Raw genomic sequence first — 56,837 nt, forward strand, 5'->3', positions numbered from 1 at the left:
GGAACAGAATGCGAAAAAACTGTGCATGCAAGTGATATTTTTCTCGTTGTTGTTGCCAGTGATATTACCGCACCTCCAGCCTCAGAACCTCCCAATTTTCATGGCAGATTTGCAGTTTAGGCAGGGAGGGTACCTTAGGGCTTTGCGTATCAAGGTTTATATAGATAGCGACCACTGACTCTACAGCAGGCCAAGGATTATGACAGGGTGCTTTTCCGACATTATTAACCTAGATCAATCTGAGCTCAGGAATCCGAGCGACTTGTACCAGGTGAAGGGAAAAGGGGAGTGTCAGTAAAAGACAATTTTTCCTATGGCTGCTTTAAGGGGCTGGGTACCGGCCTCATATAAAGCCGCGCTTATATTCACCTTTGAGTCAAGGGGTTACATAAGTTGTACAGCCCTTATATTGGAGAACCGAAGGGGCAGGGCCGGCCGGAAAACTAATGCTGGTCGGACTAGTATAGAGCCTGGGTCAAACGACTCACAGAGTCTAGCCACCAAACCTGCGATAGCTGAGGGGCTCATTTGAGGGGGCAAATAGCCGTGGTGACTTGTAGCGGATAGTCTGAGCTCCCTCATGATGCCCCGTTTTAACAGCCAGAGAGACTTTTTTCGCATTAGTGCTTGCACAACAAGGAACATTTGGGTAAAGTGCGCGCTCTCTCGACGACACAGCAGCTATCTTCCTGATTTCCTTGAAGATTTCGCTGAAGAGAGAGACCGCTACAACGCGGAGAGCCCTCGCGAAGGGTGACAATTTGGTGAGGTGTCCGAGTGGTCGAAGGAGCACGCCTGGAAAGTGTGTATGTCGCAAGGCATCGAGGGTTCGAATCCCTCCCTCACCGCCATCTTCTAAAAGCCCGGCTTATGCCGGGCTTTTTTGTTTCTGCCTTTCGATTGGTTTCTCTATGTCTTTTTTGGCGGTTCTACTCGTCAGCCCAGGGATTTTTGGGCTTTGCTAAGGGGGGATCTCATCTTAGAAGGGTTTGCCAAATACTACTGCGTTTATAATTGATGAGCTGTTAGATTTAAGGGGGTGCACAAAGGCCTCTTTACTCATTCTGCTGTAGTATTTTATATAGATCCTCATTTTTGTTGCTATTATCCCTGCTGTCTAAATTGTGGGCTAAGTTAGTTTTGAGGGAATTTAAACTGTGCGTTAGCTCTTCTCCTTGCTTTTTCCCTGCAGCGCCATCGTCTACTTTTTAGGGTTAAAGTCATACATATTTATATTTTGGCTCTTATTGAGGCAAATTATCTAAATGAAATTTGTACCTGCTGAGTAAAAACTTCTTATTCAACAACCTTCTCTGCTTCCTATTTTTTCTTTCATTTAGAGTGGCTTGTTGGAAGTTTGTGCCGTCGGTCTATAAGTGAGAGTTACACTGCCGGTATCAATCAGCTATAACGCAACAAACAAACCCTGACAGGGACGGGCGCAAAGCTTTTTCCAAACATTGTTGGCAGTTTGGCGTTGGTGTGGGAGATACTTAGGGTGCCCTCCAATGGTTTATGTAGCCCCCCAGGGAAGCCGCTAGTAGCTGAGCATGAGCACTAAGAAAAAGGTAAGTACACATTCACCCCAGATTCCACTGGAATTTTCTTCGACATTTGGGTAAAGTGCGCACTCTCTCGACGATATAACAGCTATCCTATTGATTTACTTAAGGGTTTTGCTGGAAGGAGAGGCCGCTTTAAGGCGGAAGGCCCTCGTAGGGGGTGACAATTTGGTGAGGTGTCCGAGTGGTCGAAGGAGCACGCCTGGAAAGTGTGTATGTCGCAAGGCATCGAGGGTTCGAATCCCTCCCTCACCGCCATCTTCTAAAAGCCCGGCTTATGCCGGGCTTTTTTATTTCTGAAGCTTTTGTTCTTTAGTCTTGAGTATCAAAGACCTTAGCTGTCACTGCTTTCTCCTATAGACGGAGGAGGCTGCTAGGCAGAGACCCTATTTATTATCGCAATACTCATCAAAATTGCTGGGAGTGTTAGCAAAGCCAGCCTTCTCTGCAAGTTCCCATGGTCGTTCGCATTCTTTAGTTTTACTACACCAAAGGTAGCCGGCTGAGTTTATACACCCGTGGGCATCCTTGTCTGAACCGACCGGTGTGGTGGGCTTGGGATCCTCTGGAGTATCTGAGGAGCACCCCATCAGGGACGCGACTAGGATAAAAGCGGCGGCTTCTTTGATTTTGAGCATTACAATCACCAGAAAGTTAAGGTTATTGTTAAGTATACGATTTAGTGCAGTACCCTTCACAAGCCGTGCCTAATCGTTACTTCAAGGCCAGTTCAAGTGGGTCTTTTAATATTATTATTAAGTTTGAAAGGGTATGGGGTTGATAAGCCCCTTCAGTCTAGTAGCTTATCTGCAAATCTGGCTATACTTAAAAATCACCCTCTCGATAACTCTCAAAACTCCTGGTTACTTTAATATCCTGACTTAGGCTGTGATATCTCTATCGCAGGAAAAAATAAGTCCGTAAGTAGTAGCGGATTGCCTAAATTTACAGCATTTCATACTGACTTCACCATACTGGCAAGCAGCTTTTCACATGCTCTATAGAGAATAGGTTCTAGCTCTTTTGCTCCAAAAACAGGCCTATATCTGAGCATCCCTCTTAGGCTGAATACTCCTGAAAAATATTCTCTCCATGGCATTTTCTCTCGAGCCCTATAAGAGGAGTGTGTTTTTTTGGAGTCGGCGTAATAGAGTCGAGCGGCGACTTCAATCTTTGGCCGCCAGAATACAGGCATTGCACCAAATTCTCCAAAGCATGCGGTGTCAAACTCACCCCCTCTTACTTTTAAGACTACAACCTCTAGTGCTAAATCATTGGATTTAGGTTCTATTCGACTCGATATATGTGGTAAGGAGAAAATTTCTACCAGCCTATGACGAATGCCCGCCTCTAAATCTTCGCCCTTAAAAGCCCCCCAAGCACCAATCTTGCTAAATTCATTCTGTGAGACGGCAATCATTTTATCCAGATAGACTCGTGGTTTACTCTTTTTAAATAACTTTGAGAACATTCTTACTGTAGCCAGATATAGGTTTTGTGAGGATGGGTACAAGGGTTAGTGCTGAAGGTATCGTGTGAAACCGACATCCTATTAGACATGGAATGATAGGTTTTCTGTCTATATTTTGCACTACTGTTAATGGCTAAATTGTATCTCCCATGGGCAAAGAGCCAAATAGATATTGCTTGCCGGGAACCATCTTTTCTCTGCCGCCCATGATGACCGGTTGTAGCATGAGCTTGAATGAATGATGGTAATAAACTAAAGGTATAGTGTTCTTGGGGGATTAGTTACCTATTAGTTTTGGTAACTCTCTCATCGCTTGAAAGGACACTACACCAACGGTATTAGATTCCTCGTTAAGACGATTAAAAAAGTAAGTTTTCATGCCTGCTTCTATACCAGCCTGAACTCCCACTGGTCCATCATCTATAACGGAGCAGTTCTCAGGATGGTAGCCCATACTTTTTGCGGCATGTAGGTATATGCCTGGATCAGGCTTCCATATGCCTACTTCATATGAACTGAATAAATTATTTCCGAAATACTTAGATAGCCCACATATATCTAATGCATGCTTGATTTTTTGCAGGGGGCCGCTAGATACTACCGCTTTCTCACCATCAAGTGCCTCAAGAGCGTCTGCTACACCTTCAACAGGTTTTAACTCTCTGATAAAGAGTTTTGTGACTATATCGCGATAAGCTGCAACAAAATTGCTTTTCAGTTTGATATTATTCTCTTCTTCTAATAGGGATAGAATGCTTGCCAGTTTCCAACCCCGAAATCTTATGACCAGTTCATCAGCATCTAGTTTTATTCTGTAATTTTCGAACATCATAGCTAAGCCAATACTGGAGAGATGCTCGCTATCAACTAAGGTGCCGTCGTTATCAAAAAGTAGGCATTTGCTCACGGACGAAGCTCCTATTGATTTCTTTTATGTTACGCTATTTTTCCCATAGTGAGTTTATATAAATGATATATAAAGCCGCCGCCGCAATAGGCATGAAGTGCCACCAATAAGAGGAGGCGTCCCCTCCATGGTTGTATTGGTATATAACAATACCGGCGGCAAGTATGCTAATTGAGGGTAGTAAGTATAGGGAAGCCGCAAGTATCACTGATGATAGTTTTGATAAATTTCCTCTATTAGCTACGCCACCTCCAGCGAATGCGGCCATCATAAAAAGGAATCCGCAAAAAGACAATTGAAGAAATGAGCCTACAATAACCCAAGTTAAAGACATGTTGATCCGTTTCCTTTGTATAATTTACTCTAAAATCCTGCCGTGATAACTGACCCTGGTGAGGGTATTGCTGCTTTTTCTTTTTTGTGGCTTATTATTCTAATTATATGATTTATTGCGGGGTCTTCTCCTGCGAAATACTCTTCAGATGAGAGTGTTGCGGGAACATGTGGTGCAATCCAGATACGATGATCTTCGGCCTTTGAGGCCTGATGATATTGAGATGAAATAATTCCCCAGACACCGCTGTAAGGAAGTTTAAACCATCCCGCTTCACCTAAATGGTTGGGTCTGCTCCCACTTGGTTCACCGACAATGATGATGTCAGTCAAGCGATCGAGGTCTGCAAGTAACAAATGTGCAGCGGAGAAGGTATTCCGTCCAATAATCACAAATAGATTATTCTCTTCGCTATTTTCTGAAAAATGAATTAACGATCTTGTTAAGGGAGGGATAATAGAACCATTGCCGCCGCTGTTGTGACGCAAATCTAGAACAAGATTTTTGACTTTTCTACCCTTGGTGAATGCTGTGATCTTTTTGCTGAATACGTCCAGTGGGTGTGACTTATCTTGTGCGACCCTATTAAATTGTAAATATAGGAGATCATTGTCAGAATTGTATTCAAGCCAATAGTTTTCTTTCTTGTTCCTTAGGTAAAGTAAGTTGTCCCTATTATTAGGTGCGGGTAAGGTTGGAAAACCTGTAAAGTTGAAAGGTTTTCCTGATAGAACTACTTGCTCTTTGGCTCCTGATTTTTCTTCCAAAGTTAGTGGGATCTTCGATGCACTTTCTACTATGCCTAAACCCTCGAGAACCTCCGGTAAGGCCAGATAGTAAGGCCCCAGCCAGTATTGTTGCATTTCGTTATCGCGGGCATTTACAGTGGCAATCTTTTTCATTACTGCATCTATCGGCTGGTTGGCTACAGAAAGGAGTTTTTTCCCTACAAGATGCTTATATTCGGTATCGGCGCCTACAATGAATATCCCATCATTAAACCAATAGAGCTGGATTGGTAACTTGCTGAATGAGCCATTCCTAGAGTGGGTTGGGACAATAAAGTTGTGTCCATTCCCTAAGCTGGCAAGTAGCGCCATCATTCTAAATACGATTTGTTGGTCGGTTAAGTGGGGGATTTCTGTTTTAATTTCGTTTATGTGTAATGCTAGATCTTCCTTTGATGAGTGATGGTAGGGGTTAACATGTAGGCGTAATATTTCATCAGCTAGGAAGTTTAAATCTGTCATCCAGCGTTCATCTCTCGATAAATTTTCCAGCTGGCTTTCCCCTGAAAGCTCCTTATACATGTCGTCTTGAGATATGTGTTGAAAATCGCTGCTGCCAATGAGACTTTTCCGGTCATCCCATCTGGAGTCGAGTGCTTTTTGAATCCAGCCCAGTGCTTGGTCTTTCTCTTTCATTTTGGAATGACATTGTGCAATTTTAATCATTATATCGTTAGAGGGGGATGAAGCTGATCTTATCCCCGACATGATTGTCCCTAGTTCTAGGGTTCGTTTGAGTGAGGGAATTGCTTTGTTACATTGGTTCGTCTTGATGTATCCATGCCCGAGTAAAAACCAAGTGTCTCCATCATCTTTATATTGGGCGGTTAGTTTTTCGAGCAAGGGAATAGCTTTTTCCCAGTCATCGGTTTTTGCAAAACTTACTGCTTGTTCTCGCTCTATCCAATATTCGGAGCCGCTAGAGGGAAAGGACTGGGAGGGCATTTGACCAATAGCACTGTTGGTCATAAGGTCTGCCTTTGAAACGGCTACTACAGGTGATGGGGTCAAGAAAAATCCGAGTACTGAAAGGGCCAAAAAAATTTTCATACTTGTTTGTGCTTATTCTTTTACGATTGAGATTCTTAGAGGTAAGCTTGAATCGGGCATGCCTGAAGTGACATTAAATTTAATGCAAGTAATCGCTTTACTGTTTTTGTTAATGAGGGGCTCACTCCCTGCTCGTAAAGGCGAGTTTGAGCCCTAAAGCTGCGAAGCTACCAGCAAAGACTCGTTGGATAATAATACTAATTTTTTCTGAGTGAATAACATAATTTCGAATGACTGTTGCTAGTAAGCCATAAACAATGAAAACCAGAAAGGTCATAGCCATGAAGGCAAGTCCAAGAATCAACATACTATCTACGGGGCTCTGTATTTGAGAGGGAATAAACTGGGGTAAGAATGCCAGGAAGAAGATGGTTAGCTTTGGGTTTAAGATATTAATCATAAATCCCTTGAAAGCAATTGAAGTTAAACTCTGTTTCTTTTGATTTTCTTCTAGAGTCAGGGAACTGCTGGATTTAAGCATTGACCAAGCTAAGTACAATAAGTATACAACTCCTGCATATTTTACAAACTGGAATGCTAATGCACTGGTATGAATAATTACGGATAGCCCCATTATACAAGCAAGGATAGAGGGGATGATGCCTAGCGTACAACCTAACGCTGCAGAAATACTTGCCCTTTTACCCTTGAATAGTCCCGCTGCAACTGTATATAGAACTCCCGTTCCCGGTATCAACACAACGATAAAAGAGGTAATCAAAAACTCAATGCTTATCATAAGGACAAGTCCTGACGTGAAATTATAGATTTAAATGCTGGATTCAGGGATAACCCTTTTGAATGGTGGCCTCTCAATCTTCTTCAATTTTTAAGCTTACACCAGCTATTGGTGTTTCTGGGGGAAGGCCACTGAGTTGCTTATGTATCTGTCCTAACAGATCTAGATGGACTTCCCAAGATATAGATTGATAATTTTCTGTAATGTACTCCCCGCCCATTATCGGTGGTTGGATTGGTGAATAGCAACAGCCTTGAGTTAATGGTTGCTCCACTAACTCAAGTAATAATCTATATTTAAACCAGTGGCCCGGAATATCTTTCATTGCTGCCATCATCTCTCGGAATGCATTCCAGGATTTAGCGGCAAGTTCCATTTCTCCTGTGCCAGTATCTAGGAAATAGACACGTTCCTTGTTCAGTAGGCCTTCCTTCCTTTTGAAGAATAAATCCCCCATGGAGGTCAGAAGACACATGGAGACCTTTTTACCAACTAGCCATCTCCAGCATTCAAGGGCATCTCTTTTTCCTAGATCAGTAACTGGAGCAAAAATATCTACTTCATTATCCATAATGTATTTCTATATGCCTGCGGTAAAATTGCCCAAAACTCATGATTGTTCTTAATTCAAGCCTCTGTCACACATCCATGGCGCTACGTCAAGATTTTTGTGGAGACAGCAGTTCGCTTGCAGATTGAGCGGAGCCGAACTCTTGTTGGCCCTTTCTCCAGAAATAAATGCTGATACAAAAAATAACTACAGGTAAAACCATACCAAATTCATTGAGATACCAACCTGAATCTGTGCTTTGTAGGGTCAATGGATTGAAGAATTTTTGAATAAATGCATTGTGGCTCATGTGGAAAATAACGGCAGGCCAAACACTGTTAGTCTTTAATCTTACGTAAGTCATGATGACTGACATTGACATTAAGCCTAGCGTAAAGAAAAACAACTGATAGCTGAGGGGGGCTGTTTCATTCCCGTAGACACCTGCTACCATCATGGGCCAATGCCAGGCGGCCCATATAAACCCAGAGGTTAGTGCGATCCCTGAGAAGGACATAATCTTTGAGAGCTCAGGTACAAGCAATCCACGCCATCCAATCTCTTCTCCTAAAGCTCCAGGCAGTATCAATAAAAAGCTGATACTTGCAGTAATTAAGAATCTAAAGATGATTACACTGGTATCACTCCAGTCATCTACTTTATACCCTTCTCTTAGTGCCGTAACGTATTCTGAGCTATACCACTCCCCGAAACCTAAGATCCACATAATGAGGTAGGCAGCTGCTACATAACCCAAGGGTACCAAGTAGCTCAACCACTGATATCTCCAGCTTCCCCAAGACCATCCTAAGGAGCCCAGGCCCTTCTTGAATATCAAGCATGTTGTGACCGTGGCAAGCCCAACAGAAAGCATTAAGGGTACTGCGCTTTCCATGTGAAAAATTAGCCAGTATCCGATAGGGTAGAGGCTCGCTGTGAGAATTAAAAAAACAGCGATAATTTTGAGCGAACTCAGCGATTCTTTCATCTAGATCGTTAACTCCGTGTTATCTTGAAAATGGCTAATCTGTAGTATGTCTATGTGCGAAATAGGATATTTCTTGTACTGTTAATGAGTGGGCATTACAAGAGGCGTAAGGTTTTGAAGGTTGCCCTGCAGAGTACTATTGTTGGGGTTAGGTTAAATTTACAATTTCTGAATCATCTTTTCTAAATGCGGGAGGAATAGGTTATTAACTATCTCTCGAATTAATATTCCTTGGATTTTTTACTGAGCTATTCGATTATAGTGAATTCGATCAGTTTTTCTCTACTCTTACCTAAGCGGTTTTGATCTTACCAGACGGGTCATTGTATCTTCTTGTAGATTCGTTCAATGACATTCTGTATGAGATGTTTAGAGCTGTTAAAACAAGTGCGCTAGCCTCAGGTGAGTATTTTGTATTTCATAGAAGTTAGGCAATGACTGTAGCCGCTTGGTTAATAACTGCTAACCGAAGTAGTTGAGGTGCTATATATGGTTGAATGTCAGTACACTTGTACAATGATTGGGCTACTTCCTCCTTTCCATAGCTTAATGCTGTTAAGTAACCTAGAGGGTAAAAAATCGCTCGGAAAATGATGTATGGGTAGTGTCCGGCGGTTTAGTTATTGAGCCGTTTAATGCCAAGTGCTGTGCTGCTCCTGAGTTATAAAAGGGCATTGGTTAATGTTGTTTCCACTCTATGGTATCGCCTAAATTTTCCTTTATATTTTCAAACATTGCGACTCTGCTGGAATTGGGAAATTTTTGGATAAAGAAGTCGATTTGCTGTTTTGCTTTGGGGATGTCTTGGCGATAGATATGCAAGAATACATAACCAGATTCGACCTCATCGTTAAGATTGGGACTAAAATGTTCTTTTAGTATGGATAAGCTTTGCTCTGCTCTGTCTAAGTATGCGAGGCCAATTGATAGGTAGAAATAGGATGCTGAAAAGTTGCACATCACGGACTTTTTAAAAGTGTGAAGACATGCACTTAAGTTATTGAATGCTTTTTCCGCGCTACCCTCTACATCCATGTTGTGGCCCTGTCGGTAGAGTTCTGATAGTAGGTAAAGTGACTCTTCTGAGCCATTATGTACTGTGTTAAAAGCTTCTGCTTCGGAAACTAATGCAAGCCATTTTTGATAGATCAACTCTCTTTCTTTCTCATTTGTAAAACTGGGTGGGTATCCACCAATAAACTTATTGAGTTTTAATATCTTCTGTCTAATCTCCGGAAAGGACATCGTGGGTGAAGCTATTACCGGGGGATTTAGTTCAAATATCCGTTCTTGGAGTGTGGTGCCAGGGATGTTGACTTGAGATGAAGCGTTGGCAGATAGAAATGTGATGAAAATTAGTGCTAAAGATAACTTCATTATTCTGCCTCTTATATCCTTGTTGTAATGGTTCTCGACCTTTATGTAGTATAGGGGATAGCTATTGTTACTACATACCAATTTCTTAACCATCTAAATTTTTTCAGTCGTATATTAGCTTAATGATATTCATTCATTGGGGTGGGTGGATACAGCACACTTGTACCGATTTGTACTCATGTCAAAGTGGATTGGCTTCTTGACGGAGCTCAAAGCTATAATCAAAATGCTCCCCCAGCAGTAATTAGCCGCAGTTTAGTTTTATGCGACTCAAGTCTTTATTAATAGTGTCCATGTTGACCTTCAGCGGGTGTTATGAAGTAACCCCTCAATCTTATGATCGCAATGAGTGGTTGCCACGGTGGTCTGATGACGATGGTGATTGCCAGAATACTCGCCAGGAGCTATTGATCCGGCTTTCTTTGGCTCCTGTTGCCTTCAGCAATGAGAAGAGCTGCACAGTGGTTACAGGTTTGTGGATGGACCCCTATACGGGACAGTTTTTTGAAAAAGCCTCGGATCTGGATGTGGAGCATATAGTACCGCTATCTTGGGCTCATAAGTACGGTGGTGCTAGCTGGAGCCGGGAGCAGCGCAGAGCTTTTGCAGAAGACCCTGCAAATTTATGGCTGGTTGATGATGGCCACAATCGCAGTAAGGGAGATAAAGGGCCCGATCAGTGGCTGCCGCCCTATAAGCCAGCCCAAGCCATTTATATTCGTCAGTTTGAGGTTGTGGTCCGTAAGTATCGGCTTGGCGACTGAATACGACACTCTATCGTTAGAGCTGACATTGAGCTGATTTTTAAGTAAATCGGCTCCTGATGGAAATCACTGATCTCCGGATTATTTAGATCCTTCACTCCTTGCTCCCCATCCTATTATCTCCTTCGGGTTAGTTAACAATAGTGATATTTAGCTATCCACCTAACCTACAGGTCCTGGTATGAACGCTAGTCAGAAATGGCATTAATGTACACTTCAGTTAAAGCACTGTGGTTTTCTTCTGTTGCTGAATATTCATTTCTGCGATTACTTGCCGCTTAGATAGGGTGGGGTGTTACGAATTTGGCTTTCTTGGGTTACATAATTGAAGCGATATTTACGGGCATTGAATTGAGTTAAAAGATGATAGGGGAGAGCTATGGATAGAGTTGCTGGTATCTCGGCGTTTGGCATGGGGTTAATTTATATTAGTGCGTTTGTATTCTTTGGTGCTTTTTGGTCTTTTCCATCGGATGGGAGCTCCATAGAAAAAATGACGTTCTTGGCAGAAAATCAACAGATTTTTAATATTGCCTATACCCTAATGTACTTGGTCTTTGCGATCTTGCTGGGCTGTGTGGTAGTTAGCTTATATGAAAAGCTAAAAAGTAAGAGGAGGGAGATTGCTGCATTGGCATCCTTGTTCGGAGCAGTCTGGGTGGGCCTGGTCATAGCGAGTGGTATGATCGCAAATATAGGGCTCGCCTATGCTTTGGGGCATATGGAGGTCAGTGTTCAGAAGGCTTTCGATACCTGGGGAATAATATACTTGATGGTTGAAAGTCTTGGTGGTGGCAATGAGTTGGTGGGTGGACTTTGGGTTCTGTTAATTAGCATTGCTGCATTGCAAGCTGGGCTTTTTTCCCGTCCATTAAATTTTATCGGTGTGCTAGTGGGAGTGGCGGGAATTGCGACTATCTATCCGGACGATATCTTTACAGAAATATTCGGAATTTCCCAAATAGTCTGGTTTATTTGGTTAGGTTTCTCTTTGCTAAGGCTGGGTAGGCACAGTCAAAAATGGGAGGCAGCAAACTCTATTCCGAGCGCTAATAGCTAAAGGTGTATATAGGTAAAGCCTGCTTCTTCACATGGAATGCGTCTGGACAATAAAGCTTGTATGCAAGTGGGTAAGAAAGTGTTTTTGATTTTCCCCAAAAAATGAAAAATGCGTCTATCCTTTCAATGGGCCAAGTATTCGTTGATTCAGTGTCTTGGCTTGCGTTTCCGCTGTCGTAAGGCTGGTGAATCCGGGGCAATTCCTTGCCTCGCTGTTTGTCGCAGTCATTTTAGTGACTTGCTGGCCAGTCCTCCCCGGCCCGTGGGTAGCGAGCGGATTGCACATTACCTGCAATTGATTCACGGGGTGATAACCCTGGATATTTTGGAGATCTAATTGTGAAAAGTAAGCAGTTCATTCTTCCTTTGGTAATTGCCAGTCTTGCTGCTTCTGCTGCCTTCGCGGATAACCATCCCAAGAAGCCGGCGAAAGACTGGACCTGTGCGGATTTCCTGGCTATCGACGACGAGTTTAAGCCTAAAGCAGTTTATTGGGCTGCCGCCTACGCCAAGAAAGGCACGGAAGAGGGGGATATGCTGGATATTGAAGGCACAGAAAAAGTGACGCCGATGGTGATTACCGCCTGCACCAAAGCGCCAAAAGAATCTTTCTGGGCTAAGTTCAAAGATGAGTGGCACAAGGTGGGGATGCACCACAAGAAGGACAAAGCTGAAAAGCAGATGATGAAGATGCAGAAAAAAATGCAGGATGGCACTCAGATGAACAATAGTAATGGTGGCAGTGGCACAAACGGGACTAACCAGTAGGCGCTGTTCGTCAATACTTGCATTGCTATTGTTCTGGGCCCGGCTTGTGCCGGGCTTTGTCTATCCTGAGATGGAGATTCACCAGCGAAATGGTTTCGGTTAGTATTTATGGTGAATGGACGAAAAGTAGGCAAATGGATTTGTGATATGGGAAAGACTGTAAGAAACGAAGCCAGGCGCGGGAGAACAATTAGCCGTTCTACCAGGCTCTTCTGGGGTGGGGTGCTGTTGGCTGGGTTATTCCTGGCGTTGTTTATGCATTCGGCAAAGGCAGTCGTTTGCTAATTTGCCTTGATATGTATGGCGCCCCCGGGTGGACTCGAACCACCAGTCCGGACTTAGGAGGTCCGTGGTTTATCCTGTTAACCGACGGGGGCGGGTGTCAGCACTGTTGAAGAGCGGCGCTATTCTAGCCTGTGGAAAGCCCTGTGTCATGTCATGCTTTTCACCATTAACTCACCTTCCATCCAATCGTACCAAGTTGCTGTGTCACTGAGGGTAACATTGGCGCCACTCGGTTACTGCTATTCCCGTCGTTCCCTTTTCTTAAAATTTTCGAAAAACCTTCATAAATCTGTCTTTTTTCTTCGCTACTTTGACTTCGAAATGGAGGTTTTTGCGGATAGCTTTGTTCGGGGATCAGTTGGAAAGTTTTGACGTAAAAGCCGCATTTCCACTTGATAAATTATTGCTTGACCACGATTGATTGAGCTGGATAACCTGCAATTGCACCCTTGGTGCGATAAGGATATTTCTGCTTTCTCTAATCAAGATTATGGAGTTTCGTATGAGCGGCCACGTTAACGAAAGACGCCTAGATTTTGATAATGTGGGTATTCCACAAATTGCAACTGAAGTGCTGAAGGAAGCTACCTCTCAGCCACCACGCGACGCACGTCGAATGGTAGAAGACAAATTGGAGGAAAAGCGTTTAAGGCGTGAATTAATGGACTATGATTTCGACTAACGAAATATGCTGAAACTTTAACGGCTACAGCCAGCTATGCAGGGTGCAGATAATAAATAAAAGTAATCTAAAAATAGGATTGCTTAAACTGTACTCTGCGTAGTTAATAGATTTTATTGAAAATTTGCCTTTCCTACCCAAGTCACCTCTATTTTTCCCTGGCTTTTCTCTGTGCTTTTAAATCGTTGGGCTCTGTTTCCCTGTATTGTATTTTCCACTAATTAAAGTTGTTAGGTTTATTATTTTTGCAATGGGTGCTATGGAGATAGGGAAGAAGGTGTGTAGGTACAGAGCCCGTAAGGGATGCGGGCTCTATCGTAGGTATTGAGTTGGCTGTAGCTACATATTTTGTGTGGCTGCAGAGTTGCCTCCAAACCAACCCAGCAGACGCTTGAGTTTTGAAGCTAACTTGCCGCGCTTGGCCTTTCTGTTTTTGTCAGCATCGCTGACTAACCAGGCTACCTGGATAACCAATCTTTTACCTTCGAAAGGCAAGTGTCCGTGGAATGAGTTATCGGCTCGCTTAAATGCGGCCAGGGTACCGTACGAAGGTTTTACCTCTGGGGCTGCGGTATCTTCAAAGTTATCGCCGCTTTTTAAGAAACGCAGGCAGCCTGTGCCGTCCAAGGACCACTCCGGGTTCAGGTAGAGCAGGGCGGTAGCAATTTTTGACTGTCCGTCGGTATGGATGCGGCCGTGGCGTTTCTTGAGTGTACGGCTAATGGAAACATAGGTTGGGTATTGAGAAAGATTCTCAATACCCAGGTTGTTGCCAATAGCATCGGCAAATTCCGGAGCCCTAAACTGTTCAATCAGTTCATTTATTGTGGTGCCACAACTGCTTCTATCGTAGGGAAGGTAGCCGGCCCCTTTAAGCTTTGGGAAGTCTTTGATAAAGGATGCCATCAGGTTCTCGGCCAGCAAGTTCTTGGCAACGAAGAAAGGAAATGGCTGTTGGTGAATCTGGCTTTCTTGGCCAATTAAAGTAGTAGCGTCGAGCCAGGGATCGATATGGGTGGCGAGATTGTTCATAGACACGCATCCTTACGAGCAGAAGAATTGGCCCTTTTGGGGGTCCAGCTTTATGTCGACTTCTGAGATTACCCACTTCCTTGAGGGTACAGCGAGAAACAGGTACTGAATCTCACGACGGTGTGAAAATACCAAAACTACAATTCAGTGCCAATTTAAATAGCGCTTTTCAGTGTGAATCAGTGGGCATTCTTGCGAAAGATCAAGGGTTGCTAAAATGTTGCTCGCTGAGACAATGCAATTAGCGCTGGTGCCGGTATAATGCCGTTCAGATTTGTCAGAGCGGTTTTATCCTGGAATGTCTGTGACCCCTAAGTCCCAAGTTGTGCTGCAAGTGAGAGATCTCGCCTGCGAAAGGGATGGTCGGCGCTTGTTTGAGGGCCTTCAGTTTTCTCTTCAAGCCGGCGCTGCAATTCAAATCAAAGGTAGTAATGGCGCGGGTAAAACGACCTTGCTGCGCACTTTGATTGGCAGTAGCAGTGATTTCACTGGGGAGATCCTTTGGTGTGATACCGCCTACCCGCAATCGCTCTCGGCGATGCGTGAATCCTTACTATATATCGGGCACAGGGGCGGAGTGCGCAGTGGCCTGACTCCGCTGGAAAACCTCACCTGGTATGGTGCTGACCATGAGGACGCGCTCAATGCCCTCGATAAAGTCGACCTGACCGGCTTTGAGGACAGCTTGTGTCACTCCCTTTCCGCCGGCCAGAATCGCCGGGTTGCCCTAGCGCGATTATTTCTACCTGATTCCCCTCGATTGTGGATACTCGATGAGCCACTGACCGCTCTCGACGTTGTGGGTGTTGCTGCATTGGAAGAGCAAATGGCGGTCCATCTGTATAGCGGTGGTTCAATTCTGCTGACCTCACACCAACCTCTGTCATTAGCCGGACTCAGCGAGGTTAATTTGTCTGACTATTCAGTCTCTGAGCCTTTTGAGGATTTTGGGGGAGAGCATGTCGACAGTTGATGTCCAAACGCCGGTGAGCGAAGTGCGCAGTGGCCCCGGTTTTATGGCGCTGTTCCGGATTGAAATGCTCTTGGCGTTGAGAAAACGAGCAGATATTGCCAACCCCTTATTATTTTTTGTGACGGTTTTAGCACTTTTGCCGTTAGGGGTAGGACCTGAGCCCGAACTTCTGGCAAAGATGGCTCCGGGCATGATCTGGGTAATGGCCCTACTGTCCACCATGCTATCCCAGGAAAGCCTTTTTAAAGGTGATTTCGAAGATGGCACCCTGGAGCAGCTCACCCTGTTACCACAACCGCTTTATTTTGCGGTTCTTGCAAAATCCCTGGTGCACTGGATTGCCACAGGCTTGCCGCTGGCATTGCTGTCGCCGCTGCTCGCCTTAATGCTGAATCTGCCCGTGGATGGTTATGTTTGTTTGCTGGTTTCCCTATTGCTGGGAACTGCAAGTTTGAGTTTGATCGGGGCCATTGGTGCAGCACTCACTGTTGCCTTGCGCCGCCCCGGTTTGCTCTTGGCACTAATTGTTATGCCGCTGTATGTGCCCGTGCTAATCTTCGGCACCGGCGCAGTACAGGCGGCAATTGATGGCTATGCCTACAGCGCCCAACTGGCGATATTGGCAGCACTCCTAGCGGCTGCTGCGGCACTGGCGCCACTCGCTGCTGCGGGTGCAATACGTATTAGCCTGGATAATTGATTTGGAGGTCTTTCTTGGCTTGGCAATGGTTTCACCGCCTGGGTTCGCCCCGCTGGTTCTATCAAAAAACTGAAGCCTGGCTGCCATGGCTGGCGCTGGCTAGTGTTGTATTGCTCGCTGTAGGCAGTGTTTGGGGCCTGGGTTTTGCCCCAGAAGATGCCAAGCAGGGCAATAGTTACCGCATTATCTTTATCCATGTACCCGCCGCCTTCCTGGCGCTGGCCGGTTACTACATTATGGCGATCAGCGGTGCTATCGGCTTGATCTGGAAGATGAAGCTCTCCTTTGCGGTGATGCGCGCTGCCGCGCCGATCGGTGCGGTATTGACCTTTGTATCGCTATTTACCGGTGCCGTGTGGGGTAAACCTACCTGGGGTGCTTACTGGGTATGGGATGCCCGCATTACTTCGATGCTGATACTCCTGTTTCTCTATGTCGGCGTTATGGCACTTACCCACGCAGTGAACCGGGAGCAAGTCGCCGACAAAGCTTCTGCGCTGCTGGCTCTGGTGGGCACCGTGAATATCCCGATTATTTACAAGTCCGTAGACTGGTGGTTTACCTTGCACCAGCCCGCGACCATTCGCCTGACCGAATCCAGCAGTATTGATCCGAGCATGTTCTACCCGCTGCTGACCATGATTATCGGTTTCTACTGTATGTATGCCTGGACCCTGCTGACTCACACCCGCACTCTGCTGCTCAAGCGCGAGATGCGCACCAAGTGGGTACAGGAAGAACTGGCGGGAGGTCGATAGAGTGGAGTTTCAATTTGCCAACCTGGCTGATTTCCTAACGATGGACGGCCACGGTGTATTTGTGTGGGTGTCCTACGCGGTGACTTTCCTGAGTCTCGCGGGGATGGCTCTCTACCCTTACATTGCCCGCCGTGGCCTGAAGGCAGAGCTGGTGCGACAGCAGAAAATTGCCCAGCGCCGCCGCCAGGCAGTGAGTGAGCGCACAGTAACCACAAAGAAAGAAACAGTAGAGGAACCGGCTTAATTTCAATTTGCTGGGTTCCAGCGGATAGGGCGATGGAGAACCTATCGGCGCAACAGAATTAAATAGTTATGGAGTAGGACTTAGACAATGCACCCTGTACGCAAGCAACGCCTGATACTCGTACTTGTCCTGGTGGTATTGTCCAGTGCAGCAGTAGGTTTTGTAGCCTATGCGATGCGCGGCAATATCGATTATTTCTATGCCCCCAAGGCCTTTGCAGCGGGTGAAGTCCCGATGGAAAAGCGGATTCGCGCGGGAGGCTGTGTTGTCCCGGGCAGTGTGCAGCGAGCTACTGATAGCCTGGAAGTCCAGTTTGTGATTACTGATGGCGAGGCTCAACTCTCCGTAGTCTTCGACAAAATCCTGCCGGACCTATTTGCCGAAGGCGAAGCAGCAGTGATTACCGGCCAGTTGATGCCAAGCGGTGTTCTGCGTGCGGACCAGGTGCTGGCCAAGCACGATGAAACTTATACGCCACCTGAGGTAGCCGACACCATGGTTTCCCATGAAGGTTGTTCCGATGGAGCGAAAATATGATCCCTGAGCTGGGCCATTTTGCGTTAATTGTCGGCTTGCTGCTTTCGGTTGCTCTTGCAACAGTGCCGATGGCCGGTAGCTATTCATCGCGCCCTGTGTGGATGGATGCGGGGCGTCCGCTGGCTCTGGGTATTTTTGCGTTCGTTCTGATCGCTTTTGCCTGCCTGACCACTTCTTTTGTGCAGAGTGATTTCACGGTTAATTACGTAGCACAGAACTCCAACAGTATCCTGCCGGTTTATTACAAAGTTACCGCTGTATGGGGTGGGCATGAGGGCTCCATTCTGTTGTGGCTTTTGATTCAGGCTGGTTGGGCTGCGGCAGTAGCGCTGTTTGGTAAGCAGCTGCCCCCAGAGCTTTCCGCGCGGGTTTTATCCGTACTCGGTTTTGTACTGATCGGGTTTTTCCTGTTTATTCTGCTTACCTCCAACCCATTTGATCGCACCCTGCCATTCCCACCGATGGAAGGTTCTGACCTGAACCCGCTGTTGCAGGACCCGGGTATGATTTTCCATCCGCCCTTGCTTTATATGGGGTATGTGGGTTTCTCGGTTGCCTTTGCTTTTGCCATTGCGGCACTGCTCGGTGGCCAGTTGGATGCGGTGTGGGCCCGTTGGGCAAGACCCTGGACGGCTGTGGCTTGGGGCTTCCTGACTTTGGGTATTGCCCTGGGTAGCTGGTGGGCTTATTACGAGCTGGGCTGGGGTGGCTGGTGGTTCTGGGACCCGGTTGAGAATGCATCCCTGATGCCTTGGTTGGTGGGGACTGCCTTGATGCACTCCTTGGCGGTAACTGAGAAACGTGGGCTGTTTAAGAGCTGGACTATCCTGCTGGCGATTTTCGCTTTCAGTCTCAGCCTGCTCGGCACCTTCCTGGTGCGCTCAGGGGTGATTACCTCGGTGCATGCATTTGCTACTGATCCACTGCGAGGTAGCTTTATTCTGGGCTTCCTGGCTGTAATTGTCGGCACTTCGCTGCTGTTATTTGCCCTGCGCGCACCGACAGTCAGCGCTCGCAGTGTTTTCTCTTTCCGCTCTTTGGAAACCTTCCTGCTTGGCAATAACATCCTGTTGATGCTGATTATGGGCATGGTTTTGACCGGTACTCTTTACCCGCTGCTGGCCGACGCCATGAACTGGGGCAAGGTGAGTGTGGGTCCGCCCTTCTTTAATCTTTTCTTCGTGCCACTGATGGTTGTTCTCTGCCTGTTGGTGGGTATGGGCGTGCGCGCCAACTGGAAAGACAGCCGCTGGGACAAACTGCTGAGCGCATGGCGTTTGCCATTTGTCGCTTCGTTGGTAGTTGCGTTGCTGTGGACCCTGGCCCTGGGAGATTTCCACTGGGGAGCGGCGCTCGGAATCTTTATTGGTATCTGGGTCTTTGCTTCCAGCATCGCTGATATCGTGGCTAAAACCCGCAACTCCAGCTCATTCTTTGCCGGCCTTAAGCGTCAGAGAGCCAGTTACTACGGTATGCATATCGCACATATCGGCCTGGCAGTTTCGGTGCTGGGGGTAGTACTGACCACGGTTTACAGCATTGAGGAAGATGTGCGTATGGGTGCAGGGGACAGTTTCCAGGTTTCCGGTTACGACTTCAAATTTGACGGTGTTCGTATGGTTCAGGGGCCTAATTACCGAGCCTTTGAAGGTGTATTGCATGTCAGCAAGGACGGGAAGCCGGTAGCAGAGCTGCATCCCCAGAAACGCAATTACCTGTCTGGTGGCAACACCATGACAGAGGCGGCGATCGATACTGGATTCTTCGGCGATATTTATGTGGCCCTCGGTGAGCCGATGGACAGGTCTAACCCAAGCGGTGATTGGGCTGTGCGACTTCAGTACAAAGCCTTTGTGGTATGGATTTGGTTGGGCTCGCTTCTGATGGCGATTGGTGGAGCTATTGCTGTAGCGGATAAGCGCTATCGCAAAGCGAAGGCCGCTAAACCTGTAGATGTAGAAGTTACAGGCAATGTTGCTACGGCGTAATAGTTGGAAAGGATAATGTCTAGACTCAAACTCTTTTTGCCCCTGGTAATATTTGTCGTGTTGGCCCTGTTATTTTGGCGGGGCCTCTACCTGAATCCACAGGAAATGCCATCGGCCTTGCTGAATAAACCGGTGCCGGAATTCTCTTTGCAAAAAGTGGCGGATAACAGCCAAATTGTAGAGAAGAAAGATCTTCCCAATGGCCCGCATTTGATGAATGTGTGGGCCACTTGGTGTGTAGCTTGCCGGGTAGAGCACCCCTATTTGAATGCTCTGGCTGAGCAGGGTGTGCCGATCGTTGGCGTTAACCTCAAAGATGAGGATGACGCAGCAATCAAGTGGTTGGAAAAATTCCACAATCCCTACTTGTATAGCCTCGCCGATAGAGATGGCCGTTTGGCGCTGGACCTTGGTGTTTTCGGTGCGCCGGAAACTTTCCTGGTGGATTCCGAGGGGACTATTCGCTGCAAGCACGTAGGCGTTGTCGACAATAAAGTCTGGCAGACCAAGCTCCAGCCTTTGTACGAAAAATTAAAAAACCAGCGCTGGGACGATATTGTCGGTGAGTTATCAGATTCCCTCATCTCCCGTTGTCAGTGAGACAGAAGAAAAGAAGAGCCGTTTTATTTGTTGGCTGGGGCCAGTAGAGAATAAAGCGGCTTTTCAACAACAGCTGGATACTGTCCGCGCTCAATATCCCGATGCAAGCCACCACTGTACCGCGTTGGTGATCGGCAACCCTTCCAACCCGGAAGTAATGCAAGCAGATGACGACGGCGAGCCCGGTGGTAGCGCGGGGCGACCAATGCTGGAATTGCTGTTGAAACAGGGTGTCGGTAATGTGGGCGCTATAGTGACCCGCTATTTTGGTGGTACCAAGCTTGGGGTGGGTGGCTTGATGCGCGCCTATCGCGGTGCGGTAGGTGCAGCGCTGCAAGATATTCCTTTACAGCCTTTTATTCCCCTGCTGCATGTTTCGGTTTGCTGTGATTTTTCCCAGGAAGCCCGCCTGCGCTTTTTGGTGGGGCGTCACCAGGGGAGTTGTGGGCAGGCGGAATATGCCAGTGATGTCACTGTGCCAGTTTCACTCCCCCAGGATCAGTGGTCGCAATTGCAGGCGCAACTATTGGCAGAGGGCTTTCAGCTTCTCGATGATCAATAGTTCTTTCAAATGATGCCGTACTTGGCAAGCTTGGCTATCTCAGCCCCGGAATAGCCAAGCTCAGCCAGGATATCCTTGGTGTCTTCTCCCAGGGTAGGTGCCCGCTTGAAATTAACCATCTCTCCATCGCAGCGAATTGACGGTGCCAGTATTTTAATATCCTTGCCGTGATCACCGGGTATTGTTTGGATGCGGTCGGTATCGGAAACAAAGGGATTTGTCAGCGCCTGCTCAACATCATATACCGGGGCTGCCGGCACCTGACCAGCTAAAATTTTCAGCCACTCTGCAGTATCTTTTTTTGACAGTATCTCATCCAGTATTTCAGTTAATTCCGATTGATTTTTTCTGCGTTCCCTGAAATTTACAAACTTGGGTGCGTTAACTAATTCTGGATGTTCAATACATTGACACAGGGCTTCCCAGAATTTTTCCTTGTTGCACATCAGGTAAATCCAGTCGTCCTTTGTCTTATAAAGTTGACAAGGGCTTAGGGAAAAATGTGCTGATCGTGGCACCCGCTTTTGGTTGTGCCCTGCATTTAATTGCCACATGGCCACATAACTTAAATTGTATAAAGCGTTATCAAAAAGGCTGACATCGATATCTCGCCCCTTGCCAGTTTCCCTGGCATTAAGTACACCAGAAACAACGGCCAGCGCGAGAGCCACCCCTGTGGATAAATCCACCAGGGACAGGCCGCACCGGGCAGGTGGACTGTCAGGTTCACCAGTTAGCTTGAAATAGCCTGCCTCTGCCTGCACGGGGTAATCATATCCCGGCCACTTGGCCCTATCGCCACTGCGGCCGTAGGCAGTCAGGTGGGCGCAAACGATCTTGGGGTTCAGCTTTCCCAGTTTTTTGTAAGTAATACCCAGCTTGCCCGGTACGTCTCCCCGTAGATTGTCGGCCAGTGCATCTGCACTAAGAATTAATTTGTGCAAGATTTCCTGCCCTTGGGGAGAGGAAAGGTTGAGGGATAAACTGCGTTTGTTGTGATTGAAAGCCTGGAAAAAAAGGCTGCTATTATCCCCAGGTTCATTTTCCAAGAAGTAAGGGCCTACGGTACGGCCTACATCTCCTCCGTGGGAGATATCTTCGACCTTGATGATTTCCGCTCCCAGATTTGCCAGATATAAGGTGCCAAAAGGGCCTGCACCATATTGTTCCACCGCCACAATCCGCAAGCCTGAGAGAGGTAACATGTCGGAATAATCCACTAAATATAGATATGCCGTATTCCTCAGAATAGAGCAAGAGTCGTAAATTAGATGGGATTGGCTGGTAGATATTGGGAATAGTCGGTCACCCGTATTTTAGTGACCCTCTGACAGGCAGGGCTAACTGAAGGTGAATGTCGCGATTTAATACAGAGTTGCTAGTCTTTTGGGTGAGCTACTGGATTGGCTTGGAATCCGGTTGTAGAGAAGGGCACCGGGAACGGATATCCGGCTATCTGTCAATTTGTTGAGAGGGTGCCGCTAGATGGGTAGTGTCATTAACAGAAGCAAGTATTTTCGCAGCGTCCTGTTTGTCCCTGCGACCCGGCCGGATCGCTATGAAAAAGCAATGGCCAGCGGAGCTGATATTGCCTGTGTGGATTTGGAAAATGCCGTTTCCCTGGAAGATAAAGATACTGCAAGGGAGCAGGTGGTCAATTTCTTTACAGGAAAGGATATTGTTCCCACTCAGCGCGCGTTGAGAATCAACCAGCTCGACAGCGATTGCGGCATCAAGGATATGTTGATGCTGCTAGATCTGCCGCAACTGCCAGATGTTGTGATTCTTCCCAAGGTTCAATCAGCAGAAGAAGTGATTGGTTTTTGCCAGGTTATGGCCCCCTCCCATAAAACGATTCGAATAATAGCCCTGATTGAATCCCCAAAAGGTTTGGAGAATGCGTTGAGTATTGCCCAGGTAGAGGAGGTGGTTTGCTTGGCCTTTGGCGCGGCTGATTACAGTGCAACAGTGGGGTCAGATATGAGCTGGGATGCTCTTTTATATGGCAGGGGGCGGCTGGTTCAGGCTGCCGCATTTGCAGGCATTGATGCTGTAGATGGCCCCTATTTGGAGCTGGATGATGAAAGAAGCCTAATTGAGGAAACACAGAGGGTCTCCGCCCTGGGGTTTTCTGGAAAAATAGCCATCCATCCAAAGCAAATTAAACCGATTCACCAAGGGTTGGCACCATCTAGTGAGGCGCTCTCTCATGCTCAGCGAGTACTGAAAGCTTATAAAGAAAATCATGGTGGAGTTCTTGTAGTTGATGGACAGATGGTGGATATGCCCGTGGTTGAGCGGGCACTGAAAACTGTGGCGGCCTCGAAGGGATTGTGACCGTACTGTAGCAGAGCCAAACTCACCGGAGCCTTACGGTAAGGCAAGAGGTTTCTATGCCCCGCTATCATTTTCCTGCGTATATAAAAACCGGTAAAAATCGCTATCGAGAGCGTTACGGTCTCGATTTTGAAGACTTTAAGGTAGGGCAGGTTTTTCACCATAGGCCTGGCGTTACCATTAGCCAGCACGATAATAAGGAAGAGTGCATCAAGACCTTAAATCAAGCCATGCTGCATTTTGATGAGTGTTACACCGCCCAAACTGAATTCGGTAAGCCGTTAATCGATACTACTTTAGCGGTTCAACAGCTAATGGGTTTGATCTGGAAGACCTACAATCGAAGGAAAAAAATTGTTGGTTGGAGAAAAATTTCCATGGTGGCACCCGCTTATGGCGGTGATACCTTGTATTCTGAGAGTAAGGTTCTCGAAGTCCAGGCAGGTAGTGAGTATGACGACGCGGGGCTGGTAGAAATTGTTATATTTGGAAAGAATCAAGACAAGAAGACTATTTGCGAAATACAGTGTGACATGTTGATCTTCAAACGCAATCACCTGCCTTTCTCTGCGAACGGCTACTAAGTTTCCATTTTCCATATTTAGGTGACCTCAATGAAAGAGTCATTTAATTTTTTGCGGGAAGTAGAAGATAACGTTTATATAGAAACGGTCGGAATAGACTTTGAAGATTTTGAAGTGGGGCAAATATTCGAGCATCGTCCAGGTCGAACCTTCACTGAAGCTAGCTGTGTCGACTATGCACTTCGCTCATTCGATCTCAGCCCGTTTATCACTGATAAGGTATATGCGCGTCGAGTTTATGGTGATAGGCAACGAGTATTGGAGACATTTGTTTTAAGCGCAATGGCGCATACAACTAGGACGTTTGGAAAGGTTGTAGCCAACTTGGAGATGAGTGACTGTGAGTTGCAGCCAGTTTATGTGGGAGATACTTTATACTTCGAATCTGAGATACTTTCCAAAAGGGAGTCAAAATCAAGGCCTGAACAGGGGTTGCTTAGCATATATTCCCGCGCTCAAAATCAACATGGTGAATGGGTTTGCGCCTACAAGCGAACGTTACTTGTTTATCGTAAGAACTTTGGTCCCTATAAGGCTGCTGGATACTGATTTCGCAGCCTAGCCAGGCGCTTTTTTCCTACTCTGGATTGTCGAGAGTGGTATAGCGCAAGTAGTAAAATTCAAGAAGCTTTCTAGTATAGCGATGGATCGAAAAGAGTATCCTAGTATATCCCTGCTTACACTATTTTAAATAGTGGCTGTACCGTCCCCGCCTGTTGCTAATACTTCAAGGGAATAGTTACATCAATTGTAAAATCTGTGTAAACGGATTGATTTATGCAGATTTACGTATGTCGTCAAAACGAGGAAAATGTTGGTATATTGTGCGGCTGTAAGATGTCTTTAGGGGTACCTTTGTACAAAGTGACAAATAGCTTCTTTGTATACCCTTAAAGATAAATATCTTAACTCAGTAGGTAGGAACAGACAAAGGGAGTTATGCAGTGACTCAGAGATGCTGCGAATGTCAGTTGACACATTTGTCATGATTAGTGATGGGTGCTTACCGTCTGTAGATAGTGAAAGCAAGAAAGCCACGTGTAAGATTTTCAAATTGATAAAAGAGCACAGGGTAGTTTACCCTGATATTTATTCAAATGAAGATGAATTAGATAAATATACATATGAAGTACTACAGATCAGAAGTGCCTGTTAAGAAGAATGCATCTGGTAAGTACTAAGGCTATCATGCTTTCTGGGGGCAGCGCTTCGAGCCTCTCCATGAGTGATTGGCATTAAGTGACTATGGTTGATAGATCGACATTATTGAAAGAACTTAGAATTTCCTGTGATCCAGATTTTGGCATGTGTTTAGAGTTTTTCAGTTGGGATCATCTCGATTATATCGAGGATATTTTAGCTGAGCACTTCGATATTGAGTACGAGTTCAAAATACAAGATTCGGAGAACTCTAGGTACGCGCTCTTATTTGGCAATAGTGTTGAAGAGAGTATCCTGGAAAATGCCTTATTGGCTATAAATCGCTGTCATGCGTATTCTCGGCAACTTTACGTCACAATGTAGGGTGTTACTTGATAAGCTGATGCCGTGTTTTTCGATCACATGAGCCTGCATTGGGCAGTCAGGTAGCGCTGGCTTGTCTGAGATGTGGATGTTAATTTTTCTACAAGATGGAGTGAGTTTTGGGTAATCGGGATTTGATATTCATTAGGCAGGCAATGCTGATACCTGTGTTTGCACTGTATAATATTTTCTTGGGGTTGTTTTTGCCAGGCTATAGTATTGTGACTCAGCATATTAGTGAGCTAGCTCTGGAGTCACCTTTCTTTTCATATTCACATAGGCTTACAGATATATTGATTGGTCTTTCTATGTGTATATTTTCACTGGCTTGTTTGTCTCTCGTAAAGGCTAAATTTACTTTCTTAACGATGTTTGCATTTGGTGTGACATGGATTTTTGCGGGGCTCTTTATTATGAATAGTCCATTGCATGATGTATATGGGCTAACAAGTATCTTAATGGTTGTTCCTGTAATATTTGCTTTAGAGATGCGCAATTATTATATCTCAAAGAAATTCCAGGATTTATGCGTACTTGTAACCTTGATTCACGTTGCTTTCTTTTGGTTCTTTAGTTACGGATATATGCCTGTTGAATACAAAGGAGTTACACAAAGGATTTGGGTGGCAGTTACTTTGATATGGTATGGCCTGGCAGCTTATCAGCTTTCATCGTCGGCCAAAAAGAAGGTGCATGGACAAGTTGCGTCATATTCTATGCCTGTTACGTAATGCGTTAAGGTATCAAATCAGATGAATAAAGAACCGTAGGAATTTACTCAAAAAGTAATCTACTTGCGGGAGATAGAAAGAGTGTCAATTTAAAGAAAAATTTCAATATAACAAAGCTGGGAAAATAGTTTAAAAAAATTAGAGAGAGAAAAATTTGGATATTCAGATACGCAAAGAGGGTAAAAGAGATATTGAGCCAATCCACAGAGTCACTACCTTGGCTTTTCGGGATGCTCCGCATACTGATCACTCTGAGCAGTTTATCGTGAAGGCCCTTCGCCAAGCTGACGCATTATTTATATCAAAGGTGGCTGAAGTGGATGAAGATATTATAGGCCACATTGCCATTTCTCCAGTTGTTATTTCTGATGGCTCCGCCAACTGGTTCGGGCTCGGGCCGATTTCAGTACTACCTGAGTATCAGAGCAGAGGAGTTGGCTCAAAGCTTGTTCGGAGCGCCCTGGTTGACCTCAAAGAACAAGGTGCGGCAGGCTGCGTTGTACTGGGGGAGCCTACTTATTACGGGCGTTTTGGCTTCAAAGTTGTCGAAGGACTGGTTTTACCTGATGTACCCGTAGAGTACTTCCAGGCACTGTCGTTTGATGACGATTTTCCAAGCGGAGAGGTTGTATATCACAAAGCATTCTCGGCTCGAGCTTAACTGCCAGCTGTACTGCGATGGACCTTCCACCGTTTTACAGATAGAAATGGGCGGACGAGTAAGATTGTATGTTCTATAGCCATGACAATGAATATACGAGCAAATGCGTATCCAGCTTTTGAGAGACGCTAACTTTATTCAGGTGGGGCGTGGTTGTGGATATGCGTCAGAATAGGAAAGTTATCTCTACCGAAATTAATAAGCAGGTAGAATTTATATTAAGTGATACGAGAGTGGGTCCATGAGTATAGAAATTAGACATAGTAGAAAAGAAGATATTCCTGAAATTAAAGATATATATGCTCAGTCTTCCTGCTATGCGGGAACACTTCAAGTCCCATACCCTTCAATAGATAAATGGGAAAAGTTTCTGGGGAATATCCCCGATAACTTTTATAGCATCGTAGCTGTCCTGGATGGGATGATCGTCGGTCAAATTGGAATGGAGGTATTCTCGAATCCAAGGCGAAAGCATGTCTCAAATATAGGTATGGCAGTAAGTGAAGAGCATCAAAAGAGTGGGGTTGGCTCAAAGCTTTTAGAGGCAATGCTCAACTTATCTATTAACTGGCTTGCCGTTCGCCGTATAGAGTTAGAGGTTTATACTGATAATGAACAGGCTATAGGTCTATATAAGAAGTATGGATTTGAGGTCGAAGGCACTGCAAAAAATTATGCATTTCGAAATGGTGAGTATGCTGATGTCTATCTTATGGCTAAGGTAGTTTAGTTCAATATAACCTAGTGGTTGAAGGCTATATACTACGAAAGGTAAGGTTGATATAACTGTTGATAGTATGCCCTCTGGTACCTTTGAGAGGAGGGATACCTTTATTTTGGTTTATGAACATGGAGTTTTGCTCAAGGATGTCTGAAATTAATATTCGCTCTGCGAATGAGAGGGATCTAGCTAGGTGCTTTGAGATTGAATCTGTATCTTACGCAGGAAGCGAGGCAGCAACAAAAGAAAAGATTTTAAAGCGAATTTTGACTTACCCCGAAGGTTTTCTTGTTATAGAGAATAATAAGGAAGTTATAGGTTTTATTAATTCAGGAGCAGCTCACAACGTAGAATTGTCTAATGAAGAGTTTAAAGATCTGGTGGGGCATGATTCGAGCGGGGAAAATATTGTTATTATGTCCCTGGTGGTTCACCCCAAATATCAGGGTAAGGGTATGGCAAATAAGCTTTTGAGCAGCTTTATTAGCTCTATGAGTGAGCTAGGAAAAAAGAGAATTTATTTGATATGTCAAGATGAACTTGTTGGTATGTATTCTAAATATGGGTTTATTCATCAAGGTAAGTCTGATTCTACTCATGGTGGCTTGAGTTGGCATGAAATGTTTCTTACGCTCTAAAGTAAATAAATTGAACCTTGTTGTGTTTTTCTTAGTTTCTTTCTTGGGTCGTTGAAAATTTAGGTCGTACCTATTGGGCTGCATTACTTACAAATAGAATCTGGGCCAGAGGCTAAAAAAGTTGGCACTGGTTGCCAGTGCCGCTATCACCTCGGGGGATTGGCAACTTAAATGTTCCTGTAATACTATTACATAGCACCTTGATTTAATTCTATTTCCATATTGTGAGAGGTGGTAAATAGATAGCGGCGTCTGACAACGGCTTCAGAAAGCATCTCTAACGCCTGATAAGTATCCTTCCAGCCGATACAAGCATCAGTAACCGATTGTCCGTAAGTCATTTTGTCCCAGGGACAAATTTTTTGGCTTCCTTCTTCGAGGAAGCTCTCAATCATTACTGCTGAAATATTTCTTTGCCCTGTACTGATTTGATCGCAGAGAGATTCCGCAACACCCATTTGATTGGTGTGTATTTTCTGGCTGTTGCCGTGGCTGCAATCCACCATAATGCCGGTGGGGAGCGATGCATAGTCAAGCTGAGATATCGCCTGTTCTATGTCCTCAGTATGGTAATTGGGCCTTCTTCCTCCACGAAGAATTAAGTGGCAGTTAGGGTTGCCTGTAGACTGAATAGCTTCAAGTTTTCCATTGTGGGTTGTGGTACAGAATATCTGTTGAGATTGAGCTGCCTGAATTGCATCGATTGCAACTTTGACATTTCCGTCAGTACTATTTTTAAATCCGATAGGGCAGGGAAGTGCAGAGGCTAATTCCCGGTGTGTTTGTGATTCTGTGGTACGAGCGCCAATAGCTCCCCAGGAAATCAAGTCTGCAATGTAGAGTGCATTCAGAGGGTACAGGAATTCAGTGGCAGCTCCTAGTCCCAGTGCATTGATATTGAGTAATAACTCCCTGGCTTTGGTAAGCCCGGTATGCATATCGGCGCTGCCATCCAAATGAGGATCATAAATAAAACCTTTCCAGCCTACGGTGGTACGCGGTTTCTCAAAATATGTACGCATGACAAGACAAAGACTGCTTTCAAACTGGTTTTGAATTTCGGACAGTTTTTGCGCATAGTCTAGCGCAGCTTCAGGGTCGTGAATTGAGCATGGACCGATCACAACCAGCAGGCGGTCATCTTCACCGCTTAGTATTCTGGCAATCTGGTGGCGAGTTCGCTCGATCGCTAAAGCGGTATCAGACGGGCAGGGCATTTTTTGGATCAGCTCGTCATTACCCGGGAGTTTCATATGAGTCCGTGCGCTCAGAATAGCTGGAACGTCAGACATAAAATGGTCCTTCTCATCTTAACGGAAGTGCTGTCGGTATAGTCGGTGGTGATTAATATTCAACGATACTTAATATGCCACCTTGATATGGTTGATAGGTGGCTGTATAGGTGCTTCCACTGAGAACTCTGGAGGAGAGGTCCTGCAAAATTCTTAGTTCTAACTTTTGTTGCTGGGGCGATAGTGAAGTAATTTCAACATCCAGAAAGTCAAAGTACTTTCCGACTTTTGGGTATAGCGCCTTGAAAAGGCTTTCTTTCACTGAGAAAGCTATTATTAGCCACTGTTCCAGAGGAAAACCGCTCTCTGATAGTAGTCTTACTTCTGAGTTACTGACTATATTGTGTTTGATTTCTTCGGCAGTTTTATCTGAAATAATTGTTTCATAATCAATTCCAAGCCCTGTAGACGTAGTGCTGGCTGCACAGATTGCTCGGTTGCTAGCATGGGTAATAGAAGCTTGTACACCCTTTGGCCAAACTGGACAGCGGTTTTTTCCTACAGGGATTTCTTTTACCGGCATACCCAGCTTGCTGAGAGCAAAGTGAGCACAAGCTCGCCCAGCAAGAAATTCGGCCTGTCGGGATGGGACTGCGTTGTTTAATGCATCTGAAAAAGGAATATTAAGCAGTTCAAAAAATGAGTCACAATAGTTTCTCACGCTAAAAGTGGTTTCTATCAGGCAACCAGAAAAGTGATTGGACTCTATATTTTGAAACCCACCTAAAAACGCAGATATTGAGTTGTAACTATCATTAAAAGAGTCCTGGTTCATGATGTCGTAGCTTCTTCAGTATCTATATCTTTTCATCTTGGAGGAGGTACTTGGCGGAGAGGTTCTTCTCTGTGATTTTTTTCATCTGCAGCCCTCTTTAAGCCATTTGATCCTAGAGAGCTAGCGATAACAATACCAACTACTGCAGAGAAAAAATAAAGAATCCCGGCCATAGAGGCAAGTATTTTATATAGAATACTAACTCCCAAATTACCAAAGGTATTGTCTATGAAATATTGGGTGGCCCATAGGTTGTTTGTTCGACCATGGTGTTGTAACTGGTTCTTATCATCAATGTGAGTTAGCGTCGCTTCCCAGTTAGAGCCGATCCATATTTTTATGATGGGAATTAAGCGATAGCTGCCTATCCATTGCTTCTTTACCTTCGAACTTTGCGGCTGGCTGCCAGGCTTATAAAGAACTAGAGCGGTGAGATAAAATAGATTTGAGTGCATGACAGCTGTAATGACAGTCCCTGTGTTTTTAAGCTTGAGCAATATAGACAGGTCTATCCCCGATATTAATTTTTAAGAAGAAGTAATGATGTGTCACTAGGCTACCCCAGCTAGAGACTAAACGCAAATAAAAATTATTATCATTTGGGGTTTTGGTGAAGTGGCGCCACATTTTCTTCCAAGCCCAGGAATTGGTTGATTTCCAGCTTCTCGTGCTGACTATTTTTTATCCACCATTTCCTGTTTGGGATTGTGAGGCAATGGGTTTTCTGCAGAAATTAACTAGCGGGTAGCTCAGGTTGCTACTGGTGGCATCAAGTGGCTTTATGAGTAGGTGTTATGGGTGGTTTGCCAAGGCTAAGATGGCAGGAATTCGCAACTCTGTGGGAGCGCTCACCTCTAATCCCTATAGCCGATTTATTTTGTAAAAATAGAGCTTCACTGTTTGATTTCTGTAGTAAATTTCCATGTGCTGAATATGGTTATTACACCATTTCCATGGATATTATTAACCCTAATGAGGTTGCCTGTATTTGTAAGGGCTTGCTAACTGATGGCTTGGGGCCGGATATTGTGGTCAATGCAGTGGTATTCAGTAGGTTGGGGTATACCCGACCTGATATTTTATGAGCGGGAGGAGCGCTTATTGATAAATGTAATAACCTCTTTCCTTGATGAAAGAGCTGGCTCACTATTTTAAGAGTGTGAAAAAGTTGTCAAAGGCCAAAAATTACCATCTCAATCGTTTTATTTTACGCATTTAAATTTCTATTACGAATGGGCTAATTTATTTGGTGCTTCTATTTTCAATTTACCCTGGTTTATTGCCTGCTTTTGACGACGTGTCTCTTTTTGCTGTATTTTTGTCTTTATTGGGGGTAGGAAACTATTTTTCTTGAAAGGTGGCCTTCTAAGTTATCGCGACACTAGCCACTATAACTATAACTTTACTTTTTAACCTCCTCCGCCTCTCACTTTATCCTATTTCTGGTTTTTCTTTTCACTGAAGCTTGGTAGGGTTGCGCGCGATTCAATCCATATTCCTTGGGGAGGGATGTTGTGAAGTTTAAAAGCAGTTCGGTAGTTATTGCATGTGGTGTGATCTTGAGCGCTTGTGGGGGCGGCTCATCTGGAGGAGGAGATGATAGTGGCGGAGGTTCCTCGATCTCAGAGGCGGCGACTCCCTACCTATATTTCAACTCAGCAAAAGTGTTCACTTTTGAATGGTCAGATGTTGAAGGTGCTACCTATTATCAACTTCTTGAGAACAAAGATGGGCAATCTGGCTATGAAGTAGTTAGCGATAAAATTTCTGCAGGTTCTGAAGTCGTAGAAATTAAGGTGCCTCTATTTGAGCGATTGAATGCTCGCTATATATTGCAAAGCTGTGATGATACAACTTGCCTGGATTCAACTGAAATATCGATTGATGAGGAAGTTGTCGATAGTATTGGTTATTTTAAGGCTGGTAATGCCGAAGCCGGTGACCAGTTTGGTTGGTCTGTAGCGATTAGTGATGACGGCTCTACCATAGCTGTTGGTGCGACTGGCGAAGATAGTAATGAGTTAAATGAATTTAATAATGCAGCTAGCGGGTCAGGTGCTGTATATATTTTTGATTATGGTGAATATGGTTGGGTTAACCGAGCCGTTTTAAAAGCTTTAGAGGTTGAAAGTGGAGCTGCATTTGGATCTGCAGTGAGCCTTAGTGGCGATGGGAGTACTTTGGCTGTTGGTGCCTATAAAGAAAATGGTGAGGATGATAACTTTTCGGCTGGCGCAGTTCATATATTCACCCGTGAGGATTTAGAGTGGACTCACAGCGCTAAACTAAGAGCAGATAATCATGGGTACTATGATTTTTTTGGGCGGGCGTTGAGTTTAAGCGGTAATGGAACAACCTTGGCAGTTGCAGCCCCATCTGAAGATAGTAGTGCTACCGGTGTCAATAGTGGCCCTGATAATGACGACGCTTTGGATTCTGGTGCAGTATATATCTTCCAGTATTCTGGGGTTGAGTGGGGTCAAGAAGCTTATTTGAAGGCAAGTGATAGTAATTCAAATATGGACTTCGGTTCATCCGTTAGCTTGAGTGATGATGGTTCCATTCTGGCGGTTGGTGCTATTGGTGGGCATGGTGGCAGGGGAGCAACTTATATCTTCTCCAATAATGGAGGCTGGGCTCAGCAACAGCTACTTACTGCAGATAGTGCAAGAGTGGGCGATCGTTTTGGTTGGGATGTTAGTTTTAGTAGCGACGGCAACCTGCTCGCTGTGGGCGCCCCACTTCAGGCAGGTGCTTCAGAGGACCCTGATGATCGCGATGGCTTCAATAATGGCGCTGTCTATCTATTTTCATACGAAGAAGACTCTTGGTACCAAAGTGCCTACCTTAAAGCGAGTAACACCGATGAAGATGATGCTTTTGGTACGTCTATTAGCCTGAACAATGATGGCTCACTACTTGCGGTAGGTGCTCAGGAGAGTAGTGCTGGTATAGGTTTCTATGCTGATAGCACTGACAACTCGGCATCTAGGGCGGGCGCGGCCTATATGTATTCGATGGTTGATGGACAGTGGATTGAGAGTACTTACCTGAAAGCTAATAACACCGATGAGCGTGACTACTTTGGAACTTCAATCGCTTTAAGTGGCGATGGCGATACCCTGGTAGTGGGCGCTCCAGAAGAGCAGGGCTCGGATACTGGGATTATGGCTGATCCAGATTTAAATGATGCGGATGCTGCGGGAGCTATTTATATCTACTAGTTAGACGATATCTTTCTCAATCTCTAGGAATATTTCTATATCAGTTGGACCCATATTCGTGGGTCCAACCATGCTTTACCAACCTGTCTTCTGTAAGGTGAGACCTCAATTTCTTTCCTTTATTTCTCTCTCTGAATTTTACTGTTGGTACGATCGAGAGATTAGGGCTAAATTTTTTTAGCCCTATACTTTGAATATTCTATTTACTTTGCATATCTAGCAAGCAATGGTAGGTGATTGGATTTTCTTTTTGCTAGTTAATGATTAACTTCTTTCTTGGTTGTCAAAGGTTAGGGTTTTTCGTTTTGGTGTTGGGTATCTTGATTTCAAGTATTATTAAACTAGGGTGAATTTGAAAAAGATAATTTTAGCTACCCCCAATTGATTGCGAGCATATCCAATCATTATCGCTCACACGGTTATAAATTAGAGTGCCTGCACGATCACTAGCCCAAAACGCACTATGTGCTGTTTGTGAAGCTGGTTTAATGGGAATTTGAACCCAATTCAGAAAACTCTTCCCTGCTACGGTAATGAGAGCTTGATTCTTCAAGCTTTCGAAAAGTCACAGGGATGATCCAAGTCTAAATAGCAGTTGTTAGTTGAGGTTTCACAAGCCCGATACATAAAAGAATATAGGCACAAAAATGATCTTATTGGAATTTATTAAGTTTGTTTTAATGTCAAAGTTGCGTAAAATCGATAGATATTTTTAGTGTTTTGATCGTAATTAAGTGAGTCGATTGAAAGGCTTTAGAAAGTGAATGCCTCGGGAGAACCAAGAATTTTCTAAAAGACCCATCCCCTAAAAGGAGAACGGTAGCGTGACATAAGAGTAAGTAAAAGGCGCTGACCCAAGGTGCTACCAACACCCAGGGCCAGCTAACCAAATTGATAAGCTCAGTATCAAAATGGCTATATGGATAATACGCTAGAAACCCGCTCGTCTTCAATAAAGTGGAGTACATTCAGTAGTTTGGGACCAATTCCCAAGCTCTGGAAGTCTAGCGCCCGCCTTTTCCTCTTCTGTGCCTACCGCCCTCGCGCACCACCCCATATTTCCTCCAAACGTTGAATCACAAGTTCCCCCATCCCGGAAGTGCCCAAACTTTGATTATTGAAGGAAATGAGTATGTTGATTTTAAAGCGACGGACAGGTGAGTATCTAAGAATTGGAGCAAATGTCTCAGTCACAGTGCTGGAGGTAAAAGGTAATCAAGTTAAGATAGGCATAAGCGCACCCAAGTCACTGCCTATCCATCGTGAAGAAGTCTATGTGAGGATCAAAAAGAAACAGAAATTGGAGGCTTGAATATGTCGTAAGGGGGACAATTCTGGGGGGCAGGCGATTAAGAAGCTAGACTCCAAACATAAAGTTTTAGCCTTTGGCTGGCAGGCGATATACGCACTCTGGTTCGAGTGTCTCTTTGCTGCCAAAGGGCTCTTTTGAATATCAAAGCTAGTTAGGTGGCGGAAGGGCTAATTGTTTTATGTTAGGTGAACTTTAGAATTCTCCAACTGTTTTATATTACAAGTTGAACTTGCAATCCTTGCTAAAAAGCCAGTTTTTATTCATGATCTTTTGAAAATACCTTCCACCTTATATCGATGCAGCGATACTTCCGAGCTTCTTTTGCAATTGCACTTAATAAGGCTTGGGTAATCTCCTCTTTTTGGTTTGCATCGCAATCCCCGATATATAGCTCACTGATAATAGCCCAGGCCGCCGAGCTTTCATTTTCTGGAATAATATTAAAGCTGATATACCCCTCAAGGTTGTGGTCTTGTTCCACAACCAGCACTTGATGCTCTTTCCTCTGAAACAACCTATTTTGCAATTCAAGTTGGGTAATATGGAAAGAGTCAGTTGAATTATTATGCCTGGCTAAGCAGCGCATCATATTGTAGAGATAAAAACAGTCGGTGGGGTGGGCATGGCGAACAAACATATCAGTACCATTTAATCAGTATTTCTTTGAGTCGGCGTTTGATAGCTTGACACATCCTTATGCCAAGCTATGTCATCCTGTAAGGGGCTAACAATAGAAGTTAAATGGATTTGGCTGTTTCTTGGGTGAGGGTAAACCCTTCATCTAGCCATCCGGTGATGCCGCCGATCATTTTCTTGACCGGCCTGTTAAGTGTGGCCAGCCTGATAGCTGCTTTTTCTGTCGCATTACAGTGTGGGCCTGCACAATAGACGACAAATAAAATATCTGAAGGGTATTCGCTCAGCCTGTCTTTATTGATACGGCTGTATGGTAAGGATTCGGCTGTTTGTATATGTCCATTTTTATAAGCCTCTTCACCTCGCACATCTAAAAGTACGAAATCCTTGCGATTTTGGCTGACTGCGTGGTGTACATCCCAGCAGTCTGTTTCAAAAGATAGGAGGTTTTGGAAGTGGTTTAGCGCATCTTGGCTGTTGGCAGCGGGCACTCTACTTACGGCTGAACTCATAAATTACTCCCGGTGATTTCTCGGTGGTTCGTCAGGTTTCCAAGTGGCGATAGTGTCCCTTTTTGGTTGCTTCCGAGCGATCTACCTCTGAGCCAGATAGCATTAATTTTGCGCCAATTCTGCGTGCAAACTTGTGGGTCGGTTTTGGCTAGTGGGATTCGGCTTTACTTATTTGAGGATGATGGTGATTTACCTATTAAATTATGCTTCAAAGGTTGAGGGTTTTATTCCCAGCATTGCTTTCAATAACTGCTCAACGGGGTATGCTGGGTTGGATTTATTCGTTAACCTAATTTACTTAACTGCTGAGGGTTAGGGGTACCTATGTCGACGTTGGCACAAAAGCCTAATAAGAGCCAGAAAGTGGCTGTTCTCGCTCACCGGCAGGTTTCACTCTTCGAACTCGGTTGCGCTACCGAACTCTTTTGCCTACCCCGACCTGAACTTAGCGAGCTCTACACCGGTGAAATTGTGACTTTCGCTGAGGAAAACCCTCTGGCGACCGGCGGTCTGGCTCTGGCTTGTCGGCAGGTAGAGAGTTTGATGGATTATGATCTGCTGGTGATTCCCTGTTGGTCGACCAATGCACAACCACAAGATGCTTATTTGGAGCGCGTACATAGGGCGGTGGCTGAGTTTGCCGCTGCCAGCCGCCAGATTCTTACTTTTTGCTCCGGTGCTTTTCTGCCTGCGGAATTGGGACTATTTGATGGTCGGCAGGCGACTACCCACTGGTTGTTTGCGGAGCGTTTTCGTGAGCGCTTTCCTGCGGTGGAGTATGTGGGAGACGTTCTCTATGTGTGGGAGGATGCACTGGCTTGCGCTGCGGGTAGTAGTGCGGCCATCGATCTGGGGATTGAGTTTTTGCGGCGCAGCCATGGTTATGAATTGGCCAATTCGGTGGCTCGTCGGCTGGTGATGGCACCCCATAGGCAGGGTGGCCAGGCCCAATATGTGGAGATGCCGGTTGCCAAACGGCCGGATCACTTCTCCGCTGCGCTGGATTGGGCGATTGGCAATTTGGATGGCGCTATCAAAATTGATGATATGGCGCAGCGCGCTCATTTATCCCGCCGTAGTTTTGACCGAAAGTTTCGCCAGTCGATGGGAATTGCTCCCAAGGAGTGGCTGATTCAGCAGCGCTTGCGGGCGGCGCAGAAGGCGCTGGAGTCCGGTAGGGAGTCTGTAGATCGGGCAGCCCAACTGGCTGGTTTTGAGAGTAGTGCGACCTTGCGTCACCATTTCCGTCGGGCGTTTGGGATCTCACCCAGTGAATATCAGCGCCAATTCCAGGTTTCCGCCAAAGTGGCGGTTGAGGCTTAACGTTGGCCGCGTGTTGGTACGGCTATGGGGAGTCGGTACCTTTGGTTGATACACCCCCGGGCACTAAAGGGGTATGATTCGGTCTCTATTGCCTGATGACAGTACAGACTACGAAGGAATTATGACGAAACAGCGCGTATTAACCGGTATTACAACAACCGGTACCCCACACCTGGGGAACTATGTGGGTGCAATCCGCCCGGCGATCGCCGCGAGTCAGGATGAAAACAACCAATCGTTCTACTTTCTGGCCGATTACCATGCACTGATTAAGTGCCAGGACCCGGCACAGGTCCATCAGTCCACCCTGGAGATCGCTGCAACCTGGCTTGCCTTGGGCCTGAATACCGACAATGTGGTGTTCTACCGTCAGTCCGACGTCCATGAGATTCCTGAATTAACCTGGCTGCTCACCTGTATGACCGGCAAGGGCCTGATGAACCGTGCCCACGCTTATAAAGCAGCGGTAGATGCCAACCGCGCCGATGGCGAAGATTCCGATTTTGGCGTCACCATGGGGCTGTATAGCTACCCGATCCTGATGGCCGCGGACATCCTGATGTTCAACGCTAATAAGGTGCCGGTGGGTAAAGATCAGGTACAGCATATCGAAATGGCTCGGGATATTGCCCAGCGCTTTAACCACCACTACGGCGAGCACTTCGCTTTACCAGAAGCGGTAGTTGACGACCACGTAGCTGTGTTACAGGGCCTCGATGGCCGCAAAATGAGTAAGAGTTACGGCAACACTATTCCGCTGTTCCTTCCTGAGAAGAAGCTGAAAAAGCACATTAATAAGATCAAAACCAACCTGCTGGAGCCGGGTGAGCCAAAAGATCCGGATACTTCCACTGTATTCCAGGTTTGGCAGGCATTTGCCAGCGAAGAACAGACAGCTGAAATGCGTAAAGCTTTTGAAGAGGGCATTGCCTGGGGTGAGGCCAAGAAGCAGTTGTTTGAGCTGGTGAACGGCCAGATCGGTGAGGCTCGCGAGCGCTACAATGAGCTGCTGGCTAACCCAGACCAAATTGAAACGGAGCTGGAGAAGGGGGCTATTAAGGCTCGCGCTTACTCTGCGCCCTTTATCGAGAAGTTGCGTCACGCGGTTGGTATCCGCAAGATAGGTTAGAGCTTTTCCTGAAAAAGCAGGAGGCCGTGGAGTATCGGCCTCCTTTTTAATAAAAAATAATAAATGTACAGGGTACAAACATGGAAAACGTTCAGGCAAATCCTGATGCCGGCAATAGTGCCGATAATAAAAATGGCTGGATTAATCGAGCGCTCAATTTTATTGAGGTTGTCGGTAATAAATTACCCGATCCCGCTGTTCTGTTTTTGATCTTGATGGTGGGAATCTGGGTGCTCTCCTGGCTTCTCTCCGGTGTTAACTTCGAAGCCTTACACCCCGCTACCGGCGAGGCGATACAGGTAACCAACCTGCTTTCCAGTAGTGAAATGGCCCGCTTCCTATCTGGTATGGTAACTACGTTTACTAGTTTTGCGCCCCTGGGGGTGGTGTTGGTAGCCATGCTGGGGGTCGGTGTGGCTGAGCAGAGTGGCTTTATCAATGCGGTATTGAAAAAGCTGCTGGCGGTAACGCCGCAGATGCTGTTGACACCTATGTTGATTTTGGTAGCCATCGTCAGTCACACCGCTGTAGACGCGGGGTATGTGTTAGTAATTCCACTCGGAGGTGTGATTTTCTACGCGGCGGGGCGCCATCCTTTGGCAGGTATCGCGGCAGCATTTGCCGGTGTCTCTGGTGGCTTCTCTGCCAATTTTGTTCCCTCGGCTATCGATCCTCTATTGCAAGGCTTTACCCAGACGGCTGCTCAGATTGCCGATCCGGATATGCAGGTTAACCCCCTCAACAACTGGTTCTTTACTTCAGCTTCTTGCTTATTGGTGACACTGCTGGGCTGGTGGCTGACTGATAAAGTGATCGAGCCACGCTTGAAGAGCGTGAAGGTTGATGGCGATGAAGCGGATATGCCGGTAATGCAGGAGCTGGGGGCTCGCGAGAAAAAAGCGATGTACTTGGCGGTTACTGTGATGGTGGCAGGTATCGTCGGGCTTGTGGCCTGGATGCTGCCGGAAACCTCAGCTTTGCGCGATGCAGAAGGGCAATTAGCTTCTTTCACTGCGCCAATTATGAAGTCGATTGTACCGCTGATCTTCCTGCTGTTTGTGATTCCCGGTGTGGTGTTTGGCTATGCGGCCGGTACCTTCCGCCAGAGTAAGGATGTTATTGATGCGATGTCCAAAACCATGGGCTCCATGGCTTATTACATCGTGATGGCTTTTTTCTGTGCGTTGTTTATCTCTGAGTTTGCCCGCTCCGGTTTGGGCACGCTGCTTTCGGTAGAGGGAGGGAGCTTGCTCGCGGCGATGGAGCTGCCGGGCCCGATTACCCTGATGGGCATTATTGTACTGGTAGCCTTTATCAACTTATTTGTGGGATCTGCCTCTGCCAAGTGGGCGCTGCTGTCCCCCATCTTTGTGCCTATGTTGATGCAGATCGGTTTCTCCCCTGATCTCACCCAGGCGGCTTATCGGGTAGGTGATTCCTCCACGAATATTATTACCCCGCTGATGCCTTACTTCCCCTTGGTGGTTGTGTACTGCCAGCGCTATGTGAAGGGAACGGGCATTGGGACACTTGTATCCATCATGTTGCCGTACTCCATTGTGTTTCTGATTTGCTGGTCGCTGTTCCTGGTGGCTTACTGGACACTGGGAATGCCTTTGGGGGTGCAGGCTAGTTATACCTACCCTTAAGAGGTCGGGGATCTTTGTCTAAGTCTCTCTAAATCAAGTCCCGATATCTACAATCTCAATCTGAGTGGTTGCTGCTGGGCAGCCACTTAGTATTTTTCCTGCCTTAGAGTCTGCTTTTATTCATTTCATCAAGTCATCCTGATGGTACGAAAGTGCAGCTTGGAGACTGCAATGCTGTCCTTTAATGCCGTATTTCTTGTCCCTAATCATGTCATCGCTCTTTTTAGTAAAAAAATGTTCCAATAATGTTGTAGATGATAACGATTCCTATTAGGATTCGCGCCCAGTTACCTGGGTCACAGTTTGACTGTGATCCATCCAAATTCAGTTGGCGTTGAGGGATCTCCATGAGTACCGCTCGAATTAAAAGTATGCAAAAAGCTTCTCCTGTAATTTCTGGAATCAGCCGCTCTTTATTGGCGTTGGCTATTGCTGCGGGCGGTTCTTCTGTGGCGTTCGCTGCAGAAGATAAAAATGAAGGAATTGAAGAAGTTAATGTTATCGGTGATCTGAATCTGGATCGTCAGACCTCCATTGGTAAGCTGAATATTCCGGTCGATGAGACCCCCTTTTCTATCTCCTTACGTGATAAAGAATTCTTCGACACAACTGGCTCTAAGTCGATTCAAGATACTCTCCAGTACACCGCAGGTGTAAATGGCGGTACTTACGGAGTTGACTCCCGTGGGGATTGGTCAACCATTCGTGCAGTTGAGCCGGTTATGTTTGTTGACGGCTTGCAATCTATCTTTGGTAGTTACACCAGCTCCCGGGCTAATCTCTATGCATATGAAAGGGTAGAAATCCTTAAAGGCCCGTCTTCAGTTCTTTACGGTCAGGGCTCTACGGGTGGTATCGTTAACTTGGTTTCAAAGCGTCCCAAGAGTGAATTTGGTGGCGAATTGATGGTCCAGGGTGGTGACTATAATCGGAAAGTAATTGCGGGGGACGTTACTGGTGCTTTCGATGCTGATGGAGAATGGCTGTATCGTGTAGTTGGCTATGCGCGTGATGCCGACGCGCAAGTGGATCATGTGGAGGATAATAGCACCCTATTTATGCCTTCGGTTTCTTGGCGTCCAAGTGCCGATACAGAAGTTACCTTTTTGGCAAGTTATCAAAAAGATGAAACCGGCACTACAGCTGCATTCTTGCCCTGGGGCGGTACGCGTATTGATAACGTAAATGGTGATATACCTACTGATACCTTCCTGAGTGAGCCAGGTTGGGACAAGTATGATACTGAGCAAACAGCTTATAGCATTTGGGTCGAACACCGGTTTGACGAGAGCTGGGGTATTAATGCTGGTCTTCGCTATTCTGAGGGCGAAGTTGATTACAATTCAATGTATGCGGATTTCGATCTTACACAACGCTTGAATAAAGATATAAGTGATATTTCTCGTACTGCTTATATGAAGGATGCAACTAGTGACTTGCTAATTTTTGATTTGCGAGTTTCTGGAGAGGTTTCTACCGGTTTACTCGAGCACAATCTCTCGTTTGGCTTAGATAGCCAAGATGCGGAGATCAATGAGGATAAAATTTATGCAGTTGGCGCTGGTGGGAGCATCAATATCTTCGACCCCGTATACGGTTACGTTCCGGAAGGGATTGAGCCTTACGATTATCCAAAAACTAGCACTGAGCAGCTAGGGTTCTATATTCAGGATCAAGTTTCCCTGGGTAACTTCATTGTCAATGCTGGCCTTCGTAAGGACATTACAAAGTCTCGGACAGAAGGAGAAAATGCAGATAGTGAAGACGCTACTACCATGAGGCTCGGTGTGATGTACGCCTTTGATAGTGGCATTTCTCCTTATGTTAGCTATTCGGAGTCCTTTGAACCTGTGGCTGGTACGGATTCGTCAGGTCGTGCATTCCGCCCGGTTGAAGGCGAGCAGATTGAAGCTGGGATTAAATTTCAGCCCGAAGGAACTAACTTGCTAGTTACGGCTTCCGCATATGAAATTAAGCAGAAAAATTTCCTAACTTATGACCTGAGCTCTGCTGGCTCAGGTGAAGCCACTCAGCTCGGTGGAGTCGAAATTGATGGATTAGAGCTTGAAGCTAGCGGAAAGTGGGGTAACTTAACCCTGATTGCAAACTACAGTACTACGAACTCTGAAATAACAGAAAGTACAGCTTACTATGAGGTTGGTACTGAACTTGAGGCTGTGCCAGAAGAGCAGTTTTCTTTCTGGGGGAACTATGACTTTGGTGATTGGGTTCCCGGCTTGAGTGTTGGTTTGGGTGCACGATATGTTGGGGAGAGTTATGCGGGAATGGATAAAACACGGGAGATCGTGTTATCACAGTTCACTGGTGTTCCCGCTTACTACGCGTACTATGATGCGCTGCTGGCAGAGTTCCCGACCGATAATCCTTCATATACTCTGTATGATGCGACTATTGGCTACACGCTGGATAGCTGGAAGTTTCAGGTCAATGTGAAGAACTTGACTGATGAAGTGCACACGACCTCATGCCTGAGCCGCGGTGACTGCTTCTACGGTGAACGACGCTATGTAACTGCGGAAGCACGCTACATTTTTTAAGTTAGTGTAGACTGGGAGCCTGTCCGCAGGGGGAGTCTGTGGGCGGGCTCCCTTTTTTACGTTTAAGCAACCAGACGAGAGGCGAGTCTCTCGCTGTTATGGTTATGCCAATGTCTTTTTATATGATTGCAGGAGCTTCCAGCGCCTTTGCTTTGGCCGGGATTCTGCTCCTTTATTCCGCTTGGTCCCGCAGAGGGGCAGAGCCCGTGCGCCGTTGGGGTGGCTGGGGAGCCATGGTGTTGTCGGCTTTTGGGTGGAGCTCGATAGTTGGGGTGGAATATGGAATCAGTATTGCCACTTTAATAGTGATGCTCGGAGCCTTTGCTTTATTGGCTCTTAAGGGAGACTGGCCCAGTGGCCCTAGGCCCGTTGAAAAACAGCGCTCGGGAACACCCGAATCTCAAGCCCTGCTTCCATTGTGGTTGCGGGGCTTCTTGCGTTTTATGGCTGCCTTTCTTTTGCCCGCGGCCAGTGGTTTGATCGCCGGTCTGCTTTTCTTTGGTTTTACCGGATTTTCTGAAACTGTCCGCTTGGTCGGCGGAGCCTTCCTGTCGGTGATAATCTGGACCCTGGCGATGGTTTGGTGCTGTGCCGATAAAAAGCTTCTGCGCCCTTCGGCTGCCATGTTGGCTTTCTCGGTGGTCAGCGGCTTGTTGCTGGCCTTTGCGCTTCCCGCTTCGGCAGCATAGATCAACGGACTTGAGTAGGAATTTAACGTGAAATTTTCCTTTAAACCGACCCCTGGCTTTGTCCGTGATATGACCGATGGACACTCAGTTCTCGGCCTGGCGGTATCCACTCTTTTATATATTGTTTGCGTCAGCGGAACACTGGCGGTTTTTTACAATGAGTTCGAACGCTGGGAGCAGGCCTCCGAGTTGGAGAACCTCAATGTTGAAGCCTCTGTGTATCGGACGGCTACAGAAAATGCTATTGCGTTAGCCAAGCAGGAAAAAGAGGATCTCGATTCAATTACCTTCACCATCCCCAATCAGGATAAGCCCAGATTGATGGTTGAAGTTGGCGATATGGAGCGATATGTCGCTGAAGATGGTTCCCTACTGGGCAAGGTGGAGCATGAGTGGACCCACTTCCTGGCCTACCTGCATTACGCGCTCAACCTTCCTGTTGGTTATGGGGTCATCCTGGTTGGTTTGATCGGGATGGTGATGTCCGCTCTGATCGTCTCCGGTTTGCTAGCTCATCCCAAAATTATCAAAGACGCTTTCTCTTTCCGTCTTTCTGGCTCCAAGCGTCTTCAACAAGTGGATTTGCACAATCGCCTGGGGGTTTGGGCCTCTCCCTTTCATCTTGCCATAGCCATTACTGGGGCTTTTATCGGATTGTCCCAGGTAGCCGCTTTTGCAATTGCCGGCGTATTCTTTGAGGGTGATACGGAAAAGGTAGAGCACATGCTTTACGCGGATCATCCGGTGATGGAGGAAAATGCCCCTGAAGTTGATTATCCGGATTATGCTGCAATTCTGGCAACAATGGATCGTATCGCACCGGAAGAAGAGCGCACTCGTTTAGAAGTGGCGTTCCCAGGACGTGAAGGCCAGGTTGTTGAGGTGTGGACCCGGGTTCCAGAGCGGTTGGTCTGGGGTGAGCGTTACCACTTTAATCCCGATGGCAGCCTGATTGAAAAAGAGGGTTGGTCTGAGGGCGACGCGGCTAAGCAGGTTTACCTTTCTACGTACCGTTTACACTTTGGCCACTTTTCCGGTTTCCCTGTGAAAATTGCTTACTTCCTGCTGGGGGTGGGGATGTGTTTGCTGGTGGTATCCGGCATCAATATCTGGTTTGTTCGCAAGCGTCAGCGCGGCAATCCCGCCGTACGTTTGGAGCGAGTCTGGATGGCTCAGGTATGGGGTGTACCATTTGCGATTGCTCTGAGTGCGGTGACTTATCTGGCGTTTAAGCTAAATGCTGCGCAGGTGTTCTGGCTGGTGACTTTGGCGTTAAGCGTTGCGGCTGCCTTCATGGGGACAGTGGCCAAGTGGTCTATGTCTCTGCGTATTGCCACAATTATCGCCTGCGTCGGTGCAGTTGTAGTGCACGTTGCTCAGTTTGGTGAGGATTCCTTTGTGAGAGCATCACTGGTCGTTAATGTTGTGTGGTTGCTAATTGCTGCTGGAATCGCGGCCTCTTGCCTTTATAGCAGGGCGCGTCAGTCGGATAGTGAGACTGTATCTGCCGGTGCCAATCCACTGGGTAGCAGCTAGATTTTTTGGGGTCCCGCAGTGCCTCTGCAGGGCCCCAAAACTTCCATCGGACCTATAAGATCCCTTTCAATTACTTGGCAGGGCGTAACATCTCGATATGCGGGATGCCGTCTTCCTGGTACGGCTCAGACACCTGCTCAAAACCAAACTCCCCGTAAAATCTATCCAAATGTTGTTGAGCTGAAATGCGAATACCAGTGTTGGGGTATTCTTCGCATGTGTGCATTACGGCTCGGCGAATCAGCTCCTTGCCCAGGCCTGTTCCGCGACTGGCTTCTGCGGTTAACACTCTTCCTATCGAGGGTTCCCGGTATTTAAGGCCTGGGAAAACAACTCTCAGGTAGGCCATAACCTGCGGGTTATTTTCGTCTCCCTCCCAGCAGATCAGGTGCCAGGAGTGTTGGTCTTTGCCATCGGCATCCTGATAGGGGCAGTCTTGTTCTACCGTAAAAACTTCCTGCCTTACTCGCAAAACTTCGTAAAGTTGACTGAGCGTAAGCTCTTTAAAGCTGCACCATTGCCACTGCATAAAGGTGAATTCCAAATTATTGTCACTAATTTTGTATTGTGATTGGAGTTAAAAGGTATAGATTATTTATAAGATCGATTAATTTTAATTGGATGCCTGATTGCCGGCTCTATGAAAGAATCCATGCTTGAGGTAATGGATAACTTGCGAGATAACTTTTTTATCTTTCATCATAAACACATGGGTCACTGGCATTTGCAGATGATCATTCATGCCATCCAGTTTTGTGCTGGATACGGAGACTTTACCATCATCGGTTTCTGGGATAAGGCGGGATAGAATCAGGTTGATGCTGCGAGTACCGGCAATAATACCTACATCAAAATCTGCACTACCGAGCTTGTTGGGGACGCTCATCTCGCCGGTACCCAGCTGTAGCCCAGCATCCCCAAACATAAACTTGAAGCCGGGGAATGTTCCCAGTTTATCAACTACTTCGCTGCCTTTATTGGGTGGGCCCAACATGACAACGCGATTCAGGTTTTTGATTTCAGCTGAATGTAGATATTGCCTTACCAGAATACCGCCCATGGAGTGAGTGACAAAATTGATTTCTTGCGCATTACCGCACTCCTCGACAGCAGGCGCTATGGCCATGCTGGCCAAAGCTTCAATGGAGTGCTTGGTCGAAGGGTAATCAATATTGACCGTTTGGAAACCCTCGGCATCTATGGCCTTTGCCAGTTTCTCCATTGAGCTATCTGATTTGGCTAATCCATGCAATAAAATCACACAAGCGGAGTGAGCACTTGCTGATAGCAGCGTAAATGCGACGGCAATTATAAAAGCGAATTTTTTCATCGGTTTGAACTTCCTGTCGACTTCTTGTACCTATTCGTGTGGCGTTGTTGTCGGAGCAATTAATTTGGATTGGGTTGAAGTTGGCAGTGTTGGCGGAGAATGTCCGCTGCCCGCTCCGGTTTATCGGGGGTGATCACGATAGTTTGTGTAGCCAGACGCAGTACGACAGATTTTTGCTGATCGGTAGCAAATGCACGATAGCGCCCCAATTTTTGGTTTTGAAACAGGCCTATATAGCCAAATAAGCCGGAGTTGCCAAAGATGCGGACTGATCCTTGCATGGCGGTTGAGTCGGGGAATGCTTCAGATAGCCCCTCCAAGGAGATGGTGGTTTTCCAGCCCGGGCGCAATATCAAGAGGTTGCCATTTTTGATGGCGTAACCACGGATGGCAAAGAAGGCGCTGAGAGCCAGTATTGCAGGCGGAAGTGCTATGGCAATGCTATAGAGGGTAGATGGAGCAGTTGGTGCTCTCGATGCCAGAAAGAGCGGCAGTCCCAGTAGGAGTAATGTGCATATGGCACTGATAATTTGGAGCTGGCGGCTCCACGGCGCTTTAAACGCGATTGTTGGCATACTTGGTTTAACTCAACGGATTACCTGAATGCCTCAATCATAGTGCTATTGGAATCTGCTTGGCAAAGGTAGAGATGGTTTGGTTTTAACGGTTGCTCGCTATGGAAGACTGTATTTTGATTAACGAGAATTCCCAGTCAGCCCTTGTGGTCGAAGGGGGCGCTATGCGGGGGATTTTCGCTGCAGGCGTATTGGATGCATTTTTGGAGGCGGGCTATCGGCCATTTGATTTTGCGATCGGTGTATCCGCAGGCTCCACCAATTTGATTGGTTATCTGGCGGGAAACCATGGGCGAAGTCGGCAAATACTAATGGACCATGCCCGGCGGGCAGACTTCATTGACTGGCGCCGCTATCTCCGAGGCGGTCATTTTTGTGACATTGGCTGGTTGTGGCATGCGTCATATCAGGATATTCCGCTCAGTGTCGATAGTTATGTTGAGAATGGAATACCGCTTTATGCCGTGACTACCAGTATCAACACGGGGGAGGCTAGATACCTGAAAGTAACTCCGGAAAACATGCACGAGGTCTTCCCGGCCTCTTGCGCCATTCCGGTTGCTTACCGGGGGTTTCCTGAAGTGGATGGGGAGCCTATGACTGATGGTGGTCTGGCTGATTCGATACCGATTATTCAGGCTTATCAGCAGGGGGCCAGAAATATAACAGTTATTCTCTCGCGCCCTCTGGGGTATCGGAAAATTAAGGGGCCTGCTCCAAAATTTATCAAACAGTTTTTCCGTGATCATGCCCGGCTATTTGAGGCCGTGCTGGAGAGGGGGGAGAAATATAATCGGGCTCTGGAGTTTATCGAGGTGCCTCCAGAGGGGTGCCAGGTTTCGGTTATTGCGCCTCCAGACAATTTCCCGGTTAAGCGTTTTACCCAGGAAGCAGAGTTGCTCGAGGAAGGTTATGAGAGCGGCAGGACCCGGGGTTGGGAATTTCTTCGTGAGCTTCCCGGTCAGCGGGACTCTTTACCGTCAATTGAATAGTAGTGCCGGTATGAATGAGTTGATTGAGCTTAATCAGAATGTGAATGGTGAGGTAATCGACTGGTGGAAATACGTTTGCTTGGAGTGACAGATGCGCCCGCCATATCTGCTTTTTACTTATCTAATGAGGAGCACCTGAAGCGCTGGGAGCCCATTCGCGAGCCCGGTTTTCACAGTTCCGGGTCCTGGATTCGACGCATAAGCTCTGGAGGAATTTTAAAGTTTGCTGCATTAGAGTCCGGGTGTGATCAGTTACTGGGCGTTTGCTCCTTGACGAATATCATCCGAGGCCCATTTCAGGCCTGTAATATGGGATATGCAGTTGACCAGTCCCACGAGGGGCGGGGCTTAATGGGGAGCTTGTGTCGTTATGTCGTTGATTATGCTTTTGACACCTTAAATTTGAATAGAGTGATGGCCAACTACATGCCTGGTAACGATAGGTCGGCAGCTCTGCTGGAGACATTGGGCTTCGTTGTCGAGGGTAGGGCGGCAAAATACCTGAAGATCAATGGATGTTGGGAGGATCATATCCTCACGGCGAAGCTAAACCCCAGATCCTTGGATATTTAATGATGTTCGTTGAATGAGGCGCCAAATGGCATTTACTTCACTGTGTGCCTATAGGAGTCTTGGGTAGGACTGAGATATTGTTGCTAACCTATTGCGATTTCATGGACGACTTCGAATAACAGTTTTGCGGAAGGAGAAAGGGATGAATGGGAAGTGCCTATGCGGTGGGGTTGAGTTCCAGCTGGAAGAGCCAATTCCAAACCTTTACCAATGCCATTGCTCACTCTGCCGCAAATTGAGTGGTTCCGCCTCGGATACGGCCATGTTTATTAGCCGGGATCAGTTTCGCTGGGTGCGGGGCTTAGACAGAATCTCTTCATTCCGGACTCCTACGGGCTATCGATCTGACTTTTGCAGTGGATGCGGAAGTACAGTTCCTCACTTAATGAGTAATACAACGCACTTCTGGGTACCTGCGGGATTGTTGGAGGGGGATATCGATGGGAAAGTTGTGGCCCATCTTTGCACAGAATCCAAAGCATCCTGGGATGAAATTTCTGGTGAGGCGGAGTGCTTTAACGAAATGCCGGAGCTGGAGCGATTGATGCATCTATTGCATGGCGGCGACGAAGCGATGGATGGGGAATGGGAGGAGAGCCAGGCGGCTTCAGCTGAAGTTTAAAAAAACCAAACTCTTTTCTAATTAGCGCATACAAAAAAGCCCCGCTCTTGCGAGCAGGGCTTTTTTGTATATGGCGGACCGGACGGGACTCGAACCCGCGACCTCCGGCGTGACAGGCCGGCATTCTAACCAACTGAACTACCGGTCCGCATTCCTGCTTCTCTTGGATGCTCTTGCCGGGCAAGAGTAAGAGAAGTGGTGGGTGGTACAGGGGTCGAACCTGTGACCTACGGCTTGTAAGGCCGTCGCTCTCCCAACTGAGCTAACCACCCCGTGTCAGGAGCTGCGTATCATAATGATTTTTTTACTTAGGTCAACAACTTAGGGAAGTTTTTCTAAAAAAGTTTGCGTCTGGCTTTAAGTGTGAGAAGCGGGTGTGTATTTGAAGAAATTGCTGCTCGTGTATTGGCAATACTTGGTAATAAAACAGGGTGCTACTTTCATTGCCCCGGTTTTCTATTAATTTTGTTAGTCGGTCTGCACAGTTTGTGGTGGGGAGTGGGGAGGTGGTTGTGTATTGAAAAGTGGTTTTGAATTTTTCATATACAAAAAAGCCCCGCTCTTGCGAGCAGGGCTTTTTTGTATATGGCGGACCGGACGGGACTCGAACCCGCGACCTCCGGCGTGACAGGCCGGCATTCTAACCAACTGAACTACCGGTCCGCATTCCTGCTTCTCTTTGGTTGCTCTTGCCGGGCAAGAGTAAGAGAAGTGGTGGGTGGTACAGGGGTCGAACCTGTGACCTACGGCTTGTAAGGCCGTCGCTCTCCCAACTGAGCTAACCACCCCGTGTCAGGAGCTGCGTATCTTAATGATATTTTTTTTGCGGTCAACAATTTTGTTGGAAGATTTTTAAAATTTTTTTTAAGAATAAAAAACACTCAAAAATTGTTTAAAAATTAATTAATTAGAGGATTTTTTGAGGGCTTTTTAAGTTGTTTTTGTCGGTCAAAATCAGCTGCGTAGAAATTCAGAAAATAAAAATTCAGGCTGGAGAAAATTGTTGCAGAAAAATTTTGTCGGCACTGCGCTCGCACTATTTTTTTACGCTGAGATTTGGTTGTTTTTTTGTGGCTCTTTCAAATTTCCAGCGTAAGCAACTGAAAATAAAATGTTAGAAAAATGAAAAGATGTGAGGCACAAACAAAAAAGCCCCGCTCTTGCGAGCAGGGCTTTTTGTATATGGCGGACCGGACGGGACTCGAACCCGCGACCTCCGGCGTGACAGGCCGGCATTCTAACCAACTGAACTACCGGTCCGCATTCCTGCTTCTCTTGGATGCTCTTGCCGGGCAAGAGTAAGAGAAGTGGTGGGTGGTACAGGGGTCGAACCTGTGACCTACGGCTTGTAAGGCCGTCGCTCTCCCAACTGAGCTAACCACCCCGTGTCAGGAGCTGCGTATCTTAATGATATTCTTCGTGGCGTCAACGCCTTTTTTGAATTTTTTTTTGTCTTTCAATGAGTTAACGCGCTTTTGTGTGAATTCGTGGGCGTGTCCGCCGGGGGGTGACACTGTTATAATCGCCCCAATTCCCGTTAGTTAGAGCGTGAGAAAAGCTGTGACACAGAAGACCTGGCTGGCCCAACTTGTACTGGCATTCGGTATGTTTTGCCTGTCCATCGCTGCACATGCGGTAGTGGAGACACAAAAATTGTCCTCTCCCGAGCTGGATGCAAGGTATCGCGTGCTTATTGAAGAGATGCGCTGCCCCAAGTGTCAAAACCAGAACCTGGCAGACTCCGATGCGTCTATTTCCTCGGACTTGCGCCGTGAAATCCGCCGTTTGCTGGAGGAGGGATTTACCGACCAGGAAATCGTTGACTACATGGTGGCCCGCTATGGGGATTTTGTGCTCTACCGCCCACCTGTTCAGAAAAATACCTTGATCCTGTGGTTGGCTCCGGGAGTTTTTGCCGTTTTCGGGCTTCTGGCCTTGATTGTGATCGTGATGCGTTCAAAAAGTGGTACCGGGGCTCGCCAAGATGACGGCAGTGGGGAACTCACTGATGATGAGCGGCGTCGATTAAAGCAGTTGTTGGGAGAAGGAGCTGTAGATGAAGGTGATAGCGGGAAGGAAGGTAAATGATTGATATCTGGTTTGGTGTAGCCCTACTGCTACTGTTGGTAGCTTTTGTATTTCTGATTCCTGCTTTGAGAGCTGCAGGCAGACGTCGCAGCGGTAGTAGCAAGCGAGAGGCTATGGCAGCGCTCTACCGGGAGCGCAGTAAAGAACTTCGCGCTGCGGTGCAGAGCGGTGCGATGGATGAAAAGCAGTTTGCCCAGCTGGAGGCAGATCTCGCGCGGGAACTGCTGGCGGCTCAGCAGGAAAGTCAATCTGGTGAAGCCAGGCAGGGTGGCGGCCGATTGCTAATCGGCCTGGCGGTTTTGGTGCCTGCAATTGCAGCAGCTGCCTACGGGTTTTCCGACCGACCGTCCGAAGTAGCTTTGTATCGCGATATGGTGGCGAGCCAAGGTGGGCACACCTCTTCGGAGGAAGAGGCAAAAATCACCCGTCAGTTGCAGGAGCGGGCTAAAACTCATCCAGATGATCTTAGTAGTCGCTATATATTGGCGCAGCGGCTACTGGTGAGTGGCGATTTGGCTGGGGCGGTAGATTCCTATCGCTATGTTGTGGCTCGCGAGCCACAGGCGGCCAACGTTAAGGCTGAGCTGGCACAAGCGCTATTTTTTGCTGGCGGTTCCAAGATTACCGATGAAATCCGCTCCTTGATCAAGCAGGTGTTACAGGTGCAGCCATCCAATGGCACTGTGCTGGGCTTGGCGGGTATTGCCGCTTTTGAAGATGGAGACTATCGCAAGGCTCGCCAGCATTGGCAGCTAGCACTTAGCCAGCTTCCCCCAGGATCTGCAGCAGCAGAGGCGCTTCAGGCTGGCGTTGCCAGGGCCGAAAGCGCTTTGGCAGACAGCGGTGAGGCTGTAGCGGTGCAGGCAAAGGTAGAAACGAAAGAGAAAGGCCCGCAGATTCGAGTTCAGGTCAGTTTGGGGGAGGGAGTTGAAGCCCCAGAATCTACCCCGGTATTTATCTATGCACGCAGTGCTGCGAGCCCGATGCCTCTGGCTATCGTGCGCCTCACGGCTGGGCAGTTACCTGCAGAGGTTGTGCTGGATGAGTCCCGAGCAATGATGCCTGGAAGCTCCATCGCCACTGTCGACTCTGTGCAGTTGGTAGCGCGACTGGCCATTAAGGGAGATGCGCGTCCGGCCCCGGGGGATTGGCAGGGAATGATTAGCGAGTTGCCTAAATCCCGCTGGAGTGAAACTCAGTCAATAGCCATCGATAGTCAGCTGTAACTGGCTGTGACTGTCGAAAATGAGGTCACAGTGTAAGCTGTGGCCTCATTTTTATTTGCGGCCGGATGGCATTCTTGCGTCTAATTGGCCTCAAGCTCACATTGCCCCGATATTGATGAGTTCTATTGGGGCAAGTTGGCATTTGGTAGCGATCGTCATGTTTGACTTGACCGCTGCTTGGTCGGATTGATAATCCCGACTGAACATTACTGTGAAGAATAGCGCTGAATGCTCTGGCGACACCAAGTAATATTAAAGGTTTGGTGTCCCGCCCGGCAGAGAAAAATATCGAGTTTATAAATACATGCGTCTGAAGTGCATCAAGCTAGCGGGCTTCAAGTCTTTTGTTGACCCTACCACTGTCTATTTTCCGACAAACCTCAACTCGGTGGTGGGTCCCAATGGCTGTGGTAAATCCAACACCATCGATGCGGTGCGCTGGGTAATGGGGGAATCCTCCGCAAAGAACCTGCGCGGCGATTCGATGACGGACGTTATCTTCAACGGCTCCAGTGGCCGCAAGCCCGTGGGGCAGGCCTCGATTGAGTTGGTATTTGATAACTCTGAGGGCAAGCTTTCTGGAGCCTATGCCTCTTTCTCGGAGATTTCCGTCAAGCGCAAGGTAACCCGGGAAGCACAGAACACCTATTACCTGAATGGCGAGAAGTGCCGCCGCCGCGATGTAACCGATCTCTTCTTGGGTACCGGCTTGGGCCCGCGCAGCTACGCCATTATTGAGCAGGGCATGATCTCCAAGTTGATCGAAGCCAAGCCCGAAGAGCTGCGCGTCTATATCGAAGAGGCCGCCGGTATCTCCAAATACAAGGAGCGCCGCCGGGACACCGAAAACCGGATGAGACGGACTTCGGAAAACCTTGAGCGCCTCACGGATATCCGCGATGAGCTGGATCGCCAGTTGTCCCGACTGGAGCGACAGTCCGCAGCAGCGGAAAAATACAGCCGATTTAAAGAGGAAGAGCGCAGCCACAAGGCTAACTTACAGGCGCTTAAATACCGCGAACTGGATGACCAATCCAAGGCCAAGCAGCAACAAATAGGTGAGCTTGAACTCACCGTTGAAGAGCTGGTTACCCGCCAGGTCACCTGTGACACAGGCATTGAGCAAAAGCGCGTGGGGTACCACGAGCTATCTGACAGCTTTAACGAAGTCCAGGGGCGCTTTTACGCCGTCGGTGGAGATATCGCCCGCTTGGAGCAGAGCATTGCCCACGCTCGTGAGCGCTCTACTCGCCTGCATTCCGATTTGGCGCAAACCGAACAAGAGTATCGCGAGGCAGAGACCAACCTCGAAGTGGATCGCGAAAAAGCGGCCCAGTTTGAGGAGGAGCTTGAGATTATTCTGCCGGACCTGGAGATGGTCTTGGCAGCAGAAGAGGAATCTGCTGCGGCACTGCTCGAATCTGAAGAACAGATGCGCAATTGGCAGAACGAGTGGGACCAGTTTAACCAGGGTGCCTCTGGCTCCCGTCAGAAAGCTGAAGTGCAACAATCCCGCATCCAGCACTTGGAAACTTCTGGCCAGCGGCTGCTGGAGCGGATCAATAAGCTATTGGCGGAGCAGTCCGGCCTCCAGGTCTCTGACGACGATGAAGAGACACTGCAGCTGAACGAGCAGATGGCCGAGCTGGAAATGCAGGCTGAAGAGCGCCGCGAGGAAGCGGCAGAGCGTCGCGAGTCTCTGGACAGTCTCCGTGTGCAGGAGCGGGAGCTGGCTACCGAACTCGATCAGTTACGCTTGCAGCTGCAAACCGGGCGAGGCCGTCAGGCGTCTCTGGAAGCCTTGCAGCAAGCTGCTTTAGGGCAAGGCAAGGCAGTTGAGAATTGGCTACAGCAGCAAGCCCTGGCTGACAAGCCCCGGCTCGCCGACCAGATTAAAGCCCAGCCCGGCTGGGAAACTGCAGTTGAAACTATCCTCGGCCCCCAATTGCAGGCGGTATGTGTTGAGCAGCTTGAGTCCGTGGCTGAAGGATTGGCGGCACTGGAAAGCGGTCAAGCGGTTCTAATCGATAACAGTGCTGTAAATAGCAGTGCGAAGGGAGCACTTCCTTCGCTGCAGGATATGGTTCAGGGGCCGGCCTCTCTCTCCGGCATCTTGGCGGGAATTTATACCGCAGAGGATTTGACTGAGGCGCTGTCCAGGCGCGCGAGTTTGCAAGCTCATGAGTCTATTGTGACTCGCGATGGGCTCTGGCTCGGCCCCAACTGGTTGCGAGTGAATCGCGCCAGTGATGCAGAGGCCGGGGTCCTGGCGCGCAAGCAGGATCTTGAAACCCTGGGGCAGGAGTTGGCCCTATGTGAGGAGCAGATAGAGAGTATTGCCGAGCGACGCGAGTCCCTGCGCACGCAAACGGTCGATCTCGAGCGCTCCATCGAACAAGCTCGCAATGAGTCCGACCAGCTCGGGCGTCGCGAGGCAGAGCTGCGCAGCCAGTTGTCCGCCCGACGGGCGCGTGCGGAGCAGATGAATGAGCGCCGTATCCGAATTGAGCAGGAAATCGGTGAGGTGCGTGAGCAGCAGGAGTTGGAAGGGGAGTCCCTGTCGGAAGCTCGTCTAATGCTGCAGGAAGCTGTCGAGGCGATGAGCGATGATACCGATCGTCGCGAAACGCTAATGGCACGCCGGGAGGAATTGCGCGAAGCTTTGGATGCCGTGCGCCAGCGCGCGCGGGAGGACAAGGATCGCGCCCATGAACTGGCTATGCGCGAGCAGTCAGTGCGCACCCAGATGGTGTCTCTCGAGCGCACTTTGCAGGTGATGAGCGAGCAGCTGGAAAGGTTGCGCAGTCGTCGTCAGCAATTGCAGGAGCAAATGGAGGAGACCCAGGACCCCTCCCAGGATTTTCAGGCTGAGTTGGAAGAAAAACTCGGCGAGCGTATTGAGGTGGAAACGGAACTCGCCGATGCGCGCAAGAAGCTGGAAGAGGTTGAGGCCGGCCTGCGTGAGCAGGAACAGGAGCGCCACAAAGTGGAGGCGGCTCTTCAGGGGGTGCGCGCCCAGCTTGAGCAGGAGCGTCTCGCTGCGCAGACTCTGGAAGTGCAACGAAACGGATTGGTAGAGCAGCTGCGCGAGAGCGAGCACGATATCGATCAGCTGCTCGAACAGTTACCTGGCGATCTGACGATTAAACAGGTACAGGAAGATTTGGAATTGGTAGCCTCGCGTATCTCGCGTCTCGGGCCGATTAACCTCGCCGCTATCGATGAATACAAGCAGGAGTCTGAGCGCAAGAACTACCTGGATCGCCAGCATGGGGATCTGATGGAAGCGCTGGAGACCCTGGAAAATGCAATTAAGAAAATCGACAAGGAAACGAGAACCCGCTTCAAGGAAACTTTTGATCAGGTAAATGCGGGCCTGCAGGAACTCTTCCCGAAAGTTTTCGGTGGTGGTAATGCCTATCTGGAACTTACCGGTGAAGATCTGCTCGATACTGGTATCGCGATCATGGCCCGCCCGCCGGGCAAGCGCAACAGCACAATCCATCTGCTCTCGGGTGGAGAAAAAGCGCTGACGGCGATCGCTTTGGTATTCTCGATTTTCCGTCTGAATCCAGCACCTTTCTGTATGTTGGATGAGGTGGATGCTCCCCTTGACGATGCTAACGTTGGTCGTTACGCACGAATGGTTAAAGAAATGTCAGAACACGTTCAGTTCATCTATATTACCCACAACAAGATCGCAATGGAGATGGCGGATCAGTTGCTGGGGGTTACCATGCACGAGCCGGGTGTATCCCGACTGGTGTCGGTGAATGTGGAAGAAGCAGCCGAGCTGGCTTCTGCATAAGGGCGTAAAGGGAGAGGCGCTAAAAAATGGATAACTGGCTGGTTACAATCCTGGTTGTCGTTCTGCTGGTCGTTGTGGTCGATGGCATACGCCGGGCGATCTTGCGGCAGCGCGCGGCAGTTAAGGTCTCCCGCAATCTGTCGCGGGCCATGCAATCTGAAGTAAAAAATGAAGCTGATCCGGTCTCAGAGAAGGCTGAAGAAGAGCCCCCGGTACGCAAACCCCTGGAGACGCGAGAGCCCAAGCCCGCAAACAGCGAATTGCCCGGGCAGGCTCGCGTTGTTCAGCGCCGTCCGCTAGAGGATGCGCTACATGTGAATCGCCAAGTACAGGAGAGCTTTATTTCCTCGCGCAAACCGCTCGCTGGCAGCAATCCCCAGAGGAGCCCGGAAGAGCAGGGTATCCTCGATTTGGAAGAGCAAGTCCCCACCCTGATGGAGTCGGTCGGTGAAGAGCAACGCTATGAGCCTGCATTAGATGAGGCTGAAAGCCTAAATGCGATGGATAGCGCTCACAGTCCTGAGCATGAAGCGGTGCATGACGATTCTCAACCCGAGCGATCTTCTCAGTCTCCAAGCTCTGGCAGTGTTGGTGAAGGTGCTCCCACCCGTGAGGTGCTGGTGATTAATGTAATGGCGCCAGAAGGGGATTACTTCGAGGGTAATGACTTGCTTCGGGTAATGGTTGCCTGTGGCATGCGCTTTGGTGAAATGAATATTTTCCACTACCATGAGCACGGCGGTGCTGATGGGGCCATTATCTTTAGTCTCGCCAATATTGTTGTGCCCGGCGTTTTCGACTTGGCCCAGATGGAAGAATTTGCCACGCCAGGTGTTAGCTTGTTCCTGACACTACCAGTGGAAGGCGAGGCGATTAAAGCTTTCGATCAACTGCTTTCCACCTCATACAAAATTGCCGAGCTGCTCGGTGGCGAATTGAAGGATGAGAATCGCAGTGTATTTACCGCGCAAACGGCGGAGCATTATCGTCAGCGGGTTGTTGAGTACCAGCGTCGCAGGACTTTAGCGATGGCGCAAAGCTAGCTCGCAATCTCTAAATAATTGTTGCCATTTT

54 protein-coding genes and 9 tRNA genes are annotated in these 56,837 nt (G+C 47.5%); 38 read left to right on the forward strand and 25 right to left on the reverse strand.

The window, feature by feature from the left end; genetic code table 11:
• The first annotated feature begins 763 nt into the window (after positions 1-763).
• Positions 764-851: transfer RNA gene (locus ACG1BZ_RS07690), tRNA-Ser, on the forward strand.
• 881 nt (positions 852-1,732) lie between these two features.
• Positions 1,733-1,820: transfer RNA gene (locus ACG1BZ_RS07695), tRNA-Ser, on the forward strand.
• A gap of 128 nt (positions 1,821-1,948) precedes the next feature.
• On the opposite strand, the gene ACG1BZ_RS07700 is transcribed toward ACG1BZ_RS07695, so the two are convergent.
• From ACG1BZ_RS07700 to ACG1BZ_RS07735, 8 genes are all read right to left on the reverse strand, one after another.
• Positions 1,949-2,200 (reverse strand): hypothetical protein, encoded by a 252-nt coding sequence (locus ACG1BZ_RS07700; RefSeq protein ID WP_413665092.1) that lies wholly within the window; start codon positions 2,198-2,200, stop codon positions 1,949-1,951.
• A gap of 317 nt (positions 2,201-2,517) precedes the next feature.
• Complete coding sequence (locus tag ACG1BZ_RS07705; RefSeq protein WP_413665093.1) at positions 2,518-3,033, reverse strand: hypothetical protein; 516 nt, start codon at positions 3,031-3,033, stop codon at positions 2,518-2,520.
• Between the two features lie 277 nt (positions 3,034-3,310).
• Entirely contained in the window at positions 3,311-3,940 is a 630-nt protein-coding gene (locus tag ACG1BZ_RS07710; protein ID WP_413665094.1) for an HAD-IA family hydrolase, read from the reverse strand.
• Positions 3,941-4,303: 363 nt separating this feature from the next.
• Positions 4,304-6,112: a hypothetical protein gene (locus ACG1BZ_RS07715; protein WP_413665095.1), complete on the reverse strand. Its 1,809-nt coding sequence runs from the start codon at positions 6,110-6,112 to the stop codon at positions 4,304-4,306.
• A 121-nt stretch (positions 6,113-6,233) separates the two neighbouring features.
• Positions 6,234-6,851 (reverse strand): LysE family translocator, encoded by a 618-nt coding sequence (locus tag ACG1BZ_RS07720; RefSeq protein WP_413665096.1) that lies wholly within the window; start codon positions 6,849-6,851, stop codon positions 6,234-6,236.
• 73 nt (positions 6,852-6,924) lie between these two features.
• On the reverse strand, positions 6,925-7,422 hold the full coding sequence (locus ACG1BZ_RS07725; RefSeq protein WP_413665097.1) for a T6SS immunity protein Tdi1 domain-containing protein: 498 nt from the start codon (positions 7,420-7,422) through the stop codon (positions 6,925-6,927).
• A gap of 88 nt (positions 7,423-7,510) precedes the next feature.
• Positions 7,511-8,389, reverse strand: a complete 879-nt coding sequence (locus ACG1BZ_RS07730; protein ID WP_413665098.1) for a CPBP family intramembrane glutamic endopeptidase — start codon at positions 8,387-8,389, stop codon at positions 7,511-7,513.
• Positions 8,390-9,067: 678 nt separating this feature from the next.
• Positions 9,068-9,766: a hypothetical protein gene (locus tag ACG1BZ_RS07735; protein WP_413665099.1), complete on the reverse strand. Its 699-nt coding sequence runs from the start codon at positions 9,764-9,766 to the stop codon at positions 9,068-9,070.
• Positions 9,767-10,059: 293 nt separating this feature from the next.
• Here ACG1BZ_RS07735 and ACG1BZ_RS07740 point away from each other — a divergent pair, with 293 nt between their 5' ends.
• The 4 genes from ACG1BZ_RS07740 (at position 10,060) to hdeA (ending at position 12,357) form a co-directional block, all read left to right on the forward strand.
• The gene (locus ACG1BZ_RS07740) at positions 10,060-10,530 is read left to right on the forward strand and encodes an HNH endonuclease family protein (protein WP_413665100.1); all 471 of its coding nucleotides are present in this window, start codon (positions 10,060-10,062) and stop codon (positions 10,528-10,530) included.
• 379 nt (positions 10,531-10,909) lie between these two features.
• Positions 10,910-11,590, forward strand: coding sequence for a hypothetical protein (locus ACG1BZ_RS07745; RefSeq protein ID WP_413665101.1), 681 nt, complete (start codon positions 10,910-10,912; stop codon positions 11,588-11,590).
• A gap of 108 nt (positions 11,591-11,698) precedes the next feature.
• Positions 11,699-11,926 (forward strand): hypothetical protein, encoded by a 228-nt coding sequence (locus ACG1BZ_RS07750; RefSeq protein WP_413665102.1) that lies wholly within the window; start codon positions 11,699-11,701, stop codon positions 11,924-11,926.
• A 2-nt stretch (positions 11,927-11,928) separates the two neighbouring features.
• Positions 11,929-12,357: an acid-activated periplasmic chaperone HdeA gene (hdeA, locus tag ACG1BZ_RS07755; RefSeq protein ID WP_282933522.1), complete on the forward strand. Its 429-nt coding sequence runs from the start codon at positions 11,929-11,931 to the stop codon at positions 12,355-12,357.
• A gap of 301 nt (positions 12,358-12,658) precedes the next feature.
• Here hdeA and ACG1BZ_RS07760 read toward each other — a convergent pair.
• Positions 12,659-12,734 (reverse strand) — tRNA-Arg (locus tag ACG1BZ_RS07760).
• A gap of 410 nt (positions 12,735-13,144) precedes the next feature.
• Between ACG1BZ_RS07760 and ACG1BZ_RS07765 the strand changes: the two genes are divergently transcribed.
• Positions 13,145-13,324 (forward strand): PA3496 family putative envelope integrity protein, encoded by a 180-nt coding sequence (locus ACG1BZ_RS07765; RefSeq protein ID WP_108735213.1) that lies wholly within the window; start codon positions 13,145-13,147, stop codon positions 13,322-13,324.
• Between the two features lie 339 nt (positions 13,325-13,663).
• On the opposite strand, the gene ACG1BZ_RS07770 is transcribed toward ACG1BZ_RS07765, so the two are convergent.
• Positions 13,664-14,356: a 2OG-Fe(II) oxygenase gene (locus tag ACG1BZ_RS07770; RefSeq protein WP_413665103.1), complete on the reverse strand. Its 693-nt coding sequence runs from the start codon at positions 14,354-14,356 to the stop codon at positions 13,664-13,666.
• A gap of 298 nt (positions 14,357-14,654) precedes the next feature.
• Here ACG1BZ_RS07770 and ccmA point away from each other — a divergent pair, with 298 nt between their 5' ends.
• The 8 genes from ccmA (at position 14,655) to ACG1BZ_RS07810 (ending at position 20,718) form a co-directional block, all read left to right on the forward strand.
• The gene (gene ccmA, locus ACG1BZ_RS07775; RefSeq protein WP_413665104.1) at positions 14,655-15,329 is read left to right on the forward strand and encodes a cytochrome c biogenesis heme-transporting ATPase CcmA; all 675 of its coding nucleotides are present in this window, start codon (positions 14,655-14,657) and stop codon (positions 15,327-15,329) included.
• Entirely contained in the window at positions 15,316-16,029 is a 714-nt protein-coding gene (ccmB, locus tag ACG1BZ_RS07780; RefSeq protein WP_282933519.1) for a heme exporter protein CcmB, read from the forward strand. Before ccmA ends, ccmB begins: the two co-directional genes overlap by 14 nt.
• Before the next feature lie 14 nt (positions 16,030-16,043).
• Complete coding sequence (locus tag ACG1BZ_RS07785; protein ID WP_282933518.1) at positions 16,044-16,787, forward strand: heme ABC transporter permease; 744 nt, start codon at positions 16,044-16,046, stop codon at positions 16,785-16,787.
• 1 nt (position 16,788) lies between these two features.
• Positions 16,789-17,031 carry a heme exporter protein CcmD gene (ccmD, locus tag ACG1BZ_RS07790; RefSeq protein WP_413665105.1) on the forward strand — a complete coding sequence of 81 codons (243 nt, stop codon included), beginning with the start codon at positions 16,789-16,791 and terminating at the stop codon, positions 17,029-17,031.
• A gap of 87 nt (positions 17,032-17,118) precedes the next feature.
• Positions 17,119-17,568: a cytochrome c maturation protein CcmE gene (locus ACG1BZ_RS07795; RefSeq protein ID WP_413665106.1), complete on the forward strand. Its 450-nt coding sequence runs from the start codon at positions 17,119-17,121 to the stop codon at positions 17,566-17,568.
• On the forward strand, positions 17,565-19,556 hold the full coding sequence (locus ACG1BZ_RS07800; RefSeq protein ID WP_413665107.1) for a heme lyase CcmF/NrfE family subunit: 1,992 nt from the start codon (positions 17,565-17,567) through the stop codon (positions 19,554-19,556). The genes ACG1BZ_RS07795 and ACG1BZ_RS07800 overlap by 4 nt, the downstream gene beginning before the upstream one ends.
• Before the next feature lie 15 nt (positions 19,557-19,571).
• Positions 19,572-20,156: a DsbE family thiol:disulfide interchange protein gene (locus tag ACG1BZ_RS07805; RefSeq protein WP_413665108.1), complete on the forward strand. Its 585-nt coding sequence runs from the start codon at positions 19,572-19,574 to the stop codon at positions 20,154-20,156.
• Positions 20,119-20,718: an IMPACT family protein gene (locus ACG1BZ_RS07810; RefSeq protein WP_413665109.1), complete on the forward strand. Its 600-nt coding sequence runs from the start codon at positions 20,119-20,121 to the stop codon at positions 20,716-20,718. Before ACG1BZ_RS07805 ends, ACG1BZ_RS07810 begins: the two co-directional genes overlap by 38 nt.
• Positions 20,719-20,723: 5 nt before the next feature.
• On the opposite strand, the gene ACG1BZ_RS07815 is transcribed toward ACG1BZ_RS07810, so the two are convergent.
• Positions 20,724-21,923, reverse strand: a complete 1,200-nt coding sequence (locus ACG1BZ_RS07815; protein ID WP_413665110.1) for a CaiB/BaiF CoA transferase family protein — start codon at positions 21,921-21,923, stop codon at positions 20,724-20,726.
• A gap of 280 nt (positions 21,924-22,203) precedes the next feature.
• Here ACG1BZ_RS07815 and ACG1BZ_RS07820 point away from each other — a divergent pair, with 280 nt between their 5' ends.
• From ACG1BZ_RS07820 to ACG1BZ_RS07855, 8 genes are all read left to right on the forward strand, one after another.
• A complete protein-coding gene (locus ACG1BZ_RS07820) occupies positions 22,204-23,055 on the forward strand; it encodes an HpcH/HpaI aldolase/citrate lyase family protein (protein WP_413665111.1) in 852 nt (283 codons plus the stop codon).
• A 56-nt stretch (positions 23,056-23,111) separates the two neighbouring features.
• Complete coding sequence (locus ACG1BZ_RS07825; RefSeq protein WP_413665112.1) at positions 23,112-23,639, forward strand: MaoC family dehydratase; 528 nt, start codon at positions 23,112-23,114, stop codon at positions 23,637-23,639.
• 30 nt (positions 23,640-23,669) lie between these two features.
• Complete coding sequence (locus ACG1BZ_RS07830; RefSeq protein WP_413665113.1) at positions 23,670-24,188, forward strand: MaoC family dehydratase; 519 nt, start codon at positions 23,670-23,672, stop codon at positions 24,186-24,188.
• A 717-nt stretch (positions 24,189-24,905) separates the two neighbouring features.
• Positions 24,906-25,163, forward strand: coding sequence for a hypothetical protein (locus ACG1BZ_RS07835; RefSeq protein WP_413665114.1), 258 nt, complete (start codon positions 24,906-24,908; stop codon positions 25,161-25,163).
• Between the two features lie 119 nt (positions 25,164-25,282).
• Positions 25,283-25,894, forward strand: a complete 612-nt coding sequence (locus ACG1BZ_RS07840; protein ID WP_413665115.1) for a DUF998 domain-containing protein — start codon at positions 25,283-25,285, stop codon at positions 25,892-25,894.
• Between the two features lie 154 nt (positions 25,895-26,048).
• On the forward strand, positions 26,049-26,555 hold the full coding sequence (locus tag ACG1BZ_RS07845; RefSeq protein WP_413665116.1) for a GNAT family N-acetyltransferase: 507 nt from the start codon (positions 26,049-26,051) through the stop codon (positions 26,553-26,555).
• A gap of 241 nt (positions 26,556-26,796) precedes the next feature.
• The gene (locus ACG1BZ_RS07850; protein ID WP_413665117.1) at positions 26,797-27,285 is read left to right on the forward strand and encodes a GNAT family N-acetyltransferase; all 489 of its coding nucleotides are present in this window, start codon (positions 26,797-26,799) and stop codon (positions 27,283-27,285) included.
• A 137-nt stretch (positions 27,286-27,422) separates the two neighbouring features.
• Positions 27,423-27,914 (forward strand): GNAT family N-acetyltransferase, encoded by a 492-nt coding sequence (locus tag ACG1BZ_RS07855; RefSeq protein WP_413665118.1) that lies wholly within the window; start codon positions 27,423-27,425, stop codon positions 27,912-27,914.
• Positions 27,915-28,102: 188 nt separating this feature from the next.
• Here ACG1BZ_RS07855 and ACG1BZ_RS07860 read toward each other — a convergent pair whose 3' ends face one another.
• The 3 genes from ACG1BZ_RS07860 to ACG1BZ_RS07870 are packed head-to-tail and all read right to left on the reverse strand — an operon-like array spanning position 28,103 to position 30,478.
• Positions 28,103-29,206 carry a 3-deoxy-7-phosphoheptulonate synthase gene (locus tag ACG1BZ_RS07860; protein WP_413665119.1) on the reverse strand — a complete coding sequence of 368 codons (1,104 nt, stop codon included), beginning with the start codon at positions 29,204-29,206 and terminating at the stop codon, positions 28,103-28,105.
• 52 nt (positions 29,207-29,258) lie between these two features.
• Positions 29,259-29,981 (reverse strand): 4'-phosphopantetheinyl transferase family protein, encoded by a 723-nt coding sequence (locus ACG1BZ_RS07865; protein WP_413665120.1) that lies wholly within the window; start codon positions 29,979-29,981, stop codon positions 29,259-29,261.
• Positions 29,982-30,013: 32 nt separating this feature from the next.
• Positions 30,014-30,478, reverse strand: a complete 465-nt coding sequence (locus ACG1BZ_RS07870) for a hypothetical protein (RefSeq protein WP_413665121.1) — start codon at positions 30,476-30,478, stop codon at positions 30,014-30,016.
• Positions 30,479-31,495: 1,017 nt separating this feature from the next.
• Between ACG1BZ_RS07870 and ACG1BZ_RS07875 the strand changes: the two genes are divergently transcribed.
• Together ACG1BZ_RS07875 and csrA are read left to right on the forward strand one after the other, a co-directional pair.
• On the forward strand, positions 31,496-33,205 hold the full coding sequence (locus ACG1BZ_RS07875) for a hypothetical protein (protein WP_413665122.1): 1,710 nt from the start codon (positions 31,496-31,498) through the stop codon (positions 33,203-33,205).
• Positions 33,206-34,337: 1,132 nt separating this feature from the next.
• On the forward strand, positions 34,338-34,517 hold the full coding sequence (gene csrA, locus ACG1BZ_RS07880; protein WP_413665123.1) for a carbon storage regulator CsrA: 180 nt from the start codon (positions 34,338-34,340) through the stop codon (positions 34,515-34,517).
• Positions 34,518-34,773: 256 nt separating this feature from the next.
• Here csrA and ACG1BZ_RS07885 read toward each other — a convergent pair whose 3' ends face one another.
• Both ACG1BZ_RS07885 and ACG1BZ_RS07890 read right to left on the reverse strand, forming a co-directional pair.
• The gene (locus ACG1BZ_RS07885; protein WP_413665124.1) at positions 34,774-35,154 is read right to left on the reverse strand and encodes a hypothetical protein; all 381 of its coding nucleotides are present in this window, start codon (positions 35,152-35,154) and stop codon (positions 34,774-34,776) included.
• A gap of 100 nt (positions 35,155-35,254) precedes the next feature.
• Positions 35,255-35,665: a rhodanese-like domain-containing protein gene (locus tag ACG1BZ_RS07890; protein WP_413665125.1), complete on the reverse strand. Its 411-nt coding sequence runs from the start codon at positions 35,663-35,665 to the stop codon at positions 35,255-35,257.
• Positions 35,666-35,989: 324 nt separating this feature from the next.
• Here ACG1BZ_RS07890 and ACG1BZ_RS07895 point away from each other — a divergent pair, with 324 nt between their 5' ends.
• The 6 genes from ACG1BZ_RS07895 (at position 35,990) to ACG1BZ_RS07920 (ending at position 44,549) form a co-directional block, all read left to right on the forward strand.
• Positions 35,990-36,988, forward strand: a complete 999-nt coding sequence (locus ACG1BZ_RS07895; protein ID WP_413665126.1) for a helix-turn-helix domain-containing protein — start codon at positions 35,990-35,992, stop codon at positions 36,986-36,988.
• A 121-nt stretch (positions 36,989-37,109) separates the two neighbouring features.
• Positions 37,110-38,117, forward strand: coding sequence for a tryptophan--tRNA ligase (locus ACG1BZ_RS07900; protein WP_282933487.1), 1,008 nt, complete (start codon positions 37,110-37,112; stop codon positions 38,115-38,117).
• Between the two features lie 80 nt (positions 38,118-38,197).
• Complete coding sequence (locus tag ACG1BZ_RS07905) at positions 38,198-39,766, forward strand: AbgT family transporter (RefSeq protein ID WP_413665127.1); 1,569 nt, start codon at positions 38,198-38,200, stop codon at positions 39,764-39,766.
• A gap of 347 nt (positions 39,767-40,113) precedes the next feature.
• Complete coding sequence (locus ACG1BZ_RS07910) at positions 40,114-42,324, forward strand: TonB-dependent siderophore receptor (protein ID WP_413665128.1); 2,211 nt, start codon at positions 40,114-40,116, stop codon at positions 42,322-42,324.
• Positions 42,325-42,434: 110 nt separating this feature from the next.
• Positions 42,435-43,013 (forward strand): hypothetical protein, encoded by a 579-nt coding sequence (locus ACG1BZ_RS07915; protein ID WP_413665129.1) that lies wholly within the window; start codon positions 42,435-42,437, stop codon positions 43,011-43,013.
• 27 nt (positions 43,014-43,040) lie between these two features.
• A complete protein-coding gene (locus tag ACG1BZ_RS07920) occupies positions 43,041-44,549 on the forward strand; it encodes a PepSY-associated TM helix domain-containing protein (protein ID WP_413665130.1) in 1,509 nt (502 codons plus the stop codon).
• Positions 44,550-44,619: 70 nt separating this feature from the next.
• Here the strand turns inward: ACG1BZ_RS07920 and ACG1BZ_RS07925 are convergent, their stop codons facing one another.
• From ACG1BZ_RS07925 to ACG1BZ_RS07935, 3 genes are all read right to left on the reverse strand, one after another.
• Entirely contained in the window at positions 44,620-45,078 is a 459-nt protein-coding gene (locus tag ACG1BZ_RS07925; protein WP_413665131.1) for a GNAT family N-acetyltransferase, read from the reverse strand.
• A gap of 84 nt (positions 45,079-45,162) precedes the next feature.
• Positions 45,163-45,879, reverse strand: coding sequence for an esterase/lipase family protein (locus tag ACG1BZ_RS07930; protein WP_413665132.1), 717 nt, complete (start codon positions 45,877-45,879; stop codon positions 45,163-45,165).
• 59 nt (positions 45,880-45,938) lie between these two features.
• On the reverse strand, positions 45,939-46,454 hold the full coding sequence (locus ACG1BZ_RS07935) for a PH domain-containing protein (protein WP_413665133.1): 516 nt from the start codon (positions 46,452-46,454) through the stop codon (positions 45,939-45,941).
• A 101-nt stretch (positions 46,455-46,555) separates the two neighbouring features.
• Here ACG1BZ_RS07935 and ACG1BZ_RS07940 point away from each other — a divergent pair, with 101 nt between their 5' ends.
• The 3 genes from ACG1BZ_RS07940 to ACG1BZ_RS07950 all read left to right on the forward strand — a co-directional run bounded on the left by ACG1BZ_RS07940 (position 46,556) and on the right by ACG1BZ_RS07950 (position 48,641).
• Positions 46,556-47,446, forward strand: a complete 891-nt coding sequence (locus ACG1BZ_RS07940) for a patatin-like phospholipase family protein (protein ID WP_413665134.1) — start codon at positions 46,556-46,558, stop codon at positions 47,444-47,446.
• A 63-nt stretch (positions 47,447-47,509) separates the two neighbouring features.
• On the forward strand, positions 47,510-48,019 hold the full coding sequence (locus ACG1BZ_RS07945; RefSeq protein WP_413665135.1) for a GNAT family N-acetyltransferase: 510 nt from the start codon (positions 47,510-47,512) through the stop codon (positions 48,017-48,019).
• Positions 48,020-48,161: 142 nt separating this feature from the next.
• Positions 48,162-48,641, forward strand: a complete 480-nt coding sequence (locus ACG1BZ_RS07950; RefSeq protein ID WP_413665136.1) for a GFA family protein — start codon at positions 48,162-48,164, stop codon at positions 48,639-48,641.
• Positions 48,642-48,712: 71 nt separating this feature from the next.
• Here ACG1BZ_RS07950 and ACG1BZ_RS07955 read toward each other — a convergent pair.
• From ACG1BZ_RS07955 to ACG1BZ_RS07980, 6 genes are all read right to left on the reverse strand, one after another.
• Positions 48,713-48,789 (reverse strand) — tRNA-Asp (locus ACG1BZ_RS07955).
• A 48-nt stretch (positions 48,790-48,837) separates the two neighbouring features.
• Positions 48,838-48,913, reverse strand: a tRNA-Val gene (locus ACG1BZ_RS07960).
• Positions 48,914-49,227: 314 nt separating this feature from the next.
• Positions 49,228-49,304: transfer RNA gene (locus ACG1BZ_RS07965), tRNA-Asp, on the reverse strand.
• 49 nt (positions 49,305-49,353) lie between these two features.
• Positions 49,354-49,429, reverse strand: a tRNA-Val gene (locus ACG1BZ_RS07970).
• A gap of 395 nt (positions 49,430-49,824) precedes the next feature.
• Positions 49,825-49,901 (reverse strand) — tRNA-Asp (locus tag ACG1BZ_RS07975).
• A gap of 48 nt (positions 49,902-49,949) precedes the next feature.
• Positions 49,950-50,025 (reverse strand) — tRNA-Val (locus tag ACG1BZ_RS07980).
• Between the two features lie 176 nt (positions 50,026-50,201).
• Here ACG1BZ_RS07980 and ACG1BZ_RS07985 point away from each other — a divergent pair.
• The 4 genes from ACG1BZ_RS07985 (at position 50,202) to zipA (ending at position 56,806) form a co-directional block, all read left to right on the forward strand.
• A complete protein-coding gene (locus ACG1BZ_RS07985) occupies positions 50,202-50,729 on the forward strand; it encodes a cytochrome c-type biogenesis protein CcmH (RefSeq protein WP_413665137.1) in 528 nt (175 codons plus the stop codon).
• Entirely contained in the window at positions 50,726-51,955 is a 1,230-nt protein-coding gene (gene ccmI, locus ACG1BZ_RS07990) for a c-type cytochrome biogenesis protein CcmI (protein ID WP_413665138.1), read from the forward strand. Before ACG1BZ_RS07985 ends, ccmI begins: the two co-directional genes overlap by 4 nt.
• Before the next feature lie 304 nt (positions 51,956-52,259).
• Entirely contained in the window at positions 52,260-55,763 is a 3,504-nt protein-coding gene (gene smc / locus ACG1BZ_RS07995) for a chromosome segregation protein SMC (RefSeq protein ID WP_413665139.1), read from the forward strand.
• A gap of 26 nt (positions 55,764-55,789) precedes the next feature.
• Positions 55,790-56,806: a cell division protein ZipA gene (gene zipA, locus ACG1BZ_RS08000; protein WP_413665140.1), complete on the forward strand. Its 1,017-nt coding sequence runs from the start codon at positions 55,790-55,792 to the stop codon at positions 56,804-56,806.
• Positions 56,807-56,837 lie beyond the last annotated feature (31 nt).

The organism is Microbulbifer sp. CNSA002 (genome assembly GCF_047324085.1).
Lineage (GTDB): Bacteria > Pseudomonadota > Gammaproteobacteria > Pseudomonadales > Cellvibrionaceae > Microbulbifer.

Bases quoted from the DNA above. Each gene is read 5' to 3' on its own strand.
- ACG1BZ_RS07700 (WP_413665092.1), bottom strand. From the start codon at position 2,200: ATGCTCAAAATCAAAGAAGCCGCCGCTTTTATCCTAGTCGCGTCCCTG.
- ACG1BZ_RS07705 (WP_413665093.1), bottom strand. From the start codon at position 3,033: ATGTTCTCAAAGTTATTTAAAAAGAGTAAACCACGAGTCTATCTGGAT.
- ACG1BZ_RS07715 (WP_413665095.1), bottom strand. From the start codon at position 6,112: ATGAAAATTTTTTTGGCCCTTTCAGTACTCGGATTTTTCTTGACCCCA.
- ACG1BZ_RS07720 (WP_413665096.1), bottom strand. From the start codon at position 6,851: ATGATAAGCATTGAGTTTTTGATTACCTCTTTTATCGTTGTGTTGATA.
- ACG1BZ_RS07725 (WP_413665097.1), bottom strand. From the start codon at position 7,422: ATGGATAATGAAGTAGATATTTTTGCTCCAGTTACTGATCTAGGAAAA.
- ACG1BZ_RS07730 (WP_413665098.1), bottom strand. From the start codon at position 8,389: ATGAAAGAATCGCTGAGTTCGCTCAAAATTATCGCTGTTTTTTTAATT.
- ACG1BZ_RS07735 (WP_413665099.1), bottom strand. From the start codon at position 9,766: ATGAAGTTATCTTTAGCACTAATTTTCATCACATTTCTATCTGCCAAC.
- ACG1BZ_RS07740 (WP_413665100.1), top strand. From the start codon at position 10,060: ATGTTGACCTTCAGCGGGTGTTATGAAGTAACCCCTCAATCTTATGAT.
- ACG1BZ_RS07745 (WP_413665101.1), top strand. From the start codon at position 10,910: ATGGATAGAGTTGCTGGTATCTCGGCGTTTGGCATGGGGTTAATTTAT.
- ACG1BZ_RS07750 (WP_413665102.1), top strand. From the start codon at position 11,699: ATGCGTCTATCCTTTCAATGGGCCAAGTATTCGTTGATTCAGTGTCTT.
- ACG1BZ_RS07765 (WP_108735213.1), top strand. From the start codon at position 13,145: ATGAGCGGCCACGTTAACGAAAGACGCCTAGATTTTGATAATGTGGGT.
- ACG1BZ_RS07770 (WP_413665103.1), bottom strand. From the start codon at position 14,356: ATGAACAATCTCGCCACCCATATCGATCCCTGGCTCGACGCTACTACT.
- ccmA (WP_413665104.1), top strand. From the start codon at position 14,655: ATGTCTGTGACCCCTAAGTCCCAAGTTGTGCTGCAAGTGAGAGATCTC.
- ccmB (WP_282933519.1), top strand. From the start codon at position 15,316: ATGTCGACAGTTGATGTCCAAACGCCGGTGAGCGAAGTGCGCAGTGGC.
- ACG1BZ_RS07795 (WP_413665106.1), top strand. From the start codon at position 17,119: ATGCACCCTGTACGCAAGCAACGCCTGATACTCGTACTTGTCCTGGTG.
- ACG1BZ_RS07800 (WP_413665107.1), top strand. From the start codon at position 17,565: ATGATCCCTGAGCTGGGCCATTTTGCGTTAATTGTCGGCTTGCTGCTT.
- ACG1BZ_RS07805 (WP_413665108.1), top strand. From the start codon at position 19,572: ATGTCTAGACTCAAACTCTTTTTGCCCCTGGTAATATTTGTCGTGTTG.
- ACG1BZ_RS07815 (WP_413665110.1), bottom strand. From the start codon at position 21,923: ATGTTACCTCTCTCAGGCTTGCGGATTGTGGCGGTGGAACAATATGGT.
- ACG1BZ_RS07820 (WP_413665111.1), top strand. From the start codon at position 22,204: ATGGGTAGTGTCATTAACAGAAGCAAGTATTTTCGCAGCGTCCTGTTT.
- ACG1BZ_RS07825 (WP_413665112.1), top strand. From the start codon at position 23,112: ATGCCCCGCTATCATTTTCCTGCGTATATAAAAACCGGTAAAAATCGC.
- ACG1BZ_RS07830 (WP_413665113.1), top strand. From the start codon at position 23,670: ATGAAAGAGTCATTTAATTTTTTGCGGGAAGTAGAAGATAACGTTTAT.
- ACG1BZ_RS07850 (WP_413665117.1), top strand. From the start codon at position 26,797: ATGAGTATAGAAATTAGACATAGTAGAAAAGAAGATATTCCTGAAATT.
- ACG1BZ_RS07855 (WP_413665118.1), top strand. From the start codon at position 27,423: ATGTCTGAAATTAATATTCGCTCTGCGAATGAGAGGGATCTAGCTAGG.
- ACG1BZ_RS07860 (WP_413665119.1), bottom strand. From the start codon at position 29,206: ATGTCTGACGTTCCAGCTATTCTGAGCGCACGGACTCATATGAAACTC.
- ACG1BZ_RS07865 (WP_413665120.1), bottom strand. From the start codon at position 29,981: ATGAACCAGGACTCTTTTAATGATAGTTACAACTCAATATCTGCGTTT.
- csrA (WP_413665123.1), top strand. From the start codon at position 34,338: ATGTTGATTTTAAAGCGACGGACAGGTGAGTATCTAAGAATTGGAGCA.
- ACG1BZ_RS07885 (WP_413665124.1), bottom strand. From the start codon at position 35,154: ATGTTTGTTCGCCATGCCCACCCCACCGACTGTTTTTATCTCTACAAT.
- ACG1BZ_RS07890 (WP_413665125.1), bottom strand. From the start codon at position 35,665: ATGAGTTCAGCCGTAAGTAGAGTGCCCGCTGCCAACAGCCAAGATGCG.
- ACG1BZ_RS07895 (WP_413665126.1), top strand. From the start codon at position 35,990: ATGTCGACGTTGGCACAAAAGCCTAATAAGAGCCAGAAAGTGGCTGTT.
- ACG1BZ_RS07900 (WP_282933487.1), top strand. From the start codon at position 37,110: ATGACGAAACAGCGCGTATTAACCGGTATTACAACAACCGGTACCCCA.
- ACG1BZ_RS07905 (WP_413665127.1), top strand. From the start codon at position 38,198: ATGGAAAACGTTCAGGCAAATCCTGATGCCGGCAATAGTGCCGATAAT.
- ACG1BZ_RS07910 (WP_413665128.1), top strand. From the start codon at position 40,114: ATGAGTACCGCTCGAATTAAAAGTATGCAAAAAGCTTCTCCTGTAATT.
- ACG1BZ_RS07915 (WP_413665129.1), top strand. From the start codon at position 42,435: ATGTCTTTTTATATGATTGCAGGAGCTTCCAGCGCCTTTGCTTTGGCC.
- ACG1BZ_RS07925 (WP_413665131.1), bottom strand. From the start codon at position 45,078: ATGCAGTGGCAATGGTGCAGCTTTAAAGAGCTTACGCTCAGTCAACTT.
- ACG1BZ_RS07930 (WP_413665132.1), bottom strand. From the start codon at position 45,879: ATGAAAAAATTCGCTTTTATAATTGCCGTCGCATTTACGCTGCTATCA.
- ACG1BZ_RS07935 (WP_413665133.1), bottom strand. From the start codon at position 46,454: ATGCCAACAATCGCGTTTAAAGCGCCGTGGAGCCGCCAGCTCCAAATT.
- ACG1BZ_RS07940 (WP_413665134.1), top strand. From the start codon at position 46,556: ATGGAAGACTGTATTTTGATTAACGAGAATTCCCAGTCAGCCCTTGTG.
- ACG1BZ_RS07950 (WP_413665136.1), top strand. From the start codon at position 48,162: ATGAATGGGAAGTGCCTATGCGGTGGGGTTGAGTTCCAGCTGGAAGAG.
- ccmI (WP_413665138.1), top strand. From the start codon at position 50,726: ATGATTGATATCTGGTTTGGTGTAGCCCTACTGCTACTGTTGGTAGCT.
- smc (WP_413665139.1), top strand. From the start codon at position 52,260: ATGCGTCTGAAGTGCATCAAGCTAGCGGGCTTCAAGTCTTTTGTTGAC.
- zipA (WP_413665140.1), top strand. From the start codon at position 55,790: ATGGATAACTGGCTGGTTACAATCCTGGTTGTCGTTCTGCTGGTCGTT.